The organism is Streptomyces sp. NPDC047117 (assembly GCF_040643545.1).
Classification (GTDB): domain Bacteria; phylum Actinomycetota; class Actinomycetes; order Streptomycetales; family Streptomycetaceae; genus Streptomyces.
Genome location: NZ_JBEYUN010000004.1, coordinates 56,966 through 104,435, shown reverse-complemented (window position 1 = coordinate 104,435; position 47,470 = coordinate 56,966). Strand labels below are relative to the sequence as shown.

Annotated in this window: 41 protein-coding genes and 1 tRNA gene (1 of these 42 only partly in view); 5 read left to right on the top strand and 37 right to left on the bottom strand. The window is 70.9% G+C overall.

The window, feature by feature from the left end:
• Positions 1 to 121: 121 nt before the first annotated feature.
• Positions 122 to 730, bottom strand: coding sequence for a hypothetical protein (locus ABZ840_RS09055; RefSeq protein ID WP_361555676.1), 609 nt, complete (start codon positions 728 to 730; stop codon positions 122 to 124).
• A 160-nt stretch (positions 731 to 890) separates the two neighbouring features.
• Between ABZ840_RS09055 and ABZ840_RS09050 the strand changes: the two genes are divergently transcribed.
• Together ABZ840_RS09050 and ABZ840_RS09045 are read left to right on the top strand one after the other, a co-directional pair.
• Positions 891 to 2,078, top strand: a complete 1,188-nt coding sequence (locus ABZ840_RS09050; RefSeq protein ID WP_361555673.1) for a histidine kinase — start codon at positions 891 to 893, stop codon at positions 2,076 to 2,078.
• A complete protein-coding gene (locus ABZ840_RS09045) occupies positions 2,075 to 2,752 on the top strand; it encodes a response regulator transcription factor (protein ID WP_361555670.1) in 678 nt (225 codons plus the stop codon). The genes ABZ840_RS09050 and ABZ840_RS09045 overlap by 4 nt, the downstream gene beginning before the upstream one ends.
• Positions 2,753 to 2,833: 81 nt before the next feature.
• Here ABZ840_RS09045 and ABZ840_RS09040 read toward each other — a convergent pair whose 3' ends face one another.
• From ABZ840_RS09040 to ABZ840_RS08920, 25 genes are all read right to left on the bottom strand, one after another.
• Positions 2,834 to 3,301 (bottom strand): DUF2550 domain-containing protein, encoded by a 468-nt coding sequence (locus tag ABZ840_RS09040; RefSeq protein WP_052865207.1) that lies wholly within the window; start codon positions 3,299 to 3,301, stop codon positions 2,834 to 2,836.
• Between the two features lie 118 nt (positions 3,302 to 3,419).
• Entirely contained in the window at positions 3,420 to 3,803 is a 384-nt protein-coding gene (locus tag ABZ840_RS09035; RefSeq protein WP_030258514.1) for a F0F1 ATP synthase subunit epsilon, read from the bottom strand.
• A gap of 109 nt (positions 3,804 to 3,912) precedes the next feature.
• Positions 3,913 to 5,355 (bottom strand): F0F1 ATP synthase subunit beta, encoded by a 1,443-nt coding sequence (gene atpD / locus ABZ840_RS09030; protein ID WP_361555665.1) that lies wholly within the window; start codon positions 5,353 to 5,355, stop codon positions 3,913 to 3,915.
• 5 nt (positions 5,356 to 5,360) lie between these two features.
• Positions 5,361 to 6,281: a F0F1 ATP synthase subunit gamma gene (locus ABZ840_RS09025; protein WP_361555662.1), complete on the bottom strand. Its 921-nt coding sequence runs from the start codon at positions 6,279 to 6,281 to the stop codon at positions 5,361 to 5,363.
• 20 nt (positions 6,282 to 6,301) lie between these two features.
• Positions 6,302 to 7,894 carry a F0F1 ATP synthase subunit alpha gene (atpA, locus tag ABZ840_RS09020; RefSeq protein WP_361555659.1) on the bottom strand — a complete coding sequence of 531 codons (1,593 nt, stop codon included), beginning with the start codon at positions 7,892 to 7,894 and terminating at the stop codon, positions 6,302 to 6,304.
• A 155-nt stretch (positions 7,895 to 8,049) separates the two neighbouring features.
• Positions 8,050 to 8,865, bottom strand: a complete 816-nt coding sequence (locus ABZ840_RS09015; RefSeq protein WP_361555656.1) for a F0F1 ATP synthase subunit delta — start codon at positions 8,863 to 8,865, stop codon at positions 8,050 to 8,052.
• On the bottom strand, positions 8,862 to 9,431 hold the full coding sequence (locus ABZ840_RS09010) for a F0F1 ATP synthase subunit B (RefSeq protein WP_361555653.1): 570 nt from the start codon (positions 9,429 to 9,431) through the stop codon (positions 8,862 to 8,864). Before ABZ840_RS09010 ends, ABZ840_RS09015 begins: the two co-directional genes overlap by 4 nt.
• A 42-nt stretch (positions 9,432 to 9,473) precedes the next feature.
• Entirely contained in the window at positions 9,474 to 9,716 is a 243-nt protein-coding gene (gene atpE / locus ABZ840_RS09005; RefSeq protein WP_143940224.1) for an ATP synthase F0 subunit C, read from the bottom strand.
• A 78-nt stretch (positions 9,717 to 9,794) separates the two neighbouring features.
• On the bottom strand, positions 9,795 to 10,598 hold the full coding sequence (atpB, locus tag ABZ840_RS09000) for a F0F1 ATP synthase subunit A (protein ID WP_361556545.1): 804 nt from the start codon (positions 10,596 to 10,598) through the stop codon (positions 9,795 to 9,797).
• Positions 10,599 to 10,874: 276 nt separating this feature from the next.
• Entirely contained in the window at positions 10,875 to 11,312 is a 438-nt protein-coding gene (locus ABZ840_RS08995; RefSeq protein ID WP_361555650.1) for a hypothetical protein, read from the bottom strand.
• A gap of 316 nt (positions 11,313 to 11,628) precedes the next feature.
• Positions 11,629 to 12,972, bottom strand: coding sequence for an MraY family glycosyltransferase (locus ABZ840_RS08990; RefSeq protein WP_361555647.1), 1,344 nt, complete (start codon positions 12,970 to 12,972; stop codon positions 11,629 to 11,631).
• A gap of 99 nt (positions 12,973 to 13,071) precedes the next feature.
• On the bottom strand, positions 13,072 to 14,415 hold the full coding sequence (glyA, locus tag ABZ840_RS08985) for a serine hydroxymethyltransferase (protein ID WP_361555644.1): 1,344 nt from the start codon (positions 14,413 to 14,415) through the stop codon (positions 13,072 to 13,074).
• A 206-nt stretch (positions 14,416 to 14,621) separates the two neighbouring features.
• Positions 14,622 to 15,281: a protein-tyrosine-phosphatase gene (locus tag ABZ840_RS08980; protein ID WP_361555641.1), complete on the bottom strand. Its 660-nt coding sequence runs from the start codon at positions 15,279 to 15,281 to the stop codon at positions 14,622 to 14,624.
• Positions 15,278 to 15,925 (bottom strand): L-threonylcarbamoyladenylate synthase, encoded by a 648-nt coding sequence (locus ABZ840_RS08975; RefSeq protein ID WP_361555638.1) that lies wholly within the window; start codon positions 15,923 to 15,925, stop codon positions 15,278 to 15,280. The genes ABZ840_RS08980 and ABZ840_RS08975 overlap by 4 nt, the downstream gene beginning before the upstream one ends.
• 88 nt (positions 15,926 to 16,013) lie before the next feature.
• A complete protein-coding gene (gene prmC / locus ABZ840_RS08970) occupies positions 16,014 to 16,895 on the bottom strand; it encodes a peptide chain release factor N(5)-glutamine methyltransferase (protein WP_361555635.1) in 882 nt (293 codons plus the stop codon).
• Between the two features lie 67 nt (positions 16,896 to 16,962).
• Entirely contained in the window at positions 16,963 to 18,033 is a 1,071-nt protein-coding gene (gene prfA, locus ABZ840_RS08965) for a peptide chain release factor 1 (RefSeq protein WP_361555633.1), read from the bottom strand.
• 131 nt (positions 18,034 to 18,164) lie between these two features.
• Entirely contained in the window at positions 18,165 to 18,389 is a 225-nt protein-coding gene (gene rpmE / locus ABZ840_RS08960) for a 50S ribosomal protein L31 (protein WP_004953295.1), read from the bottom strand.
• Positions 18,390 to 18,556: 167 nt separating this feature from the next.
• The gene (locus ABZ840_RS08955) at positions 18,557 to 19,681 is read right to left on the bottom strand and encodes an LCP family protein (RefSeq protein ID WP_361555629.1); all 1,125 of its coding nucleotides are present in this window, start codon (positions 19,679 to 19,681) and stop codon (positions 18,557 to 18,559) included.
• 383 nt (positions 19,682 to 20,064) lie between these two features.
• The gene (rho, locus tag ABZ840_RS08950; RefSeq protein ID WP_361555626.1) at positions 20,065 to 22,155 is read right to left on the bottom strand and encodes a transcription termination factor Rho; all 2,091 of its coding nucleotides are present in this window, start codon (positions 22,153 to 22,155) and stop codon (positions 20,065 to 20,067) included.
• Positions 22,156 to 22,537: 382 nt separating this feature from the next.
• Positions 22,538 to 23,455: a homoserine kinase gene (gene thrB, locus ABZ840_RS08945; protein WP_361555623.1), complete on the bottom strand. Its 918-nt coding sequence runs from the start codon at positions 23,453 to 23,455 to the stop codon at positions 22,538 to 22,540.
• Between the two features lie 354 nt (positions 23,456 to 23,809).
• Positions 23,810 to 24,892: a threonine synthase gene (gene thrC / locus ABZ840_RS08940; RefSeq protein WP_030621153.1), complete on the bottom strand. Its 1,083-nt coding sequence runs from the start codon at positions 24,890 to 24,892 to the stop codon at positions 23,810 to 23,812.
• An 8-nt stretch (positions 24,893 to 24,900) separates the two neighbouring features.
• Entirely contained in the window at positions 24,901 to 26,202 is a 1,302-nt protein-coding gene (locus ABZ840_RS08935) for a homoserine dehydrogenase (protein ID WP_361555619.1), read from the bottom strand.
• A gap of 120 nt (positions 26,203 to 26,322) precedes the next feature.
• Positions 26,323 to 27,714 carry a diaminopimelate decarboxylase gene (gene lysA, locus ABZ840_RS08930; protein WP_361555616.1) on the bottom strand — a complete coding sequence of 464 codons (1,392 nt, stop codon included), beginning with the start codon at positions 27,712 to 27,714 and terminating at the stop codon, positions 26,323 to 26,325.
• 25 nt (positions 27,715 to 27,739) lie between these two features.
• Entirely contained in the window at positions 27,740 to 28,864 is a 1,125-nt protein-coding gene (gene nrtL, locus ABZ840_RS08925) for an ArgS-related anticodon-binding protein NrtL (RefSeq protein ID WP_361555613.1), read from the bottom strand.
• 293 nt (positions 28,865 to 29,157) lie between these two features.
• A complete protein-coding gene (locus tag ABZ840_RS08920) occupies positions 29,158 to 29,619 on the bottom strand; it encodes a response regulator (protein ID WP_361555610.1) in 462 nt (153 codons plus the stop codon).
• A 203-nt stretch (positions 29,620 to 29,822) separates the two neighbouring features.
• Between ABZ840_RS08920 and ABZ840_RS08915 the strand changes: the two genes are divergently transcribed.
• A tRNA-Arg gene (locus tag ABZ840_RS08915) sits at positions 29,823 to 29,894 on the top strand.
• Positions 29,895 to 30,090: 196 nt separating this feature from the next.
• Here ABZ840_RS08915 and ABZ840_RS08910 read toward each other — a convergent pair.
• From ABZ840_RS08910 to ABZ840_RS08895, 4 genes are all read right to left on the bottom strand, one after another.
• Complete coding sequence (locus ABZ840_RS08910; RefSeq protein WP_361555607.1) at positions 30,091 to 31,140, bottom strand: beta family protein; 1,050 nt, start codon at positions 31,138 to 31,140, stop codon at positions 30,091 to 30,093.
• A gap of 158 nt (positions 31,141 to 31,298) precedes the next feature.
• Complete coding sequence (locus tag ABZ840_RS08905) at positions 31,299 to 33,158, bottom strand: DUF2075 domain-containing protein (protein ID WP_361555604.1); 1,860 nt, start codon at positions 33,156 to 33,158, stop codon at positions 31,299 to 31,301.
• 111 nt (positions 33,159 to 33,269) lie between these two features.
• Positions 33,270 to 34,898, bottom strand: a complete 1,629-nt coding sequence (locus ABZ840_RS08900) for an HNH endonuclease (protein ID WP_361555601.1) — start codon at positions 34,896 to 34,898, stop codon at positions 33,270 to 33,272.
• A 96-nt stretch (positions 34,899 to 34,994) separates the two neighbouring features.
• Entirely contained in the window at positions 34,995 to 35,474 is a 480-nt protein-coding gene (locus ABZ840_RS08895; protein WP_361555598.1) for an MSMEG_6728 family protein, read from the bottom strand.
• Between the two features lie 175 nt (positions 35,475 to 35,649).
• On the opposite strand from ABZ840_RS08895, the gene ABZ840_RS08890 reads away from it, so the two are divergent.
• Complete coding sequence (locus tag ABZ840_RS08890) at positions 35,650 to 38,784, top strand: AAA family ATPase (protein WP_361555595.1); 3,135 nt, start codon at positions 35,650 to 35,652, stop codon at positions 38,782 to 38,784.
• A gap of 62 nt (positions 38,785 to 38,846) precedes the next feature.
• Here ABZ840_RS08890 and ABZ840_RS08885 read toward each other — a convergent pair whose 3' ends face one another.
• From ABZ840_RS08885 to ABZ840_RS08855, 7 genes are all read right to left on the bottom strand, one after another.
• Entirely contained in the window at positions 38,847 to 40,061 is a 1,215-nt protein-coding gene (locus ABZ840_RS08885) for a hypothetical protein (protein ID WP_361555593.1), read from the bottom strand.
• Positions 40,058 to 41,194 (bottom strand): hypothetical protein, encoded by a 1,137-nt coding sequence (locus ABZ840_RS08880; RefSeq protein WP_361555590.1) that lies wholly within the window; start codon positions 41,192 to 41,194, stop codon positions 40,058 to 40,060. Before ABZ840_RS08880 ends, ABZ840_RS08885 begins: the two co-directional genes overlap by 4 nt.
• Before the next feature lie 77 nt (positions 41,195 to 41,271).
• Positions 41,272 to 41,943 carry an LUD domain-containing protein gene (locus tag ABZ840_RS08875; RefSeq protein ID WP_361555587.1) on the bottom strand — a complete coding sequence of 224 codons (672 nt, stop codon included), beginning with the start codon at positions 41,941 to 41,943 and terminating at the stop codon, positions 41,272 to 41,274.
• Entirely contained in the window at positions 41,940 to 43,565 is a 1,626-nt protein-coding gene (locus ABZ840_RS08870) for a lactate utilization protein B (protein WP_361555584.1), read from the bottom strand. Before ABZ840_RS08870 ends, ABZ840_RS08875 begins: the two co-directional genes overlap by 4 nt.
• The gene (locus ABZ840_RS08865) at positions 43,562 to 44,365 is read right to left on the bottom strand and encodes a (Fe-S)-binding protein (protein WP_361555581.1); all 804 of its coding nucleotides are present in this window, start codon (positions 44,363 to 44,365) and stop codon (positions 43,562 to 43,564) included. Before ABZ840_RS08865 ends, ABZ840_RS08870 begins: the two co-directional genes overlap by 4 nt.
• 174 nt (positions 44,366 to 44,539) lie before the next feature.
• Positions 44,540 to 45,271, bottom strand: coding sequence for an FCD domain-containing protein (locus ABZ840_RS08860; RefSeq protein WP_361555578.1), 732 nt, complete (start codon positions 45,269 to 45,271; stop codon positions 44,540 to 44,542).
• A gap of 198 nt (positions 45,272 to 45,469) precedes the next feature.
• Positions 45,470 to 46,756 carry a cytochrome P450 gene (locus ABZ840_RS08855; RefSeq protein WP_361555575.1) on the bottom strand — a complete coding sequence of 429 codons (1,287 nt, stop codon included), beginning with the start codon at positions 46,754 to 46,756 and terminating at the stop codon, positions 45,470 to 45,472.
• Positions 46,757 to 46,964: 208 nt separating this feature from the next.
• Between ABZ840_RS08855 and ABZ840_RS08850 the strand changes: the two genes are divergently transcribed.
• Positions 46,965 to 47,470 carry the start of an FtsW/RodA/SpoVE family cell cycle protein gene (locus tag ABZ840_RS08850; RefSeq protein ID WP_361555572.1) on the top strand. It continues 1,051 nt past the right edge of the window, so only the first 506 of its 1,557 coding nucleotides appear in the window; it begins with the start codon at positions 46,965 to 46,967; its stop codon lies off the right edge, out of view.

Sequence of the window (47,470 nt, the reverse complement as noted above, 5' to 3'; positions counted from 1 at the left end):
ACACGTCGCCTCAGCCCGGCCGGGGGCCCGGGGGTCGCCCCCCGAAAAACACAGCATCCTGGCCCGCACGGCGAACAAGGAGCTGGGCGACGTGCTGTGGGTACCCGGCGGCGAGCGCTGATCAGGGCTTGGTCAGGGTCCGGGGCCGCTCCCCCGCGTCGGCCCCGGACGCCTCCCGTGCCGCGTCCGGCTCCCGCTCGCCCTTCTTCGGCTGCTTCGGCCAGATCGTGTACGTGAGGGCGATCAGCCCGTGGATGCCCACGATGCGGGCCGCGGTGGCCTGCCAGGACCGCAGCGAGGCGGTGTCGCCGTCGCCCACGTACCAGACCGCCGCCTGGAGCAGCCCGGCCGCGACCGCGCCCATCACCACCGTGCGCAGCCACAGCTTCCACTCGTGCACCGCACGCGCCCGGCCGTACCCGGCACCCGGCGGCTTCGGCCCGCCCGCGAAGCGGTACGCGAACTGCCCGTCCGCCCACCGGATCGTGTAGTGGCCGTAGGCGACCGTGAAGCCGATGTAGACCGCGGCCAGCCCGTGTTTCCAGTCCGCCTGCGCACCGTTGCGCAGGTCGATCACCGTCACCACGAGCAGGACCAGCTCCAGCAGCGGCTCCATCAGCAGCACCGCGGCCCCGGTGCGCGGCATCCGCGCCAGATAGCGCAGCGCCAGCCCCGCGGCCAGCAGCACCCAGAACCCGACCTCGCACAGCACGACCAGCGTCACGATCACGGTTCGCTCCTCTCCCTCCCCTCCAGCCTCCGCGCCCCGCGCCCCCGATTCGTCGTCGCCCGTGACGATCCGGCACTGCATCCTTCGATGTACGCGGCGCCGGCGGCGGATCGTCGCCGATAGGGAGGCCCGGACCGGCGCAGCCGTGTTGGATGGCAGGGTGAGCCCCTTCGCCGCCCCCGGCCGCCCGCACCGCGACGACGTCCTCATCGCGGTGTCCGGCCTGCTCGGGGGCGTACTGCTGTGGTTCCTCGGACTGCACGGCGGCCCGCCCCTGCTGCCCGCGCAGCTCGCGCTCGCCGCCCTCGCCCTGATGTCCGGCGCCGAGCTGCTGCGCCGCACCGCGCCCGGCACGGCCCTGGCCGTCGGCGTGGCGGCGATGGTCCTCGACGTGCTCAGCGGCACGGTGATCGCCACCGTGCTGATGTTCACCGACGTGATCTACGCGGCCGTCATGTACGGCACCCCGGCCGCGGCCCGCCGCATCCCCCGCGCCTGCGTCCTGGTCACCGTCCTCGCCACCCTGCTGCCCGTCGCCCTGCTCCGCGACCCGCAGGCGCTGCTCATCGGCGTCGCGGTCGGCGTCGGCACGATCGGCCCGGCCTGGACCGCGGTCATCATCCGCAGCCATCGCGAGGCCGCCCAGGCCGCCCGGCTGCGCGCCGAGCAGACCGCGCTGCTGGCCGAGCTGGACCGCCGGGAGGCCGTCCTGTCCGAGCGCGCCCGGATGGCCCGCGAGCTGCACGACATGGTCGCCAACCACCTCTCGGCCATCGCCATCCACGCCACCGCCGCCCAGTCCCTCGACGACCCGGGAGCGACCGGCGACGCGCTCGGCGTCATCCGCGAGAACAGCGTGCAGGGCCTGGCGGAGATGCGCCGCCTCATCGGCCTCCTGCGGGACGCCGGGGCCCAGGACGCGCCGGCCGCCACGCCCCGGCTCGACGCCCTGGACGCCCTCCTGGAGCGCGCCCGCGGCCACGGCGCCGGCAGCGGCCTCACCTTCACCCTCGCCGACGAGCGCCCGCCCGACGGCTCCGCGCTCGCGGCCCCGGTGGAGCTGGCCGCGTACCGGATCGTCCAGGAGTCCGTGACGAACGCGCTCAAGCACGCGGCGCCCGGCGAAGTGACCGTACGCCTCGCACGCGCCGACGGCGCCCTGTCGCTCGCCGTCACCAGCCCCTACGGCCGGCGCCCGGGCCCGAGCGCGCCCGGCTCCGGCTCCGGACTGGTGGGCATGCGGGAGCGGGCCGCCCTGCTGCACGGGACGTTCGACGCGGCCCCCGACGGAGACGTATGGCGCGTACGGGCGACACTGCCCGCCGACGAGAAGGAGCACCCCCGATGACCGACCGCACCGACCGTCCGATCCGGGTCCTGGTGGCCGAGGACCAGTCGGCCGTCCGCGCGGGCCTGGTCCTCATCCTGCGCTCGGCGCCCGACATCGAGGTGGCCGGGGAAGCGGCGGACGGCGAGGAGGCGGTCCGGCTGGCCGCCGGGCTCCGCCCGGACCTGGTGCTGATGGACGTCCAGATGCCCCGGCTGGACGGCGTCTCGGCCACCCGCGAGATCACCGCTCGGGGCCTGGCCGACGTCCTGGTGCTGACCACCTTCGACCTGGACGAGTACGTCTTCGGGGCGCTGCGCGCGGGCGCGGCCGGATTCCTGCTGAAGACCAGCGACGCGGCGGAGCTGCTGGCGGCGGTCCGCACGGTGGCGGCCGGCGAGGGGATCATCGCGCCCGCCGTGACCCGGCGGCTGATCGCGGAGTTCGCGGCGCCGCGCCCGGCCGCCGCGGCCCAGGACACCGCCGTCCTCGACGTGCTCACCCCGCGGGAGCGCGAGGTGCTGGGCTGCCTGGGCGAAGGGCTGTCCAACGCGGACGTCGCGGCCCGCCTGGACATGGCGGAGGCGACGGTGAAGACGCACGTCAGCAGGTTGCTGAACAAGCTGGACCTGCGCAGCCGGGTGCAGGCCGCCGTGCTCGCCCAGGAACTGGGCCTCGGCCGCGAGCACGCCTGACGCGGGACCGGGCCCGCGGCACCTACCGGAACGCGTTCCCCGGAGGAGCGGCCCCCGGAAAACAGAAAACCCGGACAGTCGTCAAGCCACGTTGACTCTCTGTCCGGGTGGTGCCGCCTCCAGCCAGGCGAGGAAGCCCGTGAGCGCGTCCTCGCTCATCGCCAGCTCCAGGCGCGTGCCCCGATGCCGGCAGGCGAGGACGATGGAGTCGGAGAGCAGGGCCAGCTCCTCCTCGCCCTCCGGGCTGCGCCGCTCCAGTACCTCGATGGAGGCCCGCTCCAGGATGCGCCGTGGGCGCGGCGCATAGGAGAAGACCCGGAACCACTCGACGCGGTCACCGTTGTACCGGGCCACGCCGTAGATCCAGCCTTTGCCGCTGGGCTCGCCGTCCGGCGTCGTGACGGCCGCCGCGGCGGGCACGTCCCAGCGCAGACTGCAGTCGAACGTGCCGCCGGACCGCTGGATCAGCCGCCGTCGCAGTCCGAAGACGAAGAGCCCCAGTAGTACCAGGACGACGACCGCGGCACTCACACACAGAGCGAGGACCATCTCCACCGACCTCCTCGCCTCGAATACGGTTACGCACCTGCATCGGCTCAGCCGCGGACCGCTCTGGAGAATTCCAGCGCAGCCCGCGGCTGAGGGTAAAGCTCGTCTGTGACAGGGTTCAGTGAACGCCTGCCACCGCACGCAGCCGGACATCGGCGCGGCGCTCGGCGGCCGCGTCGGCCTCCGACTTCGCCCGCTCCAAGGCCCGCTCCGCGCGCTGGACATCGATCTCGTCCGACAGCTCGGCGATCTCCGCGAGCAGAGAAAGCTTGTTGTCGGCGAACGAGATGAAGCCGCCGTGCACCGCGGCAACGACGGTGCCGTCGCCGCTCTCGCCGGTCGTACGAATCGTCACCGGACCGGACTCCAGCACGCCGAGCAGCGGCTGGTGACCGGGCATGACGCCGATGTCGCCCGACGAGGTGCGCGCGACGACCAGGCTGGCCTCGCCGGACCAGACCTGACGGTCCGCGGCGACCAACTCGACGTGCAGCTCAGCCACGATGGCTCCTCGGGTCTTCACCTGCCGGGATCAGCAGATGTCGGGTCAAATACTAGTGGGCGTCGGCGCCGGGGGCGGCCACGGCCGCCCCCGGAACCGGAAGCCGGGGTCAGGAGACGCCCAGCTCCTTGGCGTTGGCCTTGAGGTCCTCAATGCCACCGCACATGAAGAACGCCTGCTCGGGGAAGTGGTCGTACTCACCGTCGCAGATCGCGTTGAAGGCCGAGATGGACTCGTCCAGCGACACGTCCGAACCGTCGACACCGGTGAACTGCTTCGCCACGTGGGTGTTCTGCGACAGGAAGCGCTCGACACGACGGGCACGGTGGACAACGAGCTTGTCCTCCTCGCCCAGCTCGTCGATACCGAGAATCGCGATGATGTCCTGCAGGTCCTTGTACTTCTGCAGGATCGTCTTCACGCGGGAGGCGCAGTCGTAGTGCTCCTGCGTGATGTACCGCGGGTCCAGGATGCGGGACGTCGAGTCCAGCGGGTCCACCGCCGGGTAGATGCCCTTCTCCGAGATCGGACGCGACAGAACGGTCGTGGCGTCCAGGTGCGCGAAGGTGGTGGCCGGCGCCGGGTCGGTCAGGTCGTCCGCGGGGACGTAGATCGCCTGCATCGAGGTGATCGAGTGACCACGGGTCGAGGTGATGCGCTCCTGCAGGAGGCCCATCTCGTCCGCCAGGTTCGGCTGGTAACCCACCGCGGAGGGCATGCGGCCCAGCAGGGTGGACACCTCGGAACCCGCCTGGGTGTACCGGAAGATGTTGTCGATGAAGAAGAGGACGTCCTGCTTCTGGACGTCACGGAAGTACTCCGCCATCGTCAGACCGGCCAGCGCGACCCGCAGACGGGTGCCCGGGGGCTCGTCCATCTGGCCGAAGACCAGCGCGGTCTTGTCGATGACGCCGGAGTCCGTCATCTCCTCGATGAGGTCGTTGCCCTCACGGGTGCGCTCGCCGACGCCCGCGAACACCGACACACCGTCGTGGTTGTTGGCCACACGGTAGATCATTTCCTGGATCAGAACGGTCTTGCCGACACCGGCACCACCGAACAGACCGATCTTGCCGCCCTTGACGTACGGGGTCAGCAGGTCGATGACCTTGACGCCGGTCTCGAACATCTCGGTCTTGGACTCGAGCTGGTCGAAGGTCGGGGCCTTGCGGTGGATGGGCCAGCGCTCGGTGACCTCGGCAGCCGCCTCCGGCTTGTTGAGGATCTCGCCGAGGGTGTTGAACACCTTGCCCTTGGTGACGTCACCGACGGGGACGGTGATGCCCGTGCCCGTGTCGGTCACCGCGGCCTGGCGGACCAGACCGTCGGTGGGCTGCATCGAGATCGCGCGGACCATGCCGTCGCCCAGGTGCTGGGCGACCTCGAGGGTCAGCGTCTTCTTGACGCCGGCCTCGGCCGGGTCGTCGACCTCGACGGTCAGCGCGTTGTAGATGTCCGGCATCGCGTCGACGGGGAACTCCACGTCGACGACCGGGCCGATGACCCGCGCGACGCGGCCCGTCGCCGTGGCCGTCTCAACAGTGGTGGTCATAGTTGTCAGTCACTCCCCGCGGTCGCGTCGGCCAGTGCGCTCGCGCCACCGACGATCTCGCTGATTTCCTGGGTGATTTCGGCCTGGCGGGCCTGGTTTGCAAGCCGCGAGAGCGACTTGATGAGCTCTTCCGCGTTGTCCGTCGCCGACTTCATCGCGCGCCGGCGGGCGGCGTGCTCGGAGGCGGCGGACTGCAGCAGCGCGTTGTAGATGCGCGACTCCACGTACCGCGGCAGCAGGGCGTCCAGGACGTCCTCCGCCGACGGCTCGAAGTCGAACAGCGGCAGCAGCTCGTTCGAGGCCGCGGCACCGTCCTCGTCGTCCTTCGCGTCGAGGCTGAGCGGCAGCAGCCGGTCGTCGACCGGCGTCTGCGTCATCATCGAAACGAACTCGGTGAAGACGATGTGCAGCTCGTCCACGCCGCCCTCGGCCGTGTCCTTCCGGACGGTCTCGATGAGCGGTGCGGCGACGGCCTTGGCGTCCGCGTACGTCGGGCTGTCGGTGAAGCCGGTCCACGACTCCTCGACCTTGCGCTCGCGGAAGCCGTAGTACGACACACCCTTGCGGCCGACGATGTAGGTGTCGACCTCCTTGCCCTCGCCCTTGAGCCGCTCGGTGAGCTGCTCGGCGGCCTTGATGGCGTTGGAGGAGTAGCCGCCCGCGAGACCGCGGTCGCTCGTGATGAGCAGCACCGCGGCCCGGGTCGGGTTCTCCGCCTCGGTCGTCAGGGCGTGGTTGGTGTTCGAGCCGGTAGCAACCGCCGTCACCGCGCGGGTCAGTTCACTCGCGTACGGCGTCGATGCCGCCACCTGGCGCTGCGCCTTGACGATGCGCGAGGCGGCGATCATCTCCATCGCCTTGGTGATCTTCTTGGTCGCGGTGACGGAGCGGATGCGACGCTTGTAGACCCGGAGCTGGGCTCCCATGGATCAGGTCCCTTCCGTCGTCACTTGGCGGCGCCGGCCGAAGCGTCCTCACCGAGCAGCTTGCCGTCCGAGGTCTCGAACTGCTGCTTGAAGGTGGAGACCGAGTCGGTGAGGGCCTGGATGGTGTCGTCGGACATCTTGCCGCCCTCGACGATGCTGGTGAGCAGCTCCTTCTTCTCGCGGCCCATCCAGTCCAGGAGCTCGCGCTCGAAGCGGCGGATGTCCTCCACCGGGACGTCGTCCATCTTGCCGGTGGTACCGGCCCAGATGGAGACGACCTGCTCCTCGACGGGCATCGGCTGGTACTGACCCTGCTTGAGCAGCTCGGTCATGCGCTGACCGCGGGACAGCTGGGCCTTGGAGGCCGCGTCCAGGTCGGAACCGAAGGCGGCGAACGCCTCCAGCTCACGGAACTGGGCGAGGTCCACACGGAGGCGGCCGGAGACCTGCTTCATGGCCTTGTGCTGGGCGGAGCCACCGACTCGGGAGACGGAGATACCGACGTTCAGCGCCGGGCGCTGGCCCGCGTTGAACAGGTCGGACTCCAGGAAGCACTGACCGTCGGTGATGGAGATGACGTTGGTCGGAATGAACGCCGACACGTCGTTCGCCTTGGTCTCGACGATCGGCAGACCGGTCATCGAGCCGGCGCCCATGTCGTCCGACAGCTTCGCGCAACGCTCCAGCAGACGGGAGTGCAGGTAAAAGACGTCGCCCGGGTAGGCCTCACGGCCCGGCGGACGGCGCAGCAGCAGCGACACGGCACGGTAGGCGTCGGCCTGCTTCGACAGGTCGTCGAAGATGATCAGGACGTGCTTGCCCTCGTACATCCAGTGCTGGCCGATGGCGCTGCCGGTGTAGGGGGCGAGGTACTTGAAGCCGGCCGGGTCGGACGCCGGAGCCGCGACGATCGTCGTGTACTCGAGGGCGCCGGCCTCCTCCAGGGCACCGCGCACGGACGCGATGGTGGAGCCCTTCTGGCCGACCGCGACGTAGATGCAGCGGACCTGCTTCTTCGGGTCGCCCGAGCGCCAGTTGTCGCGCTGGTTGATGATGGTGTCGACGGCCAGCGCGGTCTTGCCGGTCTGGCGGTCGCCGATGATCAGCTGACGCTGACCGCGGCCGATCGGCACCATCGAGTCGACGGCCTTGTAGCCGGTCTGCATCGGCTCGTGGACCGACTTACGGACCATGACGCCCGGAGCCTGCAGCTCCAGGGCGCGGCGGCCCTCGGACTCGATCTCGCCGAGGCCGTCGATCGGGTTGCCCAGCGGGTCGACGACGCGGCCGAGGTAGCCCTCGCCCACGGCGACCGAGAGCACCTCACCGGTGCGCTGCACCGGCTGGCCCTCCTCGATACCGCTGAACTCGCCGAGGACGACCGCACCGATCTCGCGCTCTTCGAGGTTCAGCGCGAGGCCGAGGGTGCCGTCCTCGAACTTCAGCAGTTCGTTCGCCATCGCCGAGGGAAGTCCCTCGACCTTCGCGATGCCGTCACCGGCCTCGCTGACCGTCCCGACCTCCTCGCGCGAGGCCGCGTCCGGCTTGTACGCCTGGACAAAGTTCTCCAGCGCGTCCCGGATCTCCTCCGGCCGGATCGTGAGCTCCGCCATCTGGGTTCCCTGCTCTCCTTGTTGGGCCCGAAGTCTTGTTGCGGGGTATGGGGCTCCCCCCGCCGCAGGCAGAGGGCGGGTTCGCCCCCTGTTGCTGTCCCTGCGTTACGGCCCAACTCGGGCCGCTGCTCATGCTGTTGAGTTGGTTGGCTGTTTCAGCCGGCCATCCGCCGGGTCGCCTCGTCCAGGCGCTCGGAGATGGTCCCGTTGATGACCTCGTCACCGATGCGCACCTGCACGCCGCCGAGGACCTCGGGGTCCACGTCGAGGTTCAGGTGGACCCGCCGGCCGTACAGCGAAGTGAGGGCAGCGCCCAGGCGCTGCTTCTGGCTCTCGCTGATCGGCACCGCGGAGGTGACCACCGCGACCAGCCGGTCCCGGCGGTGCGCGGCCAGCTTGGACAGGGCATCCAGCCCCGCCTCCAGGCTACGGCCCCGCGGCTGTGCGACGAGTCGCACGACCAGGCGCTCGGTGACCGGGTTCGCCCGGCCGCCCAGCAGCGAGCGAATCAGCTCGGCCTTGGCCGAGGCGTCCGCCCGGCGGTCGGTCAGTGCGGAGCGCAGCTCGGCCGAGGAGGACACGATCCGGCCGAACCGGAACAGCTCGTCCTCCACGTCGTCGAGCGCCCCGGCCCGCTGCGCGGCGACGAGGTCGGCGCTGAACGCCAGCTCCTCGATGCCGTCCACCAGGTCGCGCGACTGCGACCAGCGGGAGCGGACCATGCCGGAGACCAGATCGACGGTCTCGCCGCCGACCTGGCTGCCCAGCAGGCGCCCGGCCAGCTCGGCCTTCGCCTCGCCGGCCTGCGCCGGGTCGGTGAGGACCCGACGCAGCGACACCTCGCGGTCGAGCAGCGCGGTGACGGCAGCCAGCTCCTCGGCGAGCTTCGCCGCGTCGACGGAGGCGTTGTCCGTCAGTGCGTCGAGACGCTCGCGTGCGGAGGCCAGTGCCTCGCGGCTCGCTCCATTCATCGGCCGGCCTCGGCCTTCGCCGTGTCGGTCGCCGCCTTGGCCTCGAGCTCGTCGAGGAAGCGGTCGATGGTGCGGCTCTGCCGGGCGTGGTCCTCGAGGGACTCACCGACGAGCTTGCCGGCCAGGTCGGTGGCGAGCTTGCCCACGTCCTGACGCAGCGTGTGCGCGGCCTGCTTCCGGTCCGCCTCGATCTGGGTGTGACCGGCGGCGATGATTTCCTCACGCTGCCGCTGGCCTTCCGCGCGCATCTCGGCGATGAGCGCGGCACCCTGCTCCTGCGCCTCCTGGCGCAGACGAGCGGCCTCGTGGCGGGCGTCGGCGAGCTGGGCCCGGTAGTCCTCCAGGACCTGCTGGGCCTCGGCCTGGGCGGCCTCCGCCTTCTCCATGCCACCTTCGATCGCCGCGCGGCGCTCGTCCAGAACCTTGTTGATGTTCGGGAGGAGCTTCTTGGCGAGGAAGCCGAAGACGATGAAGAAGGCGATCAGGCCGATGACAAGCTCTGGGATCGGCGGGATGAGGGGGTTCTGCGGAACCTCTACCTCACTCGCCAGGCTGACCAGGGTCACGTCAATGCCTTCCGTCTATAAGGGTCGTCGTAGTGCTTCGGCTTACTTGTAAACGAAGCCCATGACGATGCCGATGAGGGCGAGCGCCTCACAGAAGGCGAAACCCATGATCTGGTTGGTGCGGATCAGGCCGGCGGCCTCGGGCTGGCGGGCCAGGGCCTGGGTGCCGTTACCGAAGATGATGCCGACGCCGACGCCGGGGCCGATGGCGGCCAGGCCGTAACCGATCGCGCTGGCGCTGCCGGTGAACGCGTCGGCGGAGGCAAGGGTCTGGAGAGCGGACATGCCGGTTCTTCCTTCTCTTTCAAGGACCGATGGGGGTTGGCCACCGGACGTCTGGTGTGTATCGGGGAGGCGGGGTGCTCAGTGGTGCTCGGCGAGCGCGCCCTGGACGTAGTTGCAGGCCAGCAGCACGAAGACGTACGCCTGGACGGCCTGGATGAACAGCTCGAAGGCGGTCATCACAAGGGTCATCACGAAGGACGCGCCCGCGTAGACGAAGCCGACGCCGTTCGCGAGGTAGAAGCTGGCGATGGTGAACATCACGATCAGCATGTGGCCCGCGAACATGTTCGCGAAGAGCCGGACCGCGTGGGTGAAGGGCCGGATGATCAGGTTCGAGAAGAACTCGATGACCATCAGCAGCGGCAGGACCCAGCCGAGCGACTTGTCGTAGCCCGTGAAGTTCTTGAGGGCGCCGACGAAACCGTGCTTCTTGAAGGTCAGAGTCACCCAGAGCAGCCAGACCATCAGGGCCAGGCCGGCGGGGAACGCGATGACCGAGGTCACCGGGAACTGGGCGACCGGAATGATCGACCAGATGTTCATGACCCATACGAAGAAGAACAGCGCGACCATGAAGGGGACGTACTTGTCGCCCTCCTTCTTGCCGAGCGCGTCGTACACGAGCCCGCGGCGCACGAAGTCGTAGCCGGCCTCCGCGATCATCTGCATCTTGCCCGGCACGACCTTGGCCCGGCCGAAGGCAGCCCAGAAGAACCACACCACGACGACGGTGCTGACCAGGGCCAGCAGCATCGGCTTGTTGAAGTTGAAGCTGCCGATCGAGAAGAGCGGGTCGAAGACGAACGAGTGCAGGCCGGGAGCCTCGAAGCCACACCCTGGAATGAAGAGGTGGCACTCGGTGTTAAAGGCGAGCGTATTCATGTCAGCACTCACCGCGAGCTCCTTCAGCGTGGCGCATAGGTACGGCAACCTCGTTGTGTCGGCGCGGCGTTGATCCGCGGAACGGCACTGGACTGGTCTTACGGATTTGGGGGCGGCACATCGGCACTGGGCCGGTTCGCATCACAGGCGGGGGCCGCAGGATTCGTACTTCCTGCCCCGGGGGACTCGGGAGCCGCGCCGCCTGCGCCAACTGTGCCGCAGATGGCACCGGACGATAGCAGGCTCTCACGGCTGCGTTTATCCCGGCCCTACGTCTCACGGCGCGGACCCCGCCGTTTCCGCGCGCTTGGCTTCCGCGGCTTCGGGGTCGACGTAGAGAATCTTCGCCTTCATGTAGCCGCGGGCCTGTGCGGCGATCCACACGAGGGTCGAGGCGAGCAGGGTGAACGCGAAGGCCTTCGTATCAAAAAGAGACGTGTCCTTGAACGCGAGCAGAAAGACCCCGACGAACAGGATCTGCACCGCGTACAGCAGCAGCCCCATCATCTGGAACAGCGCGGGGTATTTCTTCGCGGTCTGCTGGAGGACGACGAGGCTGATGCCCATCACGAAGAGCACCAGCGCCACACCGAACACGGCACCGATCGCGCCCTTGCCGCCGGCGACCAGCGCACTGACGACGACGGCGAGAGCGCCGACGACAAGCGTGGGTACGAGGGCACGAAGAAACAGGCGAGCGTCATGTGACTGCATGGCGGCGCTCCGGCGGGGTGGGGGCGGGTGTGCTCGCGGACGAGCGTAGACCCGGTACGACGGTGGTCAGCCGAGCCGAGCGGCCCGATCGATTCGGGACTTACGGCTCTATCACCGGGTCTCGTGAACGGTATCACAAACTATTTGATGAGGTCTTTACCTACTTCGTGTGCTACCTGTCACACGTGAGCAGTACTCCGCGCGTTGGTGCACTGACGGCCGCCACTTTGTGTGCTATGAGCACGGAATAGTCCGATTTTCAGTGTGGCGAACATAATCTCGAACCCGTTCCGAAGAAGTTTCCGGAACCTCTCGTTCAGTGCCGGCTGCCGACCCGTCGCCAGTCCTGGAAACGGGACCGGTCGCCGATCGCGGTGGCGCCGTTGATCCCGGCCGGCACCGCTTCCCGCGGCTCCTCCCCCGACTCCGCATCGGCGGAACCGGCTTCCGGAGCCACGCCCTCCGCGTCGGTCGCGACGGCCCGGCGCCGGTACCGCGGGGGCACCATCCGCTCCGCCCAGCGCGGCGCCCGCGGCGTGAACCGCGGCAGCAGCAGGAGGCCCAGGCCGACGGCGCTCAGGGCGACGATGCCCAGGACGATCCAGACGCTGGCGTTGTTCACCGAGTACGCCACCGCGCCGAACGCGATCAGCGCCGACCAGAAGTACATGATCAGCACCGCGCGGCTGTGCGAGTGCCCGATCTCCAGCAGCCGGTGGTGCAGGTGGCCGCGGTCGGCGGTGAACGGCGACTGGCCGTTCCAGGTCCGCCGCACGATCGCCAGGACCAGGTCGGCGAAGGGCACCGCGATGATGGTCAGCGGCAGCAGCAGCGGGATGTAGACGGGCACCATCGTGTGCACCGCGGCCCGCTCCGAACCGGCGAACAGCTGCATCGCGTCCGGGTCCACCTGACCCGTGACGGAGATCGCGCCCGCCGCCAGCACCAGCCCGATCAGCATCGAGCCCGAGTCGCCCATGAAGATCCGCGCCGGGTGCATGTTGTGCGGCAGGAAGCCCAGGCACATGCCCATCAGGATCGCCGCGAAGAGCGAGGCGGGCGCCGCCGCCTCCAGGCCGTAGCCGTACCAGATGCGGTACGCGTACATGAAGAACGCCGCGGCCGCGATGCACACCATGCCGGAGGCGAGGCCGTCCAGGCCGTCGACGAAGTTCACCGCGTTGATGGTGATCACGACCAGCGCGACGGTGAGCAGCGTGCCCTGCATCGGGGTCAGCGAGACCGTGCCGACGCCGGGCACCGGGATCCACAGGATGGTCAGACCCTGGAGGACCATCACGCCCGCGGCGATCATCTGCCCGCCGAGCTTGATGAGCGCGTCCACGCCCCACTTGTCGTCCAGGACGCCGAGGATCCAGATCAGCGCGGCGCCCGAGAGGAGCGCCCGCGGCTCGTTGGAGAACTCGAAGACGCTCTTGATGTTCGTGAAGTGGGCGGAGACGAGCAGACCCGCGCACAGACCGCCGAACATCGCGATGCCGCCGAGCCGCGGCGTCGGTTCGCGGTGCACGTCGCGGGCGCGGATCTCCGGCATCGCGCCGGCCGCGATCGCGAATTTCCGTACCGGCCCGGTCAGCAGGTAAGTGACCGCGGCCGTGACGCACAGCGTCAGCAGGTATTCACGCACGGGCTGCCCCATTGGTATCGCTGGCCATCACAGCCACACACCATATGCGTGTCCGCCCCTCAGCCGTGAATGTAGGTAACGACGTTCCTCGCGCGCGAACGGTTCCCCGATTCAGGCCTGTGGGGGATATGGCGGGAAGTTCCGGACCAGTTCCGTGGTCCCCGCACGAACCGTGCCGTCCTCCCGCAGCGCCGCTCCGATCAGTGCCCCGATGCGTGTCATCTCTGCTTCCCCCATCCCCTGCGTGGAAACGGCGGCGGTGCCCAGCCGGATGCCGGTCCTGCGCGTCGTGGCGTCCGCCGGACCGGGCAGCGCGCAGGTGTCCAGGACGATGCCGGCCGCGGCCAGCCGCCCGCGCGCCGTCCGGGCGTCCAGCCCCAGCGGCGCGGTGTCCGCGGTGATCAGGTGGGTGTCGGTGCCGCCGGTGGTCACCGTCAGCCCCTCGGCCTGCAGCGCCGCGGCGAGCGTCCGCGCGTTGCCCGTCACCCGATGGGCGTACGCCGCGAACGCCGGCGTCGACGCCTCCCCGAAGGCGACGGCCTTCGCCGCGACCGTGTGCATCTGCGCACCGCCCTGGGTGAACGGGAACACCGCCCGGTCGATCCGCTCGGCCAGGTCGGCGCCGCACAGGATCATGCCGCCGCGCGGGCCGCGCAGGACCTTGTGGGTGGTCGCGCACACCACGTCGGCGTACGGCACCGGGTTCGGCGCCGCTCCCCCGGCCACCAGCCCGATGGGGTGCGCGGCGTCCGCGATGAGGTACGCGCCCACCTCGTCGGCGATCTCCCGGAAGGCCGCGTAGTCGATGTGGCGTGGATAGGAGATCGAGCCGCAGACGATGGCCTTGGGGCGGCGCCGCGCCGCCAGCTCCCGGATGGCGGCGTAGTCCAGCAGCCCGGTGTCGGGGTCCACGCCGTACCCGGCGAAGTCGAACCAGCGGCCGGAGAAGTTGGCGGCCGAGCCGTGCGTCAGATGACCGCCGTGCGGCAGCGCCATGGCCAGCACGCTGTCCCCGGGGCGCAGCAGGGCTGCGTAGGCGGCCAGCACGGCCGAAGAGCCGCTGTGGGCCTGCACGTTGGCGTGTTCGGCGCCGAAGAGGGCCTTGGCGCGCTCCACCGCCGTCCGCTCGGCGAAGTCCACCAGCTCGCAGCCGCCGTGGTGGCGCGCGCCGGGGTAGCCCTCGGCGTACTTGTTGGCGAGCGGGGAGCCGAGCGCGGCGAGCACGGCGGGCGAGGTGAAGTTCTCCGCGGCGATCAGCTGGAGGCCCGACGCCTGCCGGGCGCTCTCGCCGAGCAGCGCGTCGGCGATCTGCGGGTCCTGGGCGCGCAGCTGGTCGAAGCCGGGCCCGCCCCAGGGCGCAGCGGCCGGGCTCCCGGGCGGCCGGCCGTCGCTCTGCTGCCGGACCGGCCGGGCGTGCGGGGTGGCGCTGCGGGTGGACGCGGGAGTCGCTGACATCGCTCGCTCCGGGCCTCGTACGGGGGACGTACGTCCAATGTAGGCGCGGAACGGCGCTCAGGCGCGGTGTACGGCGTGACGGGGCGGCCGGGCGGGTGGTTGGGGCGCTTTACGGCCACCGGGCGGGCAGGGCGGCTACAGGGGCGTGTGAGGACGACTGGGGCTCGGACCGGGTCGTTACGTAACGACCTGCCTCACATCGCCGCTCAGGCGCGTGCGGGGACTCCTGTGAGAGCGGTGACGACCGGGTCGAGGGCCTGGTTGATCTCGTCGCCGATGGAGCGGAAGAACGTGATGGGCGCGCCGTAGGGGTCGTGCACCTCGTCGGCCTCGGCGTTCGGCGCGAGGAGCCAGCCGCGCAGCGCTGCCGCCGCGCCCACCAGCGCGCGGGCGCGGTCCACCAGGCCGCCGTCGGGCAGCGCCGGATCGGGCTCGGGAAGAGTGGCCGGATCTATGGCCTTCACCAGCCGGTTGAACTCCTTGAGGGTGAAGGTGCGCAGCCCCGCGGAGTGGCCCATGGAGATGACCTGGGCACGGTGGTCGCGGGTGGCGGTGAGCACCAGGTCCGCGCGGATGACGTGCTCGTCCAGCAGCTCACGGCCGATGAACCCGTCGGGGTCGGCGCCGTAGTCGGCCAGCACGGTGGCGGCGTGGGTCTCCATCGGGGCGCCCTCGTGGCCCCAGGTGCCGGCGCTCTCCACCACGATGCCGCTGGTCAGCTCGGTACCGAGTCTGCATTGCAGGCCATGGCGGTGCAGCCGCTCGGTGATCGGCGAGCGGCAGACGTTGCCGGTGCTGACGTGGAGGATGCGGAAGGTGTAGTCGTCCTGCGTTCCCGCTATGCCACGCCCCTGCGGGGCCATCAATTGGCCACCTCGAGCTCGGGTACGACCTTGCGGAGCTCGTCGGCGTCGATCGCGCCGGCCCGCAGCAGCCGCGGGATCTTCCCGGTGACGTCGACGATGGAGGACGGCACGGCGGCCGGGGTGGGCCCGCCGTCGAGGTACACGGAGATGGAGTCGCCCAGCATCTCCTGGGCCGCGTCGCAGTCCTGCGGGGACGGGTGTCCCGTGAGGTTGGCGCTGGAGACGGCCATCGGGCCGAACTCGGTCAGCAGATCGATGGCGACCGGGTGCAGCGGCATCCGTACCGCCACCGTGCCACGGGTCTCCCCCAGGTCCCAGGTCAGCGACGGCTGGTGCCGGGCGACCAGGGTCAGCGCGCCGGGCCAGAAGGCGTCGACCAGCTCCCAGGCCTGCTCGGAGAAGTCGGTGACCAGGCCGTGCAGGGTGTTCGGGGAGCCGACCAGGACCGGCGAGGGCATGTTGCGGCCGCGGCCCTTGGCCTCCAGGAGGTCGCCGACGGCCTCCGAGCTGAAGGCGTCCGCGCCGACCCCGTAGACGGTGTCGGTCGGCAGCACGACCAGCTCCCCGCGCCGGACCGCCGAGGCGGCCTCACGCAGGCCGGTCGCGCGGTCGGTCGCGTCGCTGCAGTCGTATCGCCGTGCCATTAGCGGGCCTCCTGGTGCGGAACGGTGGTGGGGTGGGAGCGGCGGCGCCCGGCGGCGGCCGGGGCCCGGTCGGGAGCTGCGGGTACGGTCACGGCGTCGCCCTGCGGGCGGTCGCGAAACGCGGGCGGTTGTTCAGGTCGGGGTGGTCGGCCGCGTCCGCCCAGCCGCGCTCCTCGGTGAAGATCCACGGCACCTGGCCGCCCTGGGTGTCGGCGTGCTCGATCACGACGACGCCGCCGGGCCGCAGCAGGCGGTGTGCGGTGCGCTCGATGCCCCGGATGGTGTCCAGGCCGTCCTCGCCGGAGAAGAGCGCGAGCTCGGGGTCGTGGTCGCGTGCCTCCGGTGCCACGTGCTCCCACTCGGTCAGCGGGATGTACGGGGGGTTGGAGACGACCAGGTCGACCTGGCCGTCCAGCTCGGGCAGCGCGGTCAGCGCGTCGCCCTGATGGAGAACGACGCGGGACCCCTCGACGTTCTTGCGTGTCCACACCAGGGCGTCCTCGGACAGCTCCACGGCGTGCACCCGCGAGCGCGGGACCTCCTGGGCGAGCGCGAGGGCGATGGCGCCGGAGCCGGTGCACAGGTCGACGATGAGCGGCTCGACGACGTCCATCGCGCGGACGGCGTCTATGGCCCAGCCCACCACCGACTCGGTCTCCGGCCGGGGCACGAACACCCCGGGGCCGACGTGCAGTTCCAGGTACCGGAAGAAGGCGCGCCCGGTGATGTGCTGGAGCGGCTCGCGGGCCTCGCGGCGGGCGATCGCCTCCCAGTACCGGGCGTCGAAGTCCGCGTCGCCCACCATGTGCAGCTGGGACCGCTTCACGCCGTGCACGTGGGCGGCGAGCTCCTCGGCGTCGAAACGGGGCGAGGGCACGCCGGCGTCGGCCAGCCGCTGGGTCGCCTGGGCCACCTCGGCGAGCAGCACAGACCGGGCCTTGGGGGGACGGCCCCCGGGAGACTGCTGCACTGGTCCTCCAGCCGGTACGTACTTCGGTCGTGCGGTGTGAAGCGGGCGCCGGGCGCCCGCCCGCGGCTTACTGGGCGGCGGCGAGCTTGGCCGCCGAGTCGGCGTCCACGCAGGCCTGGATGACCGGGTCGAGCTCGCCGTCCAGCACCTGGTCCAAGTTGTACGCCTTGAAGCCCACCCGGTGGTCGGAGATCCGGTTTTCCGGGAAGTTGTAGGTCCGGATCCGCTCGGAACGGTCGACCGTACGTACCTGACTGCGGCGGGCGTCCGACGCCTCCCGCTCGGCCTCCTCCTGCGCCGCCGCGAGCAGCCGGGAGCGCAGGATGCGGAGCGCCTGCTCCTTGTTCTGCAGCTGGCTCTTCTCGTTCTGGCAGGAGACGACGATGCCGGTGGGCAGGTGGGTGATGCGCACCGCGGAGTCGGTGGTGTTGACCGACTGGCCGCCAGGGCCTGAGGAGCGGTAGACGTCGATCCGCAGGTCGTTCGGGCCGATCTCGACCTCGACCTCCTCGGCCTCGGGCGTGACGAGCACGCCGGCGGCGGAGGTGTGGATACGGCCCTGGGACTCGGTGGCGGGCACGCGCTGCACGCGGTGCACCCCGCCCTCGTACTTCATCCGGGCCCACACGCCCTGGCCGGGCTCGGTCTGGCCCTTGGTCTTCACGGCGACCTGGACGTCCTTGTAGCCGCCGAGGTCGGACTCGTTGGCTTCGAGGATCTCGGTCTTCCAGCCGAGGCGCTCGGCGTAGCGCAGGTACATCCGCAGCAGGTCGCCGGCGAACAGCGCGGACTCCTCGCCGCCCTCGCCGGCCTTGACCTCGAGGATCACGTCCTTGTCGTCGCTGGGGTCGCGCGGGACGAGCAGCAGCCGCAGCTTCTCGGTCAGCTCCTCGCGCCGGACCTCGCCCTCCTTCACCTCGTCGGCGAAGTCGGGGTCGTCGGCGGCGAGTTCGCGGGCCGTCTCGATGTCGTCCCCGGTCTGCTTCCAGGCGCGGTACGTGGCGATGATCGGGGTCAGTTCGGCGTAACGCTTGTTGAGCCGCATCGCCTCGCGCTGGTCGGCGTGGACCGCGGGGTCGGCGAGCCGCTTCTCGAGGTCGGCGTGCTCGCCGATCAGTTCCTCGACCGCCTCGAACATCGTGGTGTTCCTCTGCTGGCTGGGATGTACCGGGCGCCCGCGGCCGGAGGGACCGGCGGGCCATTGACGGCAAAACGCCGGTCCGGTCGCCCCCGCGCAGGGGCGACCGAGAACCGGCGCCTTGTGGGTCGCTACTTCTTGGCGGACCCGGCGTTCTTGCCGAAGCGGGCCTCGAAGCGGGCCACGCGGCCACCGGTGTCGAGGATCTTCTGCTTGCCCGTGTAGAACGGGTGGCACTCGGAGCAGACGTCGGCACGAATGGTGCCGTCCGCAACGGTGCTACGGGTGGTGAACGAGGCGCCACAGGTGCAGCTGACCTGGGTCTCGACGTACTCCGGGTGGATGTCGCGCTTCAAGGGATTCTCCTATGTATCGGGAGGGCACCGGGTCGTGCTCGCGGGATGCGTCACGTGAACCGGGGCCGACGGTCCAGTTTGCCAGTACTGGCCGCATCTCCCCAAACCGGGGGGCGACTGCCGTTATTCCCGGCCCGGGTGCGGGCCGGGAGACGGAGCCACCCCTCTCACCGTACGTAGTCGGACGTGCCGCCCTTGTCGCCGGCCGAGTCCTTCAGGGCCGACTTCGGGATGGCCCTGTCCTCCCGCAGCGCCTTCCAGACCTGCTTGTTCTGGGCGTCCAGCGGCAGCACCCGGTTGGGATTGTTCGGGTCGTAGGTGACCGGGAGCGTGGCCATGTTGATGTGGTCCGAGCCGATACCCCCGACGCTCTTGGCCAGGCCGACCAGCGAGTTGACCGAGTTCAGCCGGGTGTCGGTGGTGATCGCCTTGGTGGCGGTGTCCCCGATGTCGTACAGCTTCGTCGGGCTCGACAGCACGCCGACGTCCTTGACCTGGTCCATCAGCGCCTTGATGAAGGTCTGCTGCAGCTGGATGCGGCCCAGGTCACTGCCGTCGCCGCCGGGCACGCCGTGCCGGGTGCGGACCAGGCCGAGGGCCTGCTCGCCGTCCAGGGTGTGGGTGCCGGGGTTCAGGTCGAGGTGGCTGTCCGGGTCGTGGATCGCCTTCTTCGTGGTGATCTCGACGCCGCCGAGGGCGGTGATGAGCTTCTTGAAGCCACTGAAGTCGACCTCGACGAAATGGTCCATACGGATGCCGCTCATGGACTCCACCGTCTTGACGGCACAGGCCGGACCGCCGACCTCGTACGCGGTGTTGAACATGACGTGCTGCGCGCCGGGGGTCTGCTGCCCGCCCTTGGTGCACGAGGGCCGCGAGATCAGGGTGTCCCGGGGGATGGAGACCACGCTGGCCTTCTTGTGGCCCTTGTAGACGTGCACCACCATCGCGGTGTCCGAGCGGGCGCCGCCGCCGTCCGAGCCGTACTTGGCGTTGTCCCCGGCCCGGGAGTCCGAGCCGAGCACCAGGATGTCCATCGAACCGTTGTCGACGTCGTCCGGGCGGTCGGCGCCCAGTGCCGCGTCGATGTCGACGCCCTTGAGGTTGCCGTTCAGCTGGTAGTAGACGAACCCGAGCCCCGCGCCGCCCAGCAGCACGCAGCTCACCAGTGCGCAGAGTGTGATCGTCAGCGCCCTGCGGCGCCTCGTGGGTCCCTTGCGCCGGCGGCCGGTGGCGCGTATGCCGCGGGAACGGCCCTCGGCCGTCCGCGCGGCCCTGCTGCTGTCCGCCATCTGCTCCTCAGTCCTTGCTGCTCGGCTGGCCTCGCCGTCCCCGGCTGTCACGTCCTCTCACCGGTGGTGTCCCGCACCTTGTCAGACGGGAGGCATCCGGGAAGGGTTGCACAGACAGTGGGGCCGCCCCGGTCGCTCCGGCCGGGCGTGCCGGACTCGGCGTACAGCCGTTCGCACCTCGCTCACCAGGGCTTTTGTCCGGTCTGCCGTATACGGGACAGGACGTTTGCGGACTTTATGTCTGTGCCGAAGGTCTCAGGGCGCAGCCGTCGGACGCGGTATGCGTCACAGCATTTTCACGGCCCGGACGCGCCGGTGACAGCACGACGAAGCCCTCCCCGCCGGGTGGCGGGGAGGGCTTCGCTCGACGGTACCGGCGGGCGTCAGTCGTTGCCGTTGCCCGCGGTCGGCGTCGTCTTCTGGATCTGCAGCAGGAACTCCGCGTTGGACTTCGTCTGCTTCATCTTGTCCAGCAGCAGCTCGATGGCCTGCTGCTGGTCCAGGGCGTGCAGCACCCGGCGCAGCTTCCACACGATCGCCAGCTCGTCGCTGCCGAGCAGGATCTCTTCCTTACGGGTGCTGGACGCGTCCACGTCCACCGCCGGGAAGATGCGCTTGTCCGAGAGCTTCCGGTCGAGCTTGAGCTCCATGTTGCCGGTGCCCTTGAACTCCTCGAAGATCACCTCGTCCATCCGCGAGCCGGTCTCGACCAGCGCGGTGGCCAGGATGGTCAGCGAGCCGCCGTCCTCGATGTTGCGCGCGGCACCGAAGAATTTCTTCGGCGGGTACAGCGCGGTCGAGTCGACACCACCGGACAGGATGCGGCCGGAGGCGGGCGCCGCGAGGTTGTACGCGCGGCCCAGACGGGTGATGGAGTCCAGCAGGACGACGACGTCGTGGCCCAGCTCCACCAGGCGCTTCGCGCGCTCGATGGCGAGCTCGGCGACGGTGGTGTGGTCCTCGGCCGGGCGGTCGAAGGTCGAGGAGATGACCTCGCCCTTGACCGACCGCTGCATGTCGGTGACCTCTTCCGGACGCTCGTCGACGAGGACGACCATCAGGTGGCACTCGGGGTTGTTGCGGGTGATCGAGTTGGCGATCGCCTGCATGATCATGGTCTTGCCGGTCTTCGGCGGGGCCACGATCAGACCGCGCTGGCCCTTGCCGATCGGCGACACGAGGTCGATGATCCGCGTGGTCAGCTGGCCGGCCTCGCCCTCCAGGCGCAGCCGCTCCTGCGGGTACAGGGGGGTCAGCTTGCCGAACTCCGGGCGGCCGCGGCCCTGTTCGGGGGCGACGGAGTTGACGGAGTCCAGGCGCACCAGCGCGTTGAACTTCTCGCGGCGCTCGCCCTCGCGGGGCTGGCGGACCGCACCGGTGACGTGGTCACCCTTGCGGAGGCCGTTCTTGCGGACCTGGGCGAGGGAGACGTACACGTCGTTCGGGCCCGGGAGGTAGCCGGAGGTCCGGATGAACGCGTAGTTGTCGAGGATGTCCAGGATGCCCGCGACGGGGATCAGGACGTCGTCCTCGGCGACCTGCGGCTCGGCGCCGAAGTCGTCACGGCCCCGACGGCCACGGCGGTCGCGGTAACGGCCCCGGCGACCGCGGCGGCCGCCCTGGCCGTCGTCGTCGAAGTCGTCCTGGCGGTTGCCACCGCCGCCGCCACCGCCCTGCTGACGGTTGCCGCCGCCCTGCTGGCCACCGCCCTCGTTGCCGTCGTTGTTCTTACGGCGGTCACGGTCCCGGTCGCGGCCCCGGCGGTCGTTCTTCTGGCCGCGGTCCTGACGGTCACCGCGGTCCTGGCGGTCACCCCGGTCCTGACGGCCCTCGCCGCCCTTGCGGCCCTCGCCGTCCTGGCCGGAGCCGTCCTTCTGACCGTCCTTGACCTCGGTCTTCGACTCGGCCTTGGCCTCGCCTCGCGCGCCGTCCTTGGCCTCGCCGGCGGACTCGGGGCTGCCGGCCGCTGCGGTGGCACGGCGCCGGCGGCGCTCGCCGGCCGGCTGCTCGTCGCTGGCACCCTGGCCGGGGATGTCGATCTGCTGCTGGCCGGCGGCGGTGTCCGCGGCCTTCTCCGCCTTGGCGGGCTTCTCGGCGGTCTTTTCGGCGCTCTTCTCGGCCGCGGCCTCGCCGGTGCGGGCCTTGGAGGTGGCCCGGCGCTTCGGCTTGGCCTCGGCGGGAGCTTCGGTGGACGCGTCGGCGCCCTTGGCCGCACCGGCTCCGCCGGCGGCCTGCTTCTCCTTGATGACCTCGATGAGCTGGCTCTTGCGCATCCGCGCGGTGCCCTTGATGCCGAGGCTGGAGGCTACCTGCTGCAGCTCGGCCAGGACCATGCCCTCGAGGCCGGTGCCGGAACGGCGTCGCCGCGAGGCACCAGTGGCGGCCCCGGTGGCAGGCGCGGCGGGAGCGTCCGTGGCGGGCGCTGCGGCATCGCCATCGGTGCGTACGCCCATCAGATCGGTGGTGTCGCTCACGAAGGGTCCTTCCCTGGAGCGGGCGTCGGCCTGTCTGGCTCGGCGACCGGTTGTGCTGTCCGACCGCGGTCCCTCGACATTCACGGGCCGGGCCGGGGCGGTGGTCCCGCCGGATTCGGCGGAGAGATCAGTTCATGGTTCCGACGCGAAAGATGCTGCGCATTCATGCAGGTCACGCTTCATGCACATCACGCCGATTTCCGGAGCATGCTCGCTTCTGCTTTAGGCAGTCGCTCCAAGCAGGTTGGGAGGCTCCCGGAAGAAAGGTGGTCCCGACTGGGGACACGAAGTACCTCGCCGCTGCGGCGTCGAGTACTCACTTGAGGTTAACACTACCGGATCCAACAAACATTCCCCCTCTCTCAGACCGGCAATCCGTCGGTCACCCGGCGAGCGGCAGCACGCTCGTTCCTGCTGCGTCGAGGGACAGCCGGTTTGCCGCCCACCCCTCGCCCGCCAGGGTCGCGACCTTGTCGGCCGCTCCCTCCTCGACCAGCGCGAGCACCGTCGGGCCCGCGCCGGAGACGACCGCGGGGACACCGTCCGCACGCAGTCGGTTCACCAGGGCCACGCTCTCCGGCATCGCCGGCGCCCGGTACTCCTGGTGAAGTCGGTCCTCGGTCGCGGCGAGCAGCAGCTCGGGGCGCCTGGTCAGGGCCTCGACGAGCAGTGCGGCGCGACCGGCGTTCGCCGCGGCGTCACCGTGCGGGACGGTGCGTGGCAGCAGGCCCCGGGCGGTCTCGGTGAGCACGGGCTTACCCGGTACGAAAACCACCGGAACGACGGAATCGGCGGGGTCCATCCTGATGGCGCGGGCTGCGCCGGCGTCCATCCAGGACAGGGTGAATCCGCCGAGCAGACAGGCGGCGACGTTGTCGGGGTGGCCCTCGATCTCGGTGGCCAGTTCCAGCAGTGCGGCGTCGTCGAGCTTCTGCTCGCCGCCTATCGTCACGGCGCGCGCCGCGACGATGCCGGCGCAGATGGCCGCGGAGGAGGAGCCGAGGCCCCGGCCGTGCGGGATGCGGTTGGCGCAGACGACCTCCAGGCCGCGCGGCTGCCCGCCCAGCAGGTCGAATGCGGTGCGCAGGGACCGTACGAGCAGGTGGCTCTCGTCGCGCGGCAGGGTGTCGGCACCCTCACCCGCGATGTCCACGTGCAGTCCGGAGTCGGCGACGCGTACTACGACGTCGTCGTACAGACCCAGGGACAGGCCGAGGGCGTCGAAGCCGGGACCGAGATTGGCGCTGGTGGCGGGGGTGCGCACCCGGACGGCGGCGGCGCGGAACGCTGGACCGGCCATCGCTCGATGACTCTCCTTGATGTGAAACTGCGGTACTGCCCCGGAGCGCCGCGGTGCCGAGGCACCTGATCGGCTCATGGGGTCCGTTCTGACCTGCCCTGCACACCACTGCACTATGCCGCGGGGAGGGGAGTTGGCTGCCAGCCTATCGAAGGAAGGTTCAGTGGCGACATAGGGCGCACGGGAGGCGCACGATGCGTGTCGCGCGCCCTCTCATGCCACACCACTCACTTTGCAGCCTTTGCAGGATTTGCCCTGCGGGCCCCACGGGGCCGGTGCGACACGCGCGCCGACCCCGCCCGGACCGTTCCGACCGGCTGTTTCCGGTCGAATTTTTGTCTTACGACAGATGCCTTACGCCAGGCCCAGCCGCTCGGCGGCGGCGTCCGCGTCGACCGGGACCGTCACCGGCTGCGGCGCGCCGGCCACCGCCCAGTCCGGGTCCTTCAGACCGTTGCCGGTCACGGTGCACACGATCTTCTGGCCCGGGTCGACCCTGCCCTCTTCGGCGGCCTTCAGCAGACCGGCCACCGAAGCGGCCGAGGCAGGCTCCACGAAGACGCCCTCCTGCGAGGCCAACAGGCGGTACGCAGCGAGGATCTGACGGTCGGTCACCTCGTCGATGGCGCCGCCCGACTCGTCCCGCGCGGCCTCCGCGAAGGACCAGGAGGCCGGGTTGCCGATACGGATCGCGGTGGCGATCGTGCTCGGGTCCTTGACCACCTCGCCGCGCACGATCGGCGCGCTGCCGGACGCCTGGAAGCCCCACATGCGCGGCGCGCGGGAGGAGATCCCGTCCGCCGCGTACTCCTTGTAGCCCTTCCAGTACGCGGTGATGTTGCCGGCGTTGCCGACCGGCAGCACGTGGATGTCGGGCGCGTCGCCCAGCATGTCCACGATTTCGAAGGCCGCGGTCTTCTGGCCCTCGATGCGGACCGGGTTGACGGAGTTCACAAGTGCGACCGGATACTTCTCCGAGAGCCCGCGGGCGAGCGTCAGACAGTCGTCGAAATTCCCGTCGACCTGGAGAATCTTCGCCCCGTGCACCAGGGCCTGACCCATCTTGCCCAGGGCGATCTTGCCCTGCGGGACCAGTACGGCGCTGACCATACGGGCACGCACGGCGTACGCCGCGGCGGAGGCCGAAGTGTTGCCGGTGGAGGCGCAGATGACGGCCTGCGCACCCTCCTCCTTGGCCCGGGTGATGGCCATCGTCATGCCGCGGTCCTTGAAGGAACCGGTGGGGTTGGCCCCCTCGACCTTGAGGTGCACCTCACAGCCGGTGCGCTCGGAGAGCACCTGCGCCGGCACGAGCGGCGTACCGCCCTCGCGCAGGGTGACGACCTCGGTCGTGTCCTTGACCGGCAGGCGGTCGCGGTACTCCTCGATGATGCCGCGCCACTGGTGGGTGGTACCGGCGCTGGTAATGGCAGACATGGGTTCCTTTACTCCCCTTCGACCCGCATGATGCTGGCGACGCCCCGGACGGTGTCCAGATTGCGCAGCGCCTCGACGGTCGAGGACAGCGCCGCGTCGGCGGCGCGGTGGGTGACGACGACGAGGGACGCCTCGCCGCCTCCGTCCGGCCGGCCTTGCTGGCGCACCGTATCGATCGATACGCCGTGCTCGGCGAAGACCATGGCGACCTGGGCCAGGACGCCGGGTTTGTCGGCCACATCGAGGCTGATGTGGTAGCGGGTGATGACCTCGCCCATGGGGCCGACCGGGAGCTGTGTGTACGCGGACTCGCCCGGCCCGGTGGCCTCGCTGAGCTTGTTGCGGCAGACCGCGACCAGGTCGCCGAGGACGGCCGAGGCGGTCGGCGAGCCGCCGGCGCCGGGACCGTAGAACATCAGCTGCCCGGCGGCGTCCGACTCCACGAAGACGGCGTTGTACGCCTCGCGCACGGACGCCAGCGGGTGGGTCAGCGGGATCATCGCGGGGTGGACCCGCGCGGTGACCGAGGCGCCGTCCGCGGCCCGCTCGCAGATCGCCAGCAGCTTGACCGTGCAGCCCATGCGCTTGGCGGAGGCGATGTCGGCCGCGGTGACCTCGGTGAGGCCCTCGCGGTGCACGTCGTCGATGGTCACCCGGGTGTGGAAGGCGATGCCCGCCAGGATCGCGGCCTTGGCGGCGGCGTCAAAGCCCTCGACGTCCGCGGTCGGGTCGGCCTCGGCGTACCCCAGCGCGGTCGCCTCGTCCAGCGCCTCGCTGTACCCGGCACCACTGCTGTCCATCCGGTCCAGGATGAAGTTCGTCGTCCCGTTCACGATGCCGAGCACCCGGTTGACCTTGTCCCCGGCCAGCGACTCGCGCAGCGGGCGGACCAGCGGGATCGCACCGGCCACCGCGGCCTCGTAGTACAGGTCCGCGCCGTGCTCCTCGGCGGCCGCGTGCAGCGCCGCGCCGTCCGCCGCGACCAGCGCCTTGTTGGCGGAGACCACGCTCGCGCCGTGCTCGAAGGCGGTGGTGATGAGCTTCCGGGCCGGCTCGATGCCGCCGATGACCTCGATCACCACGTCGATGTCGCCGCGCTTGACCAGCGCGGTCGCGTCGGTGGTGACCAGCTCGGCGGGCACGCCCTCGCGCACCCGGTCGGGACGGCGCACGGCGATGCCCGCGAGCTCCACGGGCGCGCCGATCCTGGCTGTGAGGTCGTCCGCGTGCGTCGTCATGATGCGCGCCACCTCTGAGCCGACCACACCACAGCCCAGGAGCGCCACCTTCAGCGGACGCGTACGCATCATTCGACCTCTGCTCTTCCGTGTTGCGGCCCCGAGGGAACGGGGCCTGTTCGCAATGGACCAGTCTCACCCACCGGACCGGAATTCTTGCCCTTGGTCCAGATGGCGAGACATCTATTTCACTTATCCGACATCGAGCCGCAGGAGATCTTCCTCCGTCTCGCGCCGCACGATCACCCGGGCCTCGCCCTGGCTCACGGCCACGACCGGCGGCCGCAGCGCGTGGTTGTAGTTGCTGGCCATCGACCGGCAGTACGCACCGGTCGCCGGCACGGCCAGCAGGTCACCCGGCGCCAGGTCCGACGGCAGGAACGCGTCCCGCACGACGATGTCACCGCTCTCGCAGTGCTTGCCGACCACCCGCGAGAGCATCGGCGCGGCGTCCGAGGTCCGCGAGACCAGCGCCACGCTGTACTCCGCGTCGTACAGCGCCGTACGGATATTGTCCGACATCCCGCCGTCGACGCTGACATACGTCCGCAGGCCTTCCAGCTCCTTGACCGTGCCCACCTCGTACAGGGTGAACGCGGTCGGGCCCACGATGGCGCGGCCCGGCTCGACCGAAAGGCGCGGCACGGCCAGCCCGGCGGCCTCGCACTCGTGGCGCACGATCTCCCCGAGCGCCTTCGCGATCTCGTGCGGCTCCCGCGGGTCGTCGTCCGAGGTGTAGGCGATACCGAGCCCGCCTCCCAGATCGATCTCCGGCAGCTCGACCCCGTGCTCCTCCCGCACGTCCGCCAGCAGCTGCACCACACGCCGCGCCGACACCTCGAACCCGGCCATGTCGAAGATCTGCGACCCGATGTGCGAGTGGATGCCGGTGAGCTCCAGCCCGTCCAGCTTCAGCACCCGGCGCACGGCCTCGGCGGCCTGCCCGTCGGCCAGCGCGATGCCGAACTTCTGGTCCTCGTGCGCGGTGGCGATGAACTCGTGCGTGTGCGCCTCCACGCCCACGGTCACCCGGATCTGCACCGCCTGGCGCTTCCCCAGCTGGTCGGCGATGTGCGCGACCCGCGCGATCTCCTGGAAGGAGTCGACGACGATCCGCCCGACCCCGGCCTCCACGGCCCGCCGGATCTCGCCCTCGCTCTTGTTGTTGCCGTGCAGCGCGATCCGCTCCGCCGGCATCCCGGCCGCGAGCGCCGTGGCCAGCTCGCCCGCGGAGCAGACGTCGAGGTTCAGCCCCTCCTCGTGCAGCCACCGCACGATGGCCCGCGACAGGAACGCCTTCCCGGCGTAGAAGACATCGGCCTCTTCCCCGAAGGCGTCCTTCCAGGCCCGGCACCGCTCCCGGAAGTCGTCCTCATCAAGGAAGTAAGCAGGCGTACCGAACTGGTCCTTCAGTTCGGCAACGCTCATCCCGCCGACGGTGACGACACCGTCGGCGTCCCGCCGCACCGTCCGGGACCAGACCCGCGGGTCCAGGTCGTTCAGATCGGCGGGCGGAGCGGTGTAGTGGCCCTCGGGCAGGACGTCGGCGTGGCGGGGCCCTGCGGGGTGCGCGGAACGGCTCATGACGGTGGGAGATCCCCTCGGAGGTTCAGAGGTGTTCGGGTGCGGAGACGCCCAGCAGGGTCAGGCCGTTCGCGAGCACCGTACCGGCGGCCTGGGCGACGGCCAGCCGGGCGCGGTGAACGGCCATGGGTTTCTGCTCTCCGGCGGGAAGCGGCGGACAACTGGCAAGGAAGCGGAGGACGGCGTCGGCGGTCACTTCCAGCTGCCGCGCCAGCCGATCGGGCGCCCGCAGCCGCGCAGCGGCTTCGAGGGCCGCGGGGTAGGCGGCGAGTGCGGCGTGGAGGGGGGTGTAGGGGACGGTGGCTCCGTCGTCGACGGGGCCCGTGGCGGCGCCGGCCCCGGTGAGGGCGACGACCGCTTGCTCCGCAGCGGCTTCATCGACGCCTGCGGGGAGTACGCCCAGGTCATGGGCGTTACGCAGCACTGCGCACGTACGAGCGTACGCGTACTGGACCAGGAACCGCGGATTGCCCTCCCGCTGCACGGGCCGCTCCGGAACCCGCACGTGATCATGCGCGGCGGGGTACAGCAACACCCACCGCGTCTCGTCCCGCCCGAGCCGCGCGAGCAGCTCTTCGGCGGTGACATACTCCCCGGTCGCGTCCTTCACGGGGACGGGCCGCACGGCTTCTCCGCCGGGCCGGGTCCCCTCCCCCGCGGCTTCCATGATCGCCCGCAACGCGTCCGCGACAGCGGCGGCCCGGGGGCCGGGGGCGGGACGGAGGTCGACGGGGGCCGGACGGAGGGCGACGGGCGAGGTGGGGTCGGCGCCCGGGGAGGCGGCCTCGGGGAGCCGCCCGCGCCGGCCGTACGCGCGACCCGCCGCCAGCACCTCCCGGACGAGCGCGGCAGGCGCGTCGCCCCCCAGCGTGATGTTCAGGAATCCGGGCCCGGCGACATCCACCGCCGCGATCCCCGGCACACGGGCCAGCCGCTTGGCAACGACCCCCGCGACCTCCCGCGGCGGCACACCCACGTCCTTCGCCAGCCGCAGCGCGACATTCGTGGCGTAATCCCCGCAACCGTCATGCGGCGGCGGGGCCACCTCCACCCGCTCGGGCAGGGCACCCTCGGCCAGCACGAGTTCCCGCGCCTCGACAGCACCGCGCACGGAGCGCAGGACGGTGCGGGAGAGCTCAGCGGGAGTCACAGGACAAGCGTATGGGAGAAGGGGGGCGGGTATGCGAACGGGTTTCGCCCTTCGGACACCGCCGGCCCGGACACCGGGCCTTCAGCAGCGCGGCGGGTCCGGCCTCGGGCAGGGCACCGGGCCCGACCTCGGGCAGCGCGGCGAGCTCGACCTCGCGCAGATCGGCGGGTCCGGGCTCGCGCGGTGCGGCGGGTCCGCCCTCACGCGGTGCGGGCCTAGCCTCACGCGGGGCGGGCCTGCCCTCATTCGCACTCCCGCTCCCACTACTCCCGCTGCCCGCCGTACCGGCCATGTCACCCCGTAGGCCGGGCGGCGGGCTCGGAATCCGGATCGGCATCGGCCGCCCCGTCCGCCGGCCCGCCCCCGGGGCCGGAGCCATGGGCCCCGCTCAGCAACTGGCGCACGGTCCGTATCAGCTCGACCGGCTCGAACGGCTTGGCGAGGAACGCGTCCACCCCGAGCGCTTCCCCGCTGTCCACCTCCAGCGGCGTGCACGCGCTGATGATGGCGATCGGGAGCTCCCGGGTACGCGGATCGGCGCGCAGCCTCTCGGCAGTACGCAGTCCGTTCAACCGCGGCATGACGACATCGAGCGTCACCACATCAGGACACACGTCGTGCACGATGTCGAGACACTCGGCACCATCAGCCGCGGTCACGACCTCGAAGCCCTCCAGCTCGAGATTGACCCTGATCAACTGCCGGATGACCTTGTTGTCGTCGACAACAAGGACCCGGCCGGGCAAGCCAGGCACATATTGAGACTAAGCGCCTGCCACCTGCTGCGTCCGGGTTTTCCCCACTTCCGCCCCGTGCGAGGGACGTTTCCCCGATCACCGCGGCCACCCCGTCCCCATGCGCTAGAGACCGACGTTCGACGTCCTCCCGAAACCCGTTCATGACCACCCCGCCCGAGCTGGTAGTGTTCTACCCGTCGCAAGCGCACAGCGCCCGACACGCCCCCGTAGCTCAGGGGATAGAGCAACGGCCTCCGGAGCCGTGTGCGCAGGTTCGAATCCTGCCGGGGGCACAGCAGCCGGATCAGCGTGATCACACCGCTGACCAGCCCAAGTGCCAAGAACGAAGGGCCGGACCCAGTACCACTGGGTCCGGCCCTTTGTCGTTGTTGCGGGCTGAGCACGCGTGAGGGGAGCATGAGGTGCGACTGCCGCTTGCTCGGCTTCAGGGGCTTGCGCCTGCGCCTCGGGGGATTCGTGTGTCGACTCTCAGGGGCGCCCCGTGGCGGCCAGGCGAGATGTCACCACCGCGAGATGGTGAGACGTGGCCCAAGCGCGCCATTCCGTGCCGCCGCCCGCTTTCGCCCGTTGCCGCTGCGCGCATTCCAGCACGCGCGCGTCACCCCAGGACGTGGCACCGCCAGTAGACGGCCAGTAGGGCGATTCGACCAGGTCGCGGCTGAGGACGAAGAAATCGTCGTTACCCGGTCGGACTTTCGCGTAGACGAAGACCTGCCAGTCGGTGTCGACGGTGTAGCGGAGGTTCGGGTGGGGTGCTCCACGGCTCTGCACCGGCATACGCGGATGTGTGACGCCGTAGTCCGCAAAGTCCAGTGCCCCGCCGTTCCAGGTCTCAGCGACCTGCTCCCATAAAAGGGCGTCCTCTCGCTTGACCGGTGTTGCTCGTCCACGCGGAAAGCCCGTCAGGTTGACCGGGAAGGCGCCGGCGGCGACGCACACTCGCCGCCAAGGCCACTCTGCCAGCCACTCCAGCGCTTGTGTGATCTCTCCCGCGAGCGCATGTCTCCTGTCTTCGGACCGCACTGACCCCGCGTCGATGACGAGATCGATCTCCCCTGGCTCTGCCTGGAGTGCCGCGAGCAGCTCACGGAACCGTTCACCGTCTGCCAGGTCACGAGAGAGGTCTGCCGAAGGAATGCGAAGGCACCCGCCTTGCTCGTGCCAGGCCATCACGGCGGCAACCTCGTCCAGCTGCTCGCCGGTGTCAGTGATCCTGAAGACCGGGCACATCGCGACCTGCCCTTGGCCCAGTGACTCCCCCACTCGCGTCATGGGTCCGCCGGACACATTGCTTTGGCGCGCACTCGGCATCGGTAAAGCGCCGCAGTCGACCGTGAGAACCATCCCTTTCGGGACGCTCTCGACAGCTTGATCGCAGAAGATCGTCAGGAGATCTCGGGCTCCAGGGTGCGGCACGAGCTCCATGACGGGACGAATTCGGGACCGAACCTCCGCCGAGGCGTGTTTCAGTGCCAGAAACTCGCCCTTCTTGCCCTTGAGAATCGGAACGTAGGCCACCGGCCACCCCCAGGGTGCACATCACACTCAGCCAGTTGAAGTACGCAACGCATCACTGGCGTAAGGGTGACTCAGGGGCCCTGGGATCGACAGAGGCACAAATGGGTCAATGCGTGTCAGTGGTTGTACGCCGGCGCATCCTCTGGTGGTTGAGGACGTTACGTGGCCCGAGTGGCGCGGTCGGGGATCAGGGTGCGGAGCAGAGCGCGGGTCTCGGGATCGGTGGAGTAGAGGACGGTGCCGGCCAGCCCGCGCGTGAGCAGCACTTTGTAGGTGTTGCGCATAAGGCGGTCGAATTGGTGCGGCGCCGCATGAGCCACGCTGCGGTCCTTGTTCTCCGCTTGGACCGCGCGCCACTCATTTCCGCGCCAGACCAGATCGGGGCCGAAGATCATTCCGTTCCAGGCGTACTCGAATCCCTGGGCCGTGTAAATGCAGCCAATCTGGCCGAAGCCGGCCCGTTCGGTGGCCCACAGAGAGGATGCGGGCGCCCCACTGGTGGAACGCTCGCTCTTGGAATTCCAGGGCCTGCGCCACGATCCGATGACCACGTCGTCTCTCAGACTGCCGTCACTCCGGAGGTTGCTCCACGGCCAGCAGAATCCGGCGGTCATGCGAGCGGTGCAGCCGGCCTCCTGGCGCATGCGGAGGTATTCCTCCATCTCCTCGGGCGATTCGGCGACGAGCACGTCGAAGTTCTCGTCGGGCTGCCACTTGATCGGTCCTCCGGGCTCCAGGCCCAGGAGACGGAGAACCCAGTATTCGTACGCACGACTCCCGCCGCAGCGGAACTGACTGTTGAGATCGACATGACGGACGAGACATCCCTTTGTGCGCGCCGCGGCGTCGATGGCCGCGACGCTGCCCATCTCCCCAGGCCGAACCACTTGGTGTTCGTCGAGGAGAAAGACCGGGACCCGGGCCGCGTCGATGAGTTGCTCCACCTGACTTCCACCGCTTCCCTGCGCACCAGCCGCGTTCAGGCCCGCGGACGGACGACGAATGCGGTGGGCCTCGTCGCAGATCAGGACGTCCAGGCCATTGCGTTCGGCGGCCGAGAAGTCGTTGAAGTACCGGAACAGCTTGGGGATGCGCTGGTTCTTCTCACCCACGACGTACCGGAGAGTGGTGGTGAATGATTTGGAGCCGGTGGCGTGCACGACGCTCCGGCCGTTTCGGCCGAGGTGGCTCATGAGGTGGAGGGCGATCACGCTCTTGCCGGACCCCGGGCCGCCGGATATGACAATGACCTCCTTGCTGTCCGACCGGCGCGACAAGGCTGCCGCTCGCTTCACCAGGGAAACCGCCACCTGTTGCTCGTCCATCAGGCGGAACTGGCCGCCATGGACGATCTCGTCGGCGGCGACGCGCATCAGTTGACGGCCGGGGGCAACGGCGCTTTCCAGGAGAGAATCGGCCTCGAGAGCGCCGTCCAGGGGCGAAAGACGAGTCTGCAAATACCGTATGAGTTCGCCCCGGGACGTGCTCGTGAAAATGTGCGCCTTCGCGTCGGGCAGGCCGAACAACCCGTCGATGTCCAGGTCGTCGGCGTTGTGCAGGTAGGCCACACCGGCGACGAGGTCTTCCTCGTCGCTGAGCAGATTGGAGAAGTCCCGCAGATAGTCGCAGTACCGGCGCACCTGAACGAGGGGATGCAAGGCGGGGCGATTACCCCGTCCCGTCACCAGGCACAGGTCGTCGGCGTCCGGAACCATGCGGGCGTCGCTCCACTGCTTGAGTTCCACGATGACGTAGGAGGGTCTGCCGGTCGTGGGGTGCGATCCGACGAGAACGGCGTCCGCGCGCAGGCTGGTGAGGGGCAGTTGGTGCTCGAGCAGGACCTCGATCTCATCGAGTCCCGCGTCGCGGAGCACCTCCGCCAAGGCCGGGAGGCTGTTCTCCCAGGAACGGCGCTCGCTGGGCGAAGGGGGGTTGGAGAACACCGCCCGGTACTGCTGCGCGAGCCGCTCGGTCAGGGCTCCGGCGGTGCTGCGGTCGAAGAGTGCGCGTGCGGACATGCGGAGAAGGGGCACAGGCTGTCTCCGGAGAAGCGGTGGACATGACGACGAGAGGAGGCGAAGGCGGCCGCTCCCCGCCCGAGGGCGAGGCCGGTCAGCAGGTGCGCGGAGTCACCGGAAACCTTTCTCCTGGCCTTCGGGGGACTCGGCGGCGGCCGGAGCCGGCGCCGGCGCCGGTCGCCCGCACAGACCGCGGTGGTAGCGCACACGCTCCTGATCGATGCGGTGATCGGTTTGCCGTGTGAGCGGGCCGACGGCCTCGCCGTCCCTGCTCCTCCGCACCACCCAGTCCTCGTCGATGTAGATGGCGAGCCTGTCGAACTGGACGTGGTGGTTGGGGCAGAGGCACAGCAGGTTCGACAGTTCGTCCGGCCCGTCGTGCGGACTGCCGAGCCCCTGTATGTGGGCCGCCTCGCTGTAGTGGCCGAACCGGGTCTCCAGCTGAATACCGCACACCTGACAGCTGTGCCGGTGCAGAAGCTTGACCTTCGCCACCAGCCTCGGGTCCCGGTCGGGTCGCGACGCCTCCGTGGTGCGACGGTTCACCGGTCCCGCGCTGCCTTCACCGTTCCGCTCGTCGCCTTCTTCGGCGCCGTGGCCGCTGGCACTCGCGTAACCGAGCAGACCGACGCGCTCGAGAAGAGCTTCTTGGTCCACATCCGCCAGGTAGCGGGAGCACAGGAGGCCGATCGCCTCGGCACGCGGGAGAGGCCGCTGCAAGAGCCGTGCGGCTTCTCGCGTGAACCCGGCGGTTGCTCCCGCTTTCGCGAGGGCCGACGGCGTCGGTTTGAAATCCTCGCTCGTCACACCCTGCACTTCCCACAGCCCGCTTCCCCGGAGGTGCCAGAAGGGGTACTCAGGTGTGGCCCGTGAGTCAGGGCGGCCGAAATCCTCGAGAAGGGTGCCGACCTCGGCGCGGAAGGTGTCCCATGACGTGACGCGTCCTTGCCCCGAGGCCAGGCGGCCTATCGCCCACAGGAGGCTCAGTGGTTGGTGAAGTGAGGGCTTCCCCTTGTGCGTGTGCGTGCCGAGGGTGTCCAGCGCTCGCAGCAGATCGTCCTTGACCATCCCGGGACGAGGGGCGGAGGCCCCGGAATTCGGCGACTGCGCCGGTGACGGCCCCGAGCTGCCGTTCAGGGCCGCGTCGAGCGCGTCGGCTGCCCGGACACGGTCTGCGGCCCGTACCAAGGTGAGACTCCGCAGCGGGGGCGTGATGGACAGCTCGGTCAGGAGAGGGGCCGCGGGTACCTCGAACTCGACCACGTCGCCGAGCGCCACTATGTGCTCCCAGGTGCTCCCGGCCTCCTCGTCCATTCCCCACACCGCTCGGGCCAGCTCACGGTTCCGGAAGAGTCCCAGGATCCTGGCCTTCGCGATGAACTTCGAGTCCGCGTAGAAGAGCATCTCGTCGCCGACCCTGCGCTCCCGGAGCGCGACAGCCTTCGCGTTCCCCTTCTGGCCGGTCGGTGTGGCCCCCCACAGTCGCGCCACCCCATCGGGGAAGATGCGCCAGAGCTCGGCCGCGTGCGCACCAAGGGCGTCTGCGTACTCCGACAGCCGGATCCCGTCCCGCACCGAGTGCTGAAAGTTCCGTGGCCCCCGGTGTCTGGCCCCTCCTCGGGGCTGCAATATCCACTGGACGGGGTGTGTCGCGGTGCGCTCCTTCGCCGTCTCCCCGACCTGCCCGTCCGCCCCAGCATCGCCATTGCCGATCAGTTGGACGTCGTACTCGTTCCCCATAGTGATCAGAATTTCACATGAATGATCGTACGGCGCAGAGAAGTTGGCGTTCTGTTGATGCAGGAGGAGGCATCGGTCCGGAGGCGCGCGCGTCGGTCAGGTGTCCCGGGGTGGCTCGCGGTCTGATGTTGGCCATACGTAGGGGAGGCCCGGGGGGACGTTGGGGAAGTGGTGGCGGTAGAGGTCGGGGGCTTTGGTGAGGAGGGCGGATTGGTGGCTTTGGTGGAAGGCGGGGTCGCCGAGCCAGTTGGGGAGGTTGCCTGAGGATGCCAGGGCGGAGTAGGGGCGGGGTGGGGCCCCGGGGAAGGTGGCCGTGTAGTCGTGGGTGAGGGTGTGGGCGCAGGTGTCCTGGCGGCCGGTGGCGGTCCAGGCGTGGCAGATTTCCAGGCCGTACCGGACGAGGGCCTCCTCGTAGCCCGTCCACATGCGGACCGCCGGGTGGTGGCGCCAGCCGTAGCCGGGGACGGTGAGGCCGCGGAGGACCTGGAGCGCCTCGACGCGTTGTTTGCCGAGACGGCGGGCGTCGAGGACCTCGGCGGAGGCCGCGAAGTCCGGGTACGGGAGGAATGTCTGCATGGGGGATGCGTAACCGGTCGCTTGGGGGCGTAATCGGCCCCCGGCCGCGTCGGGCTGCGCGTCTTGTCAGGGTGAGGGCGGGGAAGTAGTTTCGCCGTCAACCGCGGTGACCGGGGGTAGCCGAAACGGGTGGTCGCGGCGGGGTCACGGTCTCGTGTTCGGGTCGGAGTTGCTGATGCTGCGTTCCGCCTTCCGTCGGTCAGGGGCGCCGGTACTCGTCGGCCGCAGCGGGGAGCTGCGTGCCCTGGTGGACGCGCTCGGTCAGGCGCCGTCCGTCGTGCTCGTGGAGGGCGAAGCCGGGATCGGGAAGACCCGGTTGATTCGGGAGGCGCTGGCGCAGCCGTCGGTGCGGGGGCGACAGGTTCTGCTCGGTACGTGTCATCCCTTGCGTGAGCCGTTTCCGTACGGGCCTGCCTTTGATCTGTTGCGGCAGTTGGACGGGCGGATGGACGCCGTCGCCGCGCGGCTGAGTGCGGTGTGCGGGGCGCTGCGGCCGTATCTGCCGGAGCTGGCGGCCTCGCTGCCGCCCGCGCCGGACCCCTTGCCGGATCACCGGGCGGGGCGGCACCGGCTGTTCCGGGCGGTGCGGGAGCTGCTGGCGGCGCTCGGGCCGGTGGTCGTGGTCGTGGAGGACCTGCACTGGGCGGATGACGGGACGCGGGATTTGGTGCGGTTCCTGGTGGACGATTTGCCGAACGGGATGTCCGCTGTGCTGAGTTACCGGCGGGAGGATCTGCCGGGGGGAGCGCTGCCGTTGGGGCGGGCGTATCGCCGGCCGCCCGGTACGACGGCCGTGACGGTGCCGTTGCGGCCGCTGGACGTGGCCGGCGTACGGAGTCTGGCCGCCGCGATCGGCGGGGGCACGGAGGTGTCGGCCGCGTTCGCCGCCGGGCTGCACGAGCGGACGGCCGGTATCCCGCTCGTGCTGGAAGAGGTCGTACGCGCGCTGGACGGGAACGGGTACGAGGGTGCGGCGGCGCGGCTCGGCAGCGGCACGGCGCGCGAGACGCTGGACGCGCTGGAGGTTCCCGCGCTGCTGCGGGACGCCATGGCGGAGCGGATGGGCGGGCTGTCCGGGGCCGCTGCCGCCGTGGTGCACGCCGTTGCCGTGCTGCGCGTGCCGGCCAGTGAGGAGCTGATCGCGGCGACGGCCACCCGGACGACCGGGGAGTTCTCGGCGGCAGCAGGCGCCGGCGAGGCCGGTGACGGGAGGTGGGAAGCGTCGCGGGCGGCCGACGAGGTCGGTGACGGTAGGCGGGAAGCGTCGCGGGCCGGCGAGATCGGCGGCAGCAGGCGGGAGGCGCTGCCCGCCGTCGAGATCAGCGACGGTAGATGGGAAGCGTCGCGCGTCGGCGAGATCGGCGACGGCCGGCCGGAGGGGCTGCGGGCCGGCGAGGTCGGGGACGGGATTCGGGAGGCGTTGCGGGCCGGGGTGCTCTACGACTGTGGGGACGACCGGTACGGGTTCCGGCACACGCTCGCGCAGCAGGCGGTGTACGGCGGGCTGGCGGGGGTGGACCGGCGGCGGCTGCACGAGAGGGCCGTGGCCGCGCTCGCCGGGGCCGAGCCGCCGCCGTTGGTGCAGCTGGCGTACCACGCGCGGCAGGCCGGTGACCTGGCCGCCTGGCTGCGGTACGGGGAGGCGGCGGCCGAGGCGGCGCGGGAGATGGGCGACACCGCGGTCGTCGTGGAGATCCTGGAGGGCCTGCTGTCCGACCAGCGGCTGGGGGCCGCCGAGCGCGGCCGGCTGGCGACGGAGCTGAGCCGGGTCGCCGTCATCGGGCTGTCGTTCCGCAGGGCGGCCCGACTGCTCGAGCGCGTCGTACGCGACCGCGGCCTGCCCGTCGCCGTACGCGGCGAGATCCGCCTCAACCTCGGACTGCTGCAGCACAACCAGGCCGGCGACTACGAGCAGGGGCGGGCCGACACCGAGACGGCCGTGGCCGAGCTGCGGGAGCGGCCGGCACTGGCGGCCCGGGGCATGGCGGCCCTGGCGATGCCCAGCTGGGGCGAGCATCCGTACGCCGTGCACCAGCGGTGGGCGGAACAGGCCGAGGAACTGGTCGCGGGGCAGGCGGTCGCCGGGCAGGCGGATCCCGCCCTGCGGATGGCCGTACGCGGCAACCACCTCGCGCTGCGGGCGAGCAAGGGCGAACCGGGCGTCTGGGCGGACGTCGAGGAGATGGTGCGCGCGGGCCGGACGACGGCCGAACGGCTCCAGGCCGCCCGGCTGTGCGGCAACGTCGCGGAGGCGGCCGCCTGGCTGGGCCACCACGACCGCGCCGAGCACTTCCGCCGTACCGGGACGCGGCTCGCGGCCGAGTGCGGCGCACCGTTCCTGCAGGGCATCATCGACGGCACCGCGCTGCGGCTGGAGTGGCACGGCGGCCGGTGGCAGGGGCTGGACGGCCGGGCGCGGCAGGTGCTCGACATGGTGCAGGGGGTCTCCGGCATCTCCGCCGACGCGCATCTCGTACTGGGCTGGCTCGCCGTCGCCCGCGGCGAGTGGGAGGAGGCCGCGGCGGAACTGGGCGCCGCGGCGCTGGACGACCCGGCCAACGCGCCGGCGCCGATCCTGGCCGCCGCGTCCGGCGCGATGGTCCGGGTGCTCCTCGCGCGCGGCGAGCCGGCGGCGGCCTGCGCGGAGGCGGAGCGGGCGGTCGCCCGGGTACGCCGCAAGGGCATCTGGGCGTGGGGCGGCGACCTCGTCCCCATGGCGGTGACCGCCCTCGTACGGAGCGGGCGCTGCCGCGAGGCGGCGGCGCTGGGCGAGGAGTTCGCCGGGGCGGCGGCCGGGATCGACGCGCCGCTGGCGGCGGCCGCGGCGGAGGTGTGCCGGGGCGTGGTGGCGTGCGCGCGTGAACGGTACGGGGAGGCGGTGGCCGCGTTCGGCCGGGCGCGGGACGGGTACGCCGCGCTGCCGCGGCCGTACTCCGAGGCCCGGGCCGCCGAGGCGGCGGCGCGCTGCCGGCTGGCGGCCGGGGACCGGGACGCGGCGGGTGCGGTCGCCGAACTCGCCGATGTCTTCGCGGGGCTGGGCGCCACGCGGGACGCGGCACGCTGCCGCCGGGTGCTGCGGGGCAACGGGGTGGTGACGCCGTCGCGGCGCGGCCGACGCGGTTACGGGGACGAACTGTCGCCCCGGGAGCGCGAGGTGGCCCGGCTGGTGGCACTGGGGCACACCAACCGGGAGATCGCCGACGTGCTGTTCCTCTCGCCCCGCACGGTGGAGCAGCACGTGGCGAAGGTACTGCGCAAGCTGGGCGTGACCTCGCGCGCGGGGGTGGCGGGGGCGTCGGTCGGGGGGTGAGGGGGGTGAGGGGGGGTGAGGGCGCGCGGGATGCGTACGCGCTCCCTCCGTCGCCCCCGGCCTCACTCCCCCGGCGGCAAGGAGATCCGCAGCGGGCCGCAGCCGAGGCGGTCGGCTTCCTCTGCCGCGTACTGGGGGAAGAGGGCGCGGATGAGGGGGGCGCGGTCGGCGTCGTCGGCGCGCATGAGGAAGGTGACGTCGCCGGTCGGGCAGGACGCCTGGAACAGGGCGAGGTCGGGCCGGAGGATGCCGTGGCCGTCCGACTCGGCCGCCTTGATCCGTTGGCCGCCGTCGTACGCCTGCCCGCCGTAGATGACGGCGAGGCGCGGGTCCTCGATGGTCATCAGCCGCAGGTCGGGGTGGTGGAGGGAGATGTTGCGGTCGCAGGTGCGGACGGGGCCCGTCCCCCGCGTCACCCTGGGCCGGTACGCGGAGAACCACCCCTTGTCGGGCGCCCGGAGTCCCTCGATGCCGCAGACGGCGTGGAACTTCTCGGCCAGGGGCTCGCCCGGCCGCGGGAGCCGGGACACCGGGTCGGCGAGCGTGCCCTCGCAACCCCTGTCGGCCGTGTAGTGGTTGACCAGCTTGACCACCGTACGGGCGAGCCGGGCACGGTCATCGGTCTCGACGGCGTCGTCGTACAGGGTCGGGCCGGTCGTCACGTCGACCACCACCGGACCGTTGCCGGTGCCCGACCGGCCGACACAGCCGTCCGGTACGGCCAGCCAGGCACGGGTGTCCGAGGCCATCCCCAGCAGGCCGCCGCCCAGCGGGCTCAGCCGGGCCGACAGGAACTCGTCGGCCCACTGGTCGCCGGAGCCGCCGAACCGGTTGTCGAGCCGGTGGATCTGCACGGTGACCCGGTCGCCGTCGACGGCCTGCAGAACGCACTGACCGGAGGGGCCGTCACCACTGATCGGGGACCCGTCGATCGGCGTGTCGACGCTCTCGATGTCCGTCTCGGTGTCCGTACTCCCGTCGAGGAGCCCTGCGACGTCACTGCTGCCCAGCGCGCCCCAGCAGGAGCGCCCGCCGCCCGCGAACGGGCCCGCTTCCGCCTGCCAGGCCACGGCCGTGCCGCCGAGCAGCGCCCCGGCGACCGCGGCGGCCAGCGCGGGCCGCAGCCGGCCGCGCGTCAGCCGGCGCCAGTGCCACCAGCGCGTACGCGGTACGAAGGGGCCGGTGCCGAGCACGCCCACGCGGGCGGCGGAGGTCGCCTCCGGCGTACCGGACTCTCCCTCGCGGGAATCGGCGTGCGTCTCGCCCGTCCCGGTCATCGGCCGGTCCCCCCGTTCTCGGTGTCGGTGGTCGGTGCGACCGGTGCGACCGGTGCGCATCCCAGGCGCTGCGTCACGGAGTTGGCGAAGGCCTCGAAGTAGCGGGTGGTCTTCGCTTTGCCGAGGTCGGACATGTCCGGGGTGCGCAGCAGGAAGTTCGTGGACCGGCCCGCGCAGTCCGCCCGCAGCACCTGCTGGTGGGCGCCGAGGCTGCCCGTACCGCGCCGGCCGCGTGCCGGAGGCGCGTCGCCGACCGGGCCGTCGAAGAGCGCGCCGAGCCGCGGCCCGGCCACCATCAGGGCGTCCAGGACGGGCTTGCCGTCGAGCCCGGAGGTCCGTACGGAGCAGGACTGGAGCTCTGGGGTGACCGCCCCGACCTGGTACTCCATGCGGTCCGCCGCGTCCTCGTCGAACTCCATGCCCCGGATGCGGCACGCGCGTGTCGTGAAGGTGCGCTCCGTGTCCTCGGCCAGGGTCAGCACCGGCGAGGTGACGCGCAGCGGACGGTCGGGCGCGCAACCGGCCGCCGTCATACCGCGGTTGGCCGCCGCGACGGTCAGTGCGGCGACCGAGCGGGCACCGCCGAGCCCGGGGCTGGTACCCATGGAACCGTTGGCCGAGGTCAGCTTGGCGTCGGAGTCCAGGGTGACCACGGTCGGCCGGCCGTCACGGGTGTCGCACCGCTTCGGCAGGACGAGCAGTGCCTGGTCGCCGTCGACGGCGCCGGGGAGCCCGTCGGGCAGCGGCACGGCACGGTCGCCGAGGTGCCCCACGAGCCACTTCATGCGATCGGCTGCGGCCTCCGGGGCCGGCCCGTACCGGACCGTGATCTCGGTCTTCTCCGTTCCGTAGGTCTCCTCGGAGCGGAGCGCCACCGTGCAGCTGCCGTGCGGCCGTTGGCGGGTGGGCGCGGTCTCCTGGGCCTTCCGCGTCCCCCCGTCGTCGAGCGCCGCGTCGGCCAGGAACTCGGGCCCGCTCCCCGCTTCCCAGGCACCCCAGCAGTACCGGGCCCGGTCCTCCGCGAACGGCCAACCACCCGTCGCCCACGTGCCGAGCCCGGCCGCCCCCACCAGCACCACCAGCGCGGCCGCCGCCATCTTGGCACGGCGCCCCCGCCACCACTCCCCCGTCACTCCAGCCCCCCGGTTGTCGCGAGCGGCGATCTTATCCGGCGGAGTGGAGGTGCGGGGGTGCGGCCATGGGGCAGGCCTCACGCGTCCGTGCGGATCACCACCACCAGTGTCCGGGGGCCGTGTACGCCCTCCACTCGTTCCAGTTCGATGTCGGAGGTGGCGGAGGGGCCGCTGATGAGGGTGGTGGGGCGGGTCGGGTGGAGGCGGGCCACGGTCTCGGGGACGCCGGCCTCGACCGACGAGGCGTCGACGACGCAGACGTGGAGGTCGGGGACGAGGGTGAGGGCGCGGCGGCCCTGGTCGGGCGAGGCGTCGAGGAAGATGGTGCCGGTCTCCGCGCAGGTGACGGCGGAGGCGGTCACCACCCCGTCCAGCGCGTCCAGTTCGGGCGCGGGGGTGGCGGCGGAGTCGTGCCGTACCTCGCCGTCGTACGCCGTGAGCCAGGACGGGGCGAGGCCGGGCGGTACGCCGATGCTCCGGGCCCCGTGGTCGCGCAGTACGGCGGCGATCACCTCGGCGGTGTCCGCGGCCGGGCAGCTGCGCACCTCGGCCTTGTAGTCGACCAGGCGGTCGGTGAGCAGTGCCAGGAGCGCGTCGGCGGGGAGGGTGCGGCCGGTGCGGTAGTCGCGCGGGATCGACACCTCGGGGGCGGGGGCGAGGGCCAGCGCGTCCCGTATGCGGCCGAGCACCGTGTCGCGGGCGCCGGCGGGCCCGGGGGCGCCGGTGGGCGTGGGCGTGGTGGCGGTCACTGTTCCTCCTCGTCGGGGCCGTTGCCTTCGGTACGGGCCCGCGCCCCTTCCTCCGCGGCGGTCCGCATCAGTTCCGCCTTTTCCTCGGCAGCGGTTCGCCTCGCTTCCGCCCCTTCCTCCGCCGCGGTGCGCATCGCTTCCACGCCCGCGTCCGACGTCAGCCATGAGCGGAAGGTCTCCTTCGGCGGGGCCGGGGTGTCACGGGTGGCGCTCCAGCCGTTGAAGGGGGGCGGGAGGTGGGTGATGCGGCCGTCGCGTCCCGCCAGGGCGCGGCCCAGGCCCGAAGCCTTCTGCGCCGACCGGTACACCCCCGGCCTGCCCATCACGGCGGCCGCGGCCTTCATGGCCAGCTTCTCGGCCGTCGTACCCGCCGCCTCGGTGTGCTGGTGGCGGAGTTCGACGAGGAGGGACGGGATGTCGATCTTGACCGGGCAGGCGTCGTAGCAGGCGCCGCAGAGCGTGGAGGCGTACGGGAGGGAGCTGTTGGGGTCGTTCTTGGCGGCGTCCATGCCGGCGAGCTGCGGGGTGAGGACGGCGCCGATCGGGCCGGGGTAGGTCGAGCCGTACGCGTGGCCGCCGGCCCGCTCGTACACCGGGCAGACGTTGAGGCACGCCGAGCAGCGGATGCAGTTCAGGGCCTGGCGGCCGACCTTGTCGGCGAGGGCCGCGGTGCGTCCGTTGTCGAGGAGGACCAGGTGGAAGTTCTGCGGGCCGTCCCCCGGTGTCACGCCCGTCCACATCGACGTGTACGGGTTCATCCGCTCGCCGGTGGAGGAGCGCGGCAGCAGCTGGAGGAAGACCTCCAGGTCGGCGTAGCGCGGGAGGACCTTTTCGATGCCCATGACGGTGATGAGCGTGTCGGGGAGGGTGAGGCACATGCGGCCGTTGCCCTCGGACTCGACCACCGAGAGGGTGCCGGTCTCGGCGATGCCGAAGTTGGCGCCGGAGACGGCGACGGGCGTGGTGAGGAACTTCTCGCGCAGGTAGGCGCGGGCGGCGGCCGCCAGGTGCGCCGGTACGGAGTCCAGTTCGGGGTCCACGCCGGGGATGCCGGCCTTGAAAATCTCGCGGATCTCGTCGCGGTTGCGGTGGATCGCGGGGACGAGGATGTGGGACGGCTTGTCGTCGGCGAGCTGGACGATCAGCTCGGCGAGGTCGGTCTCGTACGCCGTGATGCCCTGGTCCGCGAGGTGTTCGTTGAGGCCGATCTCCTGGGTGGCCATGGACTTGACCTTGATGACCTCGTCGGATCCGGTCTGCTGGACGAGGCGGGTGACGATCGCGTTGGCCTCGACGCCGTCGCGCGCCCAGTGGACGGTGCCGCCGTGCTCCGTGACCTTCGCCTCCAGCTGTTCCAGCAGCTCGGGGAGGCGGTTCATGGTGTCGGTCTTGATCGCGGCCCCGGCGTCGCGCAGCGCCTCCCAGTCGGGGAGTTCGCCGGTGACGGCCAGCCGCTTGGCGCGAATGGTGTGGGTGGCCCTGCCGAGGTTGCGGCGCAGCTGGTCGTTGCGGAGCTCGTCGTGGGCGGCCCGGGGGAACTTCCGGTCACCGCGGAGGTTGCCGGTGCCGTACGGCGAACGGGGCGGGACGGTGGGCATGCCCAGGTAGGCGGTGGTGCTCATCGGGCGGCCTCCAGCGGGGTGCCGGACGCCTCGCGGGTGCCGGGATCCGGCAGGGCGTACGGCCGGGTACGGGTGGACGCGAGGATCTGCGCCAGGTGGAGGGTGCGGGTACCGGCCTCGATGCGGGAGAGGCCGCCGCCGATGTGCATCAGGCAGGACGAGTCGCCGGCCGTGCAGACCTCGGCTCCGGTGCCGGTGACGTGGCGCATCTTGTCGGCGAGCATCGCGGCGGAGGTCTCGGCGTTCTTGACCGCGAAGGTGCCGCCGAAGCCGCAGCAGGCATCGGCCTCCGGCAGCTCGACGAGGTCGATGGCCTCGACGGCGCGCAGCAGCCGCAGCGGCTTCTCGCCGACCCGCAGCATGCGGAGCGAGTGGCAGGTGGGGTGGTACGTCACCCGGTGCGGGAAGTACGCGCCGACGTCGGTCGTGCCCGCCACGTCGACCAGGAACTCCGACAGCTCGTACGTCTTGGTCTTCACCGCCGCGACGCCCGCGCGCAGGGCCGCGTCGCCGTACCGCTCGGCGACGATCTCGTGCTGGTGGCGTACGGAGCCGGCGCAGGAGCCGGAGGGCATGACGACCGCCTCGATCGAGGGGTCGCCGAACTGCTCGGCGAAGCCGCGTACCAGCGGGACCGGCTCGCGCTGGTAGCCGGTATTGACGTGCATCTGGCCGCAGCAGGTCTGGCCCGGCGGGAAGACCACGTCGTGGCCGAGGCGGGCGAGCAGGACGGCCGTGGCTTTCACCGCGTCGGGGAAGAGCGTGTCTCCCAGACAGGTGGCGAAGAGTCCGACGCGCATGGGACCTCCGAGGGGGGGGGATAACCGTGAGCCGTCGGCGCCGCCAGGGACCGCGTCGTACGACCTCTTTATGGTCGGACCATACTAGAGATGGGTGAGCGCGGGGAGTGCCGGGTGAGGCGGAGCGGGCGAGACGGAGGGAAGGAGCGCGCGAGCGCGTGCCCCCGGCGGCGGTCAGTCCGCCGGGCCGTCGTCCACCAGCGTGCCGTGGAGCCCCCGGATGTGCCGTTCGGCCAGGTCGGCGGCGCCGGCGCCGTCACCGGCCCGCACCAGGCGGAGCAGTTCGGCGTGCTCGGCGTTGAGCGCGGCCGCGGGTGCCGGCCAGTCCTCGGCCGCCTCCAGGGCGCGCAGGATCAGCGGGCGGACGGACTCGCGGACGGCGGAGGTGAGGGTGGAGGTGAGCGCGTTGCCGGAGCTGCGGGCGATCTGGACGTGGAACCGGGTGTCCAGGTCGTTGAACTCCGCCACGCTCACCTCCGGCGACGCCATCCGCGCGACGAGCTCCGCCGCCTCGTCGAGGTCCGTGGCGGCGGCGTGCTCGGCGGCCGCGTGGAAGCTGGAGCGTTCCAGGGTGACGCGGGCCTCCAGGACGTCCTCCAGGCAGTAGCTGCCGAGAGCGAAGTGGAGGCGGAGCAGCCGGCCGAGCGCGTCGTCGGGGTTCCGGACGATCCGGGCGCCCGCGTCGGGACCGCGGCCGGCCTGGGCGACCAGGACGCCGATGGTCTCCAGGACGCGGAGCGCCTCGCGGAGCGCGGAGCGGCTGACACCCAGTACCGGGGCCAGCTCACGCTCGGGCGGCAGCCGGTCGCCGGCCTTCAGCTCGCCGGCCAGCACCCGCTCCTCGATGCTTTCGAGAACGAGCTCGTGCGTACGGGACTGCCGTACGGGTCGCCATTCGACAGCCATCCGTCACTCCCTGGTCGGCCCGGCACTGCGTCCTGATCGGCCGGCGCTCTCACCGAAAAACTATGTCACACGGCAGGTCAAGCCGTGATTGCGGTCGGATCGGACGCTTTCGTTCCCCCTGTGGTTCCCCCTCTGCGCATCCCCCTTTTGGTGCCGCCCACACGCCGGCACCGGCGCCCCGGCCGGTGCCCCGCGCACTCAGCCGTGCAGGCGTACCGGCAGCGATTCCACTCCGTAGACGATGGACAGCTTGCGGAATGCCAGTTCCCGTTCCGGAACGGCGAGCCGCATGTTCGGGAATCTGCGGACAAGTGCCGGATATGCGGCGCGGAGTTCCATCCGGGCCAGCTCGGCGCCGACGCAGCGGTGGATTCCGTAACCGAATGCGAGGTGCGAGGGGACCTTGCGATGCGGATCGAAGTGTTCCATGTCCGGCCCGAGCTTTTCGTCCCGGTCCGCGCCGCTGAGCGAGCACAGCACGACGTCACCCTCGGCCATGCGGACGCCGCCGATTTCGACCTCCTCCCGGGCGAACCGGGGAAAGGCGACCTGTACGACGGTGAGATAGCGGAGCAATTCCTCGACATAGCGGTCGGCGGCGTCGTCGCCGTCCTTCAGTGCCGCGAAGTGGTCGGGGTCGCGCAGCAGGACGAGGGCGCCGAGCGCGAGCATGCTCGCGGTGGTCTCGAAGCCGCCGGTGAGCACGCCGTCGGCGAGTCCGGCCAGCTCATCGTCGGTGACGGTGTCGCCGTGGTCGCGGACGATCTGGCCGAGCAGGCCGTCACCGGGGTTCTTGCGCTCCTTCTTGACGATCTCCTGGAAATAGGCGAGCGATTCCGATATGGCACCGAAGGAGGCGTTCGCGCCGCCGAAGAGGTCGAAGCGGGCCGCGCTCAGCCGCTCGAAGTCGGCGCGGTCCTCGTAAGGAACTCCCAGCAGCTCACAGATGACGAGGGAGGGAATGGGCAGGGCAAAGGTGTGGACGATGTCGACAGGCTCCCCCGAGCGCCCGAGGCGCTCCATTTCCGCCAGCCGGTCCTCGACGATCTCGTGGATGCGGGGCGTGAGCCGGTTGAGCCGGCGCATGGTGAATTCGGGGGTGAGCAGCCGGCGCAGCCGGGTGTGGTCCGGCGGGTCGGCGAATCCCAGGCCACCGGGGTTCTTCCCGGCGTCGGCGCCGGCATTGCCGACGAGGTTGGTGTAATCGGTACTGAAGGCCTTGGCCTTGCCCAGCACCTCCTTCACCTCGTCATAGCCGGTGACCAGCCACACATTGGAGGCGAGCGGCACGGGAAGGATGCTCACCGGCGACTTCTGCCGTACTTCCGACAAGTCGGCCACCGGGTCAAGGCCGTGGCGACGCAGCGGCATGAGGGTGGACTCGGGCAAGAAGGGCATTCGAGACAGATCGAAGCCCTTTTTCTGAGTCCGCGCGAGATATCTGCGGGCCAGCCAAGCGGTGACGCCCGAGCGGATTTTGGTCATGCCCGCAATACTGCCTGGCCGATACCCGTGCTGACCAAGCGACCTGGCAGCGAAGTGATAACAAGATGAACGTCTGTTACGCCCGGTGCGCCCCGTCGGCCACCCTTTGCACCCCCTTGCCCCCGCCACCCCGTACACCGGCGGCACAGGGGCCTGATCATGATCGCCCTCGGTGGCATCTGCCCCGCCGCTTGCTACTTTGCCTGACATGACCGCGACCACGGCCCCGACGGCGGACGCCCCTCCCCCAGGAATCCGGCTGCCCAGGCGCCGCGGCGTCGAACTGCTGCTGCTCGCCGGCGCCGTCCTGATCAGCGTCTACGGTTACGTCGAAGTCGGCCTCGCGCGGCACGGCACCGTCCCGGCCGGCGCCGCGAGCTACGGCGCGGGGCTGGCCGTACTGGCGCTCCTCGGCCATCTCGCCGTACGGTTCCGGGCGCCGTACGCCGATCCGCTGCTGCTGCCGATCGCGGTCCTGCTCAACGGCCTCGGCCTGGTCCTGATCTTCCGGCTCGACCAGGAGACTCCGAAGGACGAGGCGGCGCCCACCCAGCTGATCTGGTCCGCGCTCGGCGTGGCGCTGTTCATCGGCGTGCTGGCGCTGCTGCGCGACTACCGGGTGCTCCAGCGGTACGCCTACCTCAGCGTCGCCGCCGCGCTCGTCCTGATGGTCGTGCCGATCCTCTTCCCCGCGGTCAACGGCGCGAAGATCTG

What these genes read in the sequence shown, in the direction of transcription:
- prfA (WP_361555633.1), bottom strand. Translation starts at nt 18,033, where the DNA reads ATGTTCGAGGCGGTCGAGGAACTGATCGGCGAGCACGCCGACCTCGAG.
- lysA (WP_361555616.1), bottom strand. Translation starts at nt 27,714, where the DNA reads ATGAGCCGTTCCGCGCACCCCGCAGGGCCCCGCCACGCCGACGTCCTG.
- ABZ840_RS08990 (WP_361555647.1), bottom strand. Translation starts at nt 12,972, where the DNA reads ATGGGGCAGCCCGTGCGTGAATACCTGCTGACGCTGTGCGTCACGGCC.
- ABZ840_RS09040 (WP_052865207.1), bottom strand. Translation starts at nt 3,301, where the DNA reads ATGGTCCTCGCTCTGTGTGTGAGTGCCGCGGTCGTCGTCCTGGTACTA.
- thrC (WP_030621153.1), bottom strand. Translation starts at nt 24,892, where the DNA reads ATGTCTGCCATTACCAGCGCCGGTACCACCCACCAGTGGCGCGGCATC.
- ABZ840_RS09015 (WP_361555656.1), bottom strand. Translation starts at nt 8,865, where the DNA reads ATGAATGGAGCGAGCCGCGAGGCACTGGCCTCCGCACGCGAGCGTCTC.
- ABZ840_RS08890 (WP_361555595.1), top strand. Translation starts at nt 35,650, where the DNA reads ATGCTGCGTTCCGCCTTCCGTCGGTCAGGGGCGCCGGTACTCGTCGGC.
- atpA (WP_361555659.1), bottom strand. Translation starts at nt 7,894, where the DNA reads ATGGCGGAGCTCACGATCCGGCCGGAGGAGATCCGGGACGCGCTGGAG.
- atpD (WP_361555665.1), bottom strand. Translation starts at nt 5,355, where the DNA reads ATGACCACCACTGTTGAGACGGCCACGGCGACGGGCCGCGTCGCGCGG.
- ABZ840_RS09045 (WP_361555670.1), top strand. Translation starts at nt 2,075, where the DNA reads ATGACCGACCGCACCGACCGTCCGATCCGGGTCCTGGTGGCCGAGGAC.
- glyA (WP_361555644.1), bottom strand. Translation starts at nt 14,415, where the DNA reads ATGTCAGCGACTCCCGCGTCCACCCGCAGCGCCACCCCGCACGCCCGG.
- ABZ840_RS08975 (WP_361555638.1), bottom strand. Translation starts at nt 15,925, where the DNA reads ATGGCACGGCGATACGACTGCAGCGACGCGACCGACCGCGCGACCGGC.
- ABZ840_RS08900 (WP_361555601.1), bottom strand. Translation starts at nt 34,898, where the DNA reads ATGGGGAACGAGTACGACGTCCAACTGATCGGCAATGGCGATGCTGGG.
- atpB (WP_361556545.1), bottom strand. Translation starts at nt 10,598, where the DNA reads ATGAATACGCTCGCCTTTAACACCGAGTGCCACCTCTTCATTCCAGGG.
- ABZ840_RS08995 (WP_361555650.1), bottom strand. Translation starts at nt 11,312, where the DNA reads ATGCAGTCACATGACGCTCGCCTGTTTCTTCGTGCCCTCGTACCCACG.
- ABZ840_RS08865 (WP_361555581.1), bottom strand. Translation starts at nt 44,365, where the DNA reads ATGCGCGTCGGACTCTTCGCCACCTGTCTGGGAGACACGCTCTTCCCC.
- ABZ840_RS08860 (WP_361555578.1), bottom strand. Translation starts at nt 45,271, where the DNA reads ATGGCTGTCGAATGGCGACCCGTACGGCAGTCCCGTACGCACGAGCTC.
- ABZ840_RS08885 (WP_361555593.1), bottom strand. Translation starts at nt 40,061, where the DNA reads ATGACCGGGACGGGCGAGACGCACGCCGATTCCCGCGAGGGAGAGTCC.
- ABZ840_RS08955 (WP_361555629.1), bottom strand. Translation starts at nt 19,681, where the DNA reads ATGGCGGACAGCAGCAGGGCCGCGCGGACGGCCGAGGGCCGTTCCCGC.
- ABZ840_RS08935 (WP_361555619.1), bottom strand. Translation starts at nt 26,202, where the DNA reads ATGATGCGTACGCGTCCGCTGAAGGTGGCGCTCCTGGGCTGTGGTGTG.
- ABZ840_RS08905 (WP_361555604.1), bottom strand. Translation starts at nt 33,158, where the DNA reads ATGTCCGCACGCGCACTCTTCGACCGCAGCACCGCCGGAGCCCTGACC.
- atpE (WP_143940224.1), bottom strand. Translation starts at nt 9,716, where the DNA reads ATGTCCGCTCTCCAGACCCTTGCCTCCGCCGACGCGTTCACCGGCAGC.
- ABZ840_RS09025 (WP_361555662.1), bottom strand. Translation starts at nt 6,281, where the DNA reads ATGGGAGCCCAGCTCCGGGTCTACAAGCGTCGCATCCGCTCCGTCACC.
- ABZ840_RS08870 (WP_361555584.1), bottom strand. Translation starts at nt 43,565, where the DNA reads ATGAGCACCACCGCCTACCTGGGCATGCCCACCGTCCCGCCCCGTTCG.
- ABZ840_RS08895 (WP_361555598.1), bottom strand. Translation starts at nt 35,474, where the DNA reads ATGCAGACATTCCTCCCGTACCCGGACTTCGCGGCCTCCGCCGAGGTC.
- thrB (WP_361555623.1), bottom strand. Translation starts at nt 23,455, where the DNA reads ATGGCCGGTCCAGCGTTCCGCGCCGCCGCCGTCCGGGTGCGCACCCCC.
- ABZ840_RS08855 (WP_361555575.1), bottom strand. Translation starts at nt 46,756, where the DNA reads ATGACCAAAATCCGCTCGGGCGTCACCGCTTGGCTGGCCCGCAGATAT.